The following is a 56,354-nucleotide window of genomic DNA, read 5'->3' on the forward strand; positions in this document are numbered from 1 at the left end:
ATCCGTGAGATTGCTTGCATAGCGCAGTTCATCTCGCCGATACTGTCGGCGAGTGGCCTCGGTCCAAACCATCTTGACCTCCATCGAATCTTCGCAAATCCGACGGAATCACAGGGGCTTGAGGCCACCCAACCTTTTTCAGTCAGCCTCTAAGACCTCATTGTCATTCCCGGGCCGCACAGCGGAGCCCGGAGCCCATAAACACGACGGGAGGGGAAACGGCACCGCGATGGCTGCTGCGCCTTTTCCTGCAATGTCTGCGGCCATGGATTCCGGGCTCGGCTCTGACGAGCCGCCTCGGAATGACAGGTGTGCGTGTCAACTCCTGAAGAACAACACTGTCATCAGCAGGAAGGTCGGGATCAGGATTGCGCCCGACCAGAGCAGATAGCCGAAGAAGCTCGGCATCTTCACGCCGCCCTCGCGGGCAATGGCATAGACCATGAAGTTGGGCGCGTTGCCGATATAGGAGTTCGCGCCCATGAATACCGCGCCGGCCGAGATGGCGCTGAGCGTCAGCGCACCGGTCGTCATGAGCTGCTGCGGATCGCCCCCGGCGAGTTCGAAGAACACGAGATAGGTGGGCGCGTTGTCCAGGAACGACGAGAGGCCGCCCGTGAGCCAGAAATAGGCTGCGTTGTTGGCGCTGCCGTCCGGGTTGGTCACGAGGGCGACGAGCGGCGCGAATGCCCCGTTCGCGCCGGCCTTGAGCATGGCGAGAACCGGAATGATGGCGATGAAGATGCCGGCGAAGAGCTTCGCCACTTCCTTGATCGGCCCCCAGGAGAAGCCGTTCTCGATCCGGTTGGCCTTCGGCGTCGCCTTCAGGGAAATGATGGTCACCACGATCATGATGAGATCGCGCAGGGCATTGGCGAACTCGATCTCCACGCCGAGCAGGGTCATGCGGCCGAGATCGGTGGTGGCGCTCATGAGGATGGCCGAGATGATGATGAAGATCAGAAGGAAATTGATGCCGCCGGTCACGCGCACCGGATTGTCTGGCGTCGGATCAGGGCGGACGCGGCCTTCCTTCCGGTAGACGACGAGATCGATCGCGAAGAACAGGGCGAGCAGGAGCCCGCTCGCGAAAAGCGTTTCAGGAAAAAGATGCGTGGTGGTCCAGAAGAAGTCGACGCCGCGCAGGAAGCCCAGGAAGAGCGGCGGATCGCCGAGCGGCGTGAGCGACCCGCCGATATTCGACACCAGGAAGATGAAGAACACGATCACATGGACGTTGTGCCGCCGGTCGTCATTGGCGCGCATGATCGGCCGGATCATCACCATGGATGCACCCGTCGTGCCGATGAAGCTCGCGAGCACCGTGCCGAGGCCGAGCAGCATCGTATTGGTGCCCGGCGCGCCATGGATGTTGCCGCGCACGAGAATGCCGCCCGCCACCGTGAACAGCGCGAGCAGCAGCAGGATGAACGGGATGTACTCGAGCAGCGCCGTGTGGGCGAGTGAGTGGATTGCCGTCGTCGGACCGAAGGCAAGAGCCATCGGGACCAGCACCAGGAGGCTCCACGCGGCCGCGATCTTGCCCTGGTGATGCTCCCACGCATGAGGGGCCACCAGCGGGAACAGGGCGATGGACAGGAGAATGCCCGCGAAAGGGAGGGCCCAGGCGAAGCCGAGGCCCGCCCCGTCGAACTCGGCCGCGAAGGCCGCCTGCGGCAGGAGGGTCAGCGCGCCAGCCAGCGCTAGGCTCGAGAGACGAAGCATGTTGTCTGGTCCCCATGCCGGTCCGGCCGGCTCGTTCTTGAATGGTTGCGGACGCTTTTACGGGAACAGACGTGGGGTCGCAACGGCCCGCGCATCGTGCGGCCCTACGAGGCCGCCCAGAACGATGCGCTCGTCGAAGAAGCGGAGCATCGGACCCAAAAATGGACTTGCACTTTTGGGTCCGATGCTTCGGCGTTAACCGGGTATTCACCGTAAGTCAAAGATACTACAACATCGTTACAGAGCTTTGCTGGGCCAAGGGGTTGCCGTAAACCGATGTGCCGCTTTCTCGCCTACCGGGGGGAGCCGATCTTCCTCGATGAACTCGTCTGCGCCCCGGCCCATTCGCTGGTCCATCAGTCGCTGCATGCGATCGAGGCCAAGACCGAGACGAACGGCGACGGCTTCGGCATCGGCTGGTACGGGGAGCGCGCCGAGCCTGGGATCTACCGAGAGGTCCGTCCGGCCTGGTCCGACGAGAACCTGAGGAGCCTGTGCGAGCAGGTGCGATCCCGGCTCTTCTTCGCTCATGTGCGCGCCTCCACCGGCACCTCGACCACTCGGGCCAATTGCCACCCCTTCGCCCATGGCCGCTATCTCTTCATGCATAACGGCCAGATCGGCGGCTACGGGCGCATCAAGCGCCGGCTGGAGGCCCTGATCCCGGACGAGCTCTACGACCGCCGCCTCGGCACCACGGATTCGGAGGCGATCTTTCTTCTCGCCCTCGCCAATGGGCTGCCGGAAGAGCCCGTCATCGCCATGGCCAGGACCCTCAAGCAGGTGCGCGGCCTCATGGACCAGGCCGGCATCGAGGAAGCCCTGCGCTTTACCGCCGCCTTCACCGATGGCGAGAACCTGTGGGCCTATCGCTGGGCCTGCGACGCCAAGCCGCCGACCCTCTATTTTCGCGAGGATGGCGGCAACCTGCTGGTGGTCTCCGAGCCCATCGACGACAAGACCCGGGGCTGGCGCGAAGTGCCGAAGGGCTGCAGCCTCGTGGCCAGGGCCGGCAGCGTCACGGTCGAGTGCCTGAACGAGGCCATGGGACGCCTGGCGGCGTGAAGGCCGCGCAGGCTCCTGGTCACGAATTCAGGCTGTCCGCCGGTCGTGCGATCAGGGACATCAGGGCGCCCTTGAGCGCCTCCATCTGAAGTTCGGTCTCGGTCCGGGCCGGCCCGGCATCCGGGCTGGCGAGAGTTCGCAGCTGGGCATTCTCGGCGACGAGCCGGTCGTTCTCGGCCATGAGGATGGCGATCTTCTCTTCGGCGATCCGAAGGCGGGCCTGAACCTCGTTCCGCTCCTGCTCGCGCAATTGCGCCCGGTCGCGCCAGAGCCGGATCGCAACGCCCTCGGTATCCTCGTTCATCATGTGCTCCTGATCCCCCGTGAGGATCCACAGGCAGAATGGAAGAATTGAGGCATGACACCATCAATCCCGCCGATCCTTAAAAAGCCCTTAACGATCCAGCTCCGGATAGCGGCGGAAAATCCCCTCCTCGTTGAAGGGAATGCGCCGGGGGCTGTCGCAATAGGCCCTGATGCGCGGTCGTTTCGCGACGGCGGCGTGCAGGGACGCGACGCGCGGAGCGTCCTTCAGGGCGCGCCCCGTGGCCTTGGGGAAGGCATAGGTCAGTCCCTCGACGACCTGGAACAGGGAGAGATCGACATAGGTGAGCGTGCGGCCGACGAGATGCGCATCGCCGGCGGGATTGCGGGCGAGGATCGTCTCGAACCAGTTCAGGAACTTCGGGATCCTGTTGTCGCGAAAGTCCTCCGAGCGCCGGAGCGCCTCCGCGGTCTGGTCCTCGTAATAAAGACCGATGCCGACCGGATGGTGCGTGTCGTGAGCTTCAGTGACGAAGTCCGCGATGGTGAGCTGGATCTGATGCGTCCAGAGCCCGCCCGCCGGATCCTTGGGCGCAAGGCCGTGCCGGGCGCCCAGATAGAGCAGGATCGCCGCCACCTGGCCGATGATTGTCTCGCCGTCCTTGAGGAATGGCGGCGCGAAGGGCGGGTGCTCCGCGTGGTCCATCATCCGCATCATCACGGCGAGCCCCTCCGATTCCCGGGCCACGTCGATATAGTCGGCTCCGGCTTCCTCGAGCGCCAGGCGCACGAATTCGCCACGCCCCTGGATGGTCGGCCAGTAGTAGAGTTCATACGGCATGCTGATCGTCCCGTGATGCTCCGACACAAAGGATGATAGAGCCGAAAGGGTTCCGCTCAATGGATCACGTCGGGCATCGATAGGATCAGCCGCGCGAGGGTGCGGCCCCGTCCAGAGAAAGAAAAGAGCGCCCCGCGGAACAGGGCGCTCTTCCAGGTCGGATCCGGCCTATGGGACAGGCCGAGAACTGGATCAGATCACGAAGAACTCGTGATGGTCGATCTTGAGCCTGTTCTCGATCGTGGCGAACAGCACGGCCTTCTTGGCGCCGTTGCCGTCGGGATCGTAGTACAATGCGCCCTTATTCTTGTTGTAGATGATCCGGTCGTCGGCATCATGCGCTTTCGTGCCGGCATAGAAGTGCTTTGCGGCCATTTTCTTCGGCTTCGTGATCGAGCCCTTGGGTCCGACCTTGAAGTACTTGTCCTCCAGATAGATCGAGTCTTCCTTGGCGTAGTTCACGATCCTATCGGCGTTGCCCTTCGTCTTCCAGTTCGTATCGAAGACGAAGATGTCCGCTTGGGTCCCGCCATTCAGCTTGTCGGCTCCAAGTCCGCCGTGCAGCCGGTCCTTGCCCGCGCCGCCGTTCAGGAAGTCGTTGCCGGCGCCGCCCATGAGGATGTTGGCGCCGTCATTACCGGTCAGCATGTTGTTGAACGCGTTGCCCGTCAGCGTGATGGACGCCGCGCCGATGCCGGTGAAGTTCTCAATCGTCGTCAATCGCGAGATGTCGTAGGTCGTCGAGATGACGACCGTATCCATGCCCGCGCCGTCGATGACCTGGTCGTTGACGTCGTCGATGGTGTAGACATCGTTGCCGTCACCGCCGTTCATCACGTCGGCGCCGCCGTTGCCGTTCAGGACGTCGTCGCCCGCTCCGCCAACGAGATTGTCGGCCCCGTCGCCGCCGCTGAGATTGTCGTTGCCGGTTCCGCCATTGAGGGCGTCGTTGCCGGCGCCGCCGTCGAGGATGTCATTGCCGCTGCCGCCGTCCAGGACATCGTCGCCACCGCCGCCGTTGAGAGCGTCGTTGCCGTCACCGCCGGACAAGGTGTCGTTGCCGCCGTTGCCGTACAGGGCGTCGTCACCGCCGTGGCCGGTGAGCCGGTTCGCGGCGTCGTTGCCGATGATGAGGTTGCTGCTCCCGTTGCCGGTGAGATCGATGGCGTTCCCGCCGGACGCGAACAGGTTCTCGATCCCGGCCGAGAGGGTGTAGGTGACAGACGAGTTGACTTGGTCGAAACCGCCGCCCGACTCGTCGATCACAGTATCGCTGGCGGACACGTGATAGGTATCGTTGCCAGCGCCGCCGGTCAGGGTATCCGTCCCGGCTCCCGCGACGTCGGTGAGGGTATCGTCGCCTGCGCCGCCTTCGAGGCTGTTGGCCACGGCACTGCCTGTCAAGGTATCGTTGAAGCGCGTGCCGATCACCTTCTCGAAATTCGTGTAGGTATCGCCGGTTGCGTCGCCCGCGTAGCCTTTGCCGTCAAGAAGGCTGACGGAGACCCCGGCCGTGCTTTCCTTGAAGGTCAGCGTGTCGAAACCGGCGTTGCCGCCATTGAAGTTGTCGCCGGCATGCTTGGACGGGGCATAGACGTCGTTGTCGCCGGTGCCGACCACGGTCACGGCCGCCGCGCGGGCATCCACGATCGCCGTCTCGATGGCACCATTGCCAGAAGACGGATCGGCCCATGTCACCGCGAGACGGCCGTCGGCCATCTCTGAGATTGCCGGCGTATTCTGTTGGCCGTTAACGGGGATCTGTATGGCAGGACCTTGAACTCCAGTGGCATCAAAAACCTTCACAAAGATATCAGAGGCTGTTGCGCCTTGGCCTTTGTAGGCGACGGCATAACCACCGTCATGAAGTGCGGTGATGCTCGTCTTGGCTGGAAAGAGGCCACCGCTGTCGGTCGTCCGAGGTCCGACGTCGATCGAGTTGTCTCGCACGATCACGTTATTCACTGCATCCCAGTGAAATGTATCGACCTTTACCTGATAACTGGTTTGATCCGAGTATGTCACGACGAAGCGACCGTTCGGAGTGCCGTTTGAATTTTTAAGAGCAACGATCTCATAATCGGCTGTGTTCGCAATCAACGTATTGAAGGTTGTAACAACGCCGTTCTTGAGGATGCCAATGGCAAGTGCGTTGCCATTAATCGGAATGGCCACGGCATAGCCAAGAGCGCTGCCGAGCCAGTCGAGATCAACTTCTCCGCTGGCGATGTTAAGATTGGTAGTGCCTATCCTGACACTATCAATGATCGTTTCCGCCGAGGTAGAACCATTGGTTTCTATGACTGTGAGTTTTGTTGTGTTGTTGACGTCTTTGATATAGCCCGTCACCCGGCCGCCGTTGCCGTTGCCGGCGGCATGGACGGCAGCGTATTTGAGGGCATTACTTAATTGGACCGCAGCAACCGCGCTGCCACCATGCATGTCAAAGGTCTGGCTTCTCAGGATTTGGCCACCAGACGAAACGCCTGTCCCTTCGGTCCAACTGATTACAAATGATCCGTCTGCGTTCGTCAGAATATCAGGCTGCCACTGCGAGGCATTGACACTCAGTTGGGCATTTACGACGTGAGTACCTCCATTCTTGTCACCGTTGCCATTGTAGAGTTGGAAGGTAATCCGCCCATTGTCTCGCCACGCCACGACGTAGCCGCCGTCTGGCAGCGTTGCGACTGCGTTGTAGTCACCATCTGCAGTGAGGGTGCTGATAGGTCCCCAGAGGGTCGGATTCGGTTCTACGGCCATCTTAATGCTCTCCTGAAAGCGGAAGGGAATGGGCTGGGCGCGACTGAATCGTCGAATTTTGCTCTGGCATTCAGCCGCATGGAACGGTTCGGCGGCCGTGGTCGCCGAGGGTTGCTTGGTGAATGAAAAGTTCTCTCTGTATTGCGCCGCCTGTTGCCGTCATGAATGCGGCGCGCGAAGCATTCGAGGCCGCGACATCATCGATGCAACTTGGTTTCAAGGCTATATGGGCGAGTGCCGGGGCTCACAACTCTCCGTTCAGAGAGGGTCGGCCGTAAGGGAAGCTTTCCTTACGGTATAATTGAGCGTCCGGTTCCGGATAAGTCTTTGCCACGGCATTCGAAAGTCCCGTCATTGCGACAATGTTGCAATATCGGGGAGAACGAAGCTGGGCTGTGTGCCGGAACACATGATCGCGCGGGATCGGCCGTTTTCCAGCCGGGAGGCTGATTCCTGCCGGCCCATGCGCGAACGGCAGCCACGATTCGGCCGAGGCGGGGTGGAGCGTGCCGAGAGACGTCTCATGAACACGACCGTATCTCGGGAGGCCGGTTCATCGTTCGCGACGAGGCGGCGCTACGCTGTCATCCCCGATGGCCAGGAATGAGACCCGCCTCTGTCGTTCCGCGGCCGCGCAGCGGAGCCCGGAGCCACGACATTCACCGAACAAGACACCTCCGAAGCCGCTGGTATTCTCATTACGCACTGTCAGGGTCTATGGATTTGCTCGCCGCCGGTGATGACCGGGCGGGGACGGTGATGACGCGGCGGGTGTGATGAGGCGAGATGTTATGTTCTCACTTTGTTCTTAACACAGTGTATCACCTGGGCTAGACCGGTGCTCATCCCGGCCCGACGGGGGCGCGCTCGCGAGGCGTCGCAGGCGTGGGGCGGGGAGCGGTCCTGCCGCAGGCCTCGCACGCCTGTGATCGCGGGAGGCCGACCCTGGGCTGACAGCGCAGGAGGTCCGCCTGAAAAGTACCGCGTGCGAAGCGCCGTCCGGCTCTTCCATCTCACCCATAGTCATCGAACCGGGCGGCCCGTCGCACCTCCCTCGATCAACCTGACGGCTCGGAGCTTCACGGCTCCGGGCCTACAGGTGCTGACCGCTTTGCCCAGAAAGGCGTCGCCCTGCCCTATTGCCGCCGCTCTCTTATCATTATATTGCAGCGCATCAGATTTCTGCCCGGTTCGAGCCAGGGGCGCGGCTACGCTTGCCGCGAGCCGGGCTGCTTTGCTTTGAAAGACCCCCTATGAAACTACGCAATATCGCCATCATCGCCCACGTCGACCACGGCAAGACTACCCTCGTCGACAAGCTGCTCCAGCAATCCGGCAGCTTCCGCGAGAACCAGCGGGTGGAAGAGCGCGCCATGGACTCCAACGACCTGGAGAAGGAGCGCGGCATTACCATCCTGGCCAAGGCGACATCGGTCGTCTGGAAGGATACCCGCATCAACATCGTCGACACTCCCGGCCATGCCGATTTCGGCGGCGAGGTGGAGCGCATCCTGAGCATGGTCGACGGCGCCATCGTGCTCGTGGACGCAGCCGAAGGCCCGATGCCGCAGACCAAGTTCGTGGTCTCGAAGGCCCTCAAGATCGGCCTCAAGCCCATCGTGGCCATAAACAAGATCGATCGTCCCGATGCCCGCCACACGGAGGTCATCAACGAGGTGTTCGATCTCTTCGCGGCGCTCGACGCCACCGACGAGCAGCTCGATTTCCCGATCCTCTACGGATCGGGCCGCAACGGCTGGATGGCCAAATCCCCGGAAGGCCCGAGCGACGAGGGACTTGCTCCCCTGTTCGACCTCGTGCTCGAGCACGTGCCCCCGGCCAAGACCGAGGAAGGCCCGTTCCGCATGCTCGGAACGCTGCTCGAGGCCAACCCCTTCCTGGGCCGGATCGTCACTGGCCGCATCTCCTCCGGCACCGTGAGGCCGAACCAGTCGATCAAGGTGCTCGACCGCGAGGGCAAGGTGGTCGAGACTGGCCGCGTGTCCAAGATCCTGGCCTTCCGCGGACTCGAGCGTCAGCCGATCGAGATCGGCGAGGCGGGCGACATCGTCTCCATCGCGGGCCTCGTGAAGGGCTCGGTGGCCGACACCTTCTGCGCGCCTGAGAACGAGATTCCGATCCAGGCCCAGCCCATCGATCCGCCGACCGTGACCATGTCGTTCATTGTCAACGACTCACCCCTTGCCGGCACCGAGGGCGACAAGGTGACGAGCCGCATGATCCGCGACCGCCTGTTCAAGGAAGCGGAAGGCAACGTGACCCTCAAGATCGAGGAAGCCGCCGACAAGGATTCGTTCTACGTCTCGGGCCGTGGCGAATTGCAGCTCGCGATCCTGATCGAGACCATGCGCCGCGAGGGCTTCGAGCTCGCCGTGTCGCGTCCCCGTGTGGTGTTCGAGAAGGACGAGGCCGGCCAGCTCCTCGAACCCATCGAGGAAGTGGTCATCGACGTGGACGAGGAATACTCCGGCGTCGTCGTGCAGAAGATGTCCGAGCGCCGCGCCGACATGGTCGAGATGCGCCCCTCGGGCGGCAATCGCCAGCGTCTCGTGTTCTATGCTCCCACCCGCGGCCTCATCGGCTACCAGGGCGAGCTGATGACCGACACCCGCGGCACCGCGATCATGAACCGCCTGTTCCACGCCTATGAGCCCTACAAGGGCGAGATCGCCGGCCGCCGCAACGGCGTGCTGATCTCGAACGATTCCGGCGAGGCCGTGGCCTATGCGCTGTGGAACCTGGAAGACCGCGGCCCGATGATGATCGAGCCCGGCTGGAAGGTCTATCAGGGCATGATCGTCGGCGAGCACAACCGCGAGAACGACCTGGAAGTGAACGTGCTGAAGGGCAAGAAGCTCACCAACATCCGCACGACCTCCAAGGACGAAGCGGTGCGTCTCACCCCGCCGATCCGCATGACGCTCGAGCGCTCGCTGGCCTGGATCCAGGACGACGAGCTCGTCGAGGTGACGCCGAAGTCGATCCGCATCCGCAAGGCGATCCTCGACCCGAACGACCGCAAGCGCGCCGAGCGTTCGAAGGAAGCGCTGAGCGCTTGAACGCAGCACGTCGAGCGAATTTGAAAGGCCGCCCCCTGGGCGGCCTTTTCCGTATCACTAACCTATTCCGTCATGGCCGGGCTTGTCCCGGCCATCCCGATCGGAAAGGCGCGTCGCTCGTTAGATCGGGATCAACGCCGCAAGGCCGGATGACGGCTGCAGACAGGTCTACCCCTCCGCCTTGTCGCTCTGACCTTTCTTCGCGCCTTCGCCCATCGGGTCCGTCGAATCCTCGCCGGAGGCCTCGGGGTTCTCGCGGCCCTGCGGGGTCAGCCGGGGCGCGCTGATATCCTCTTCGTTGGCCTGCTTGGACTTGTCGTCGGGTTTTGCCATCGCGGTCTTTCCTTTGCTGCTTCAAGCGGGGCCGCCGGAGCCGTCGGTCGGGCCGGAGCCGGAATCGGAGCCCGCATCGCCCTCGTTGCCGAGGGAGCGCGAGCCGCTGGGATCGGTGAGCCCGGTCGCCCGGCCGCCGGCATCGGTGCCGCTCGCGGGGCTGTCCTTGGGGCCGCCGGGAACGGTGCCCGAGCCGACCTGCGTCCTGTTGGACGGATCCACTGCGCCGCCGAGATCGAAGCCGGGGCGGTCCTCGGCGCCGGGGCCGGGATCGCGCCCGGCCTCTTCAGGATCAGGACGTTCCGTCGGGACGCGAGGTCCCGAATTCTGGTTCTGGGTCATGGTGCTCATTGTCGTTACGAGCTTGTCGAATCCGTCGCGTCTTGATCACCGACGTCCGGCAAGGCTCCCGTGCCGGGTGTCGAATCCGGATTCGTCAGCGATGGCTTGCTGTGCGGGCCCGCTGCGGGCTGCTTGTCAGAGGAGCCCTGCTTGTCGCCCTGCGGATCGAGGCGCTTGGATTCGACGTCGCTCTTCGTGTCGTCGGTGTGGTTGCCGTAGCCTGCATTGCCCATGGGGTTGCTCCTGTCAGCCTTCGTCTTTGTCCTTGCCGTTGACCGCCGTCATGCGCTCGATGGCTTCTGCCGTTGCATCCTTGTCATCGGGCGACAGGCTGGCATCGTTCAGGTGCTTGGTGGTCTCGGGCGTTTCGGCGGCGGTGAGCTCGTCATGACCGTCCATGCCGGCCTGGCTGGTCTGGCCGGTCTGTCCCTGGCGGTAGCTGTAGGCCTCGCCGCCGGGCTCGCTCCACACGCGCCGCAGGGTGGCGTTGCCCTCGACGCCGCCGTCCCGGTTCGGATCGACCGGGCTGTCGACGCCGCCGCGCTGCTCATTGCGGATCTGATCCGCCGTTTGATCCTTCAATGAATGGGGCGCTTTGCGTTCCGCCATGATGAACTCCTTGAAACATCGCGAAATCCGTATGTTGCAGGAAGAACCCGGCGAACGCGGCGAAGTTCTGGCTACGCTTGGGGGTGAGCGCAAACAAAAGGGGCGGCCGTGAAGCCGCCCTGGTTCATGTGTGTGCGGAGAAGGTCAGAGACCTTCGAACAAAGCGCTTGAGATGTAGCGCTCGGCAAAGGAGGGCGCGACGGTGATGATGCGCTTGCCCTTGAACTCGGGACGCGAGGCAACCTCGAGTGCCGCCGCCACATTTGCGCCGGTCGAGATGCCGCCGGGGATGCCTTCGAGTTTCGCGAGCCGGCGCGCCGTGTCGAACGCCGTCTGGTTGCCCACCGTCACCACGTCGTCGATGAGCGAGCGATCGAGCACATCAGGCACGAAGCCGGCGCCGATCCCCTGAATCTTGTGCGGGCCGGGCTGACCGCCGGAGAGCACCGGGGAATCCTCCGGCTCCACGGCGATCACCTTCATGTTCGGCAGGCGTGGCTTGATCACCTGGGCGACGCCCGTGATCGTGCCCCCGGTGCCGACGCCGGCCACGAAGGCATCGAACTGGCCATTGGTGTCGTTCCAGATCTCCTCCGCCGTCGTCCTGCGGTGGATCTCCGGGTTTGCCGGGTTCTTGAATTGCTGCGGGATGACCGATCCCGGGATTTCCCTGAGCAGTTCCTCGGCACGGGCGATCGCACCCTTCATGCCCTGCGGGCCGGGGGTGAGCTCCAGTTCCGCCCCGAGATAGGCCAGCATCTTGCGGCGCTCGACGGACATGGTCTCGGGCATCACCAGGATCAAGCGGTAGCCGCGCGCTGCCGCCACGAAGGCGAGAGCGATGCCGGTGTTGCCGGAGGTCGGCTCGATCAGGGTCGCGCCGGGTTTGATCCTTCCGGCGGCCTCCATGGCCTCGATCATGCTGACGCCGATGCGGTCCTTCACGCTCGAAATCGGGTTGAAGAATTCGAGTTTGACGAGGATCTCGGCATCGATCCCGCGTTCCTTGGGCAGCCGGTTCAGGCGCACGAGCGGGGTGTTGCCGATGGTTTCGGTAATTGAGCCGTAGATGCGGCCGCGCCCGGGCTTGGCGTCGGAGCCCGGCAAATTGGCAGTGTCAGCCATCAGTTTCTCCTTCCGGTCGGCGAAACTTAACCTTTCCCGTACGGAGTGTCGATATTCACCTCAATTCACATATCATATGGTGAAATCAACGGTGGGCGCTGTCCCGACAGCTGCTTCAGCCTGCGCTTTCTGACACAGGTCCTCCACCGTCACCTTGTCGAGTTCAGCCAGGAACGCCTCGGTTCCGCGCTGAACCAGGGGCGAGACGACGGCCTCGGCGAGGCGCGATTCCGGCATCGGCGAGGAGCCGTCCTCCTCCAGGGCCGACATGGCGATGCGCACGATGTCCCCTGCGGTGATCCGACGCCGCTCGCGGGCCAGTTCGTAGCCGCCGCGGGGACCGCGCACACCCTTCAGGATGCCTTGGCGGACCAGGGCTTGCAGGACCGGCTCCAGATAGCGCGGGGGCAGGTTGTGCCGGGCAGCGAGTGCCTTGGCCGAAACCGGCATGGGCCGGGCATGAAGCGCGATGTCGGTGACGGCAGCGATGGCGAGAAGCGAGCGGCGCGAGAGAAAATTCATGCGAGTGCTCCCCTACCCCAGCCCAGTCGATCCGAAACCGCCCGCAGCGCGGCCGGTCTCGTCGACCTGCTCCACCTCGATCGGTTCTACCACGGTTACAGGCGCAATCACCATTTGGGCGATGCGCATGCCGCGGACGATGGTGAAGGGTTCGGACCCGAGATTGACGAGAAGCACCTGCACCTCGCCGCGGTAATCTGCATCGATGGTGCCCGGCGCATTGAGCACGGTCACGCCATGCTTGAAGGCCAGCCCGGAGCGGGGCCGTACCTGCGCCTCGAAGCCGGATTCGAGTTGAAGCACGAGGCCGGTGGGAACGAGAATCCGCTGCATCGGCTGCAGGACGATCGGTGCATCGGCCGGATTGGCCGCGACGAGGTCCATCCCTGCCGCTCCACCCGTCTCGTAGCGCGGCAAGGGCAGATCGGCGGCATGAGCGAGACGCTGGACGCGCAGGCGACGGCTCATGTCCCTGCGCCTTCCGCCATGGTGCCCAAGCGTTCGATGAGCTTTTTCGCCACGTCGGCTTTCGACAGGGTCGGCCAGGTCTCCACGTCCGAGGCGGTGACGAGATGCACGGTGTTGCTGTCACCGCCCATGACACCGCCTGCGGTGGAGACGTCGTTGGCGACGATGAGATCGCAGCCCTTCTTCGCGAGCTTCTGCTTGGCGTGCGCGATCACATGCTCGGTTTCGGCCGCGAAACCCACCATGAGCGGCGGACGGTTCTCTGTACGATGCGCGATGGTGGCGAGAATGTCGGGGTTTTCAGTGAGCGACAGGTTCGGTAGCGCACCGTCCTTCTTCTTGATCTTCTGCTCACCGGCATTCGCCACGCGCCAATCGGCGACGGCTGCCGCAAAGACCCCGATATCGGCCGGCAAGGCCTTTTCGACGGCCTGCAGCATTTCGCGGGCGCTTTCCACATGCACCGTGGTCACACCTGCAGGATCGGGCAGCGTCACGGGGCCGGAGATCAACGTCACGCGTGCGCCTGCTTCGACAGCGGCTTTCGCAATCGCATGGCCTTGCTTTCCGGAGGAGCGGTTGGCGATGTAGCGCACCGGATCGATGGGTTCGTGCGTCGGACCGGAGGTGACGATCACATGCTTCCCGGCAAGCGGTCCCGACGGCGCGAGCAGACGCTCGATGGCCGCCGCGATTTCCAGGGGCTCAGCCATGCGGCCGGGACCGAACTCGGCTTCCGCCATGGCGCCGTCATTGGGTCCGACCACATGAACGCCATCGGCTTGAAGCATTTTCAGATTGCGCTGCGTTGCCGGATGCAGCCACATGTGCACGTTCATGGCCGGTGCGATCAGGATCGACAGTGTGGTGGCGAGCAGCACCGTGGAGGCGAGATCGTCCGCATGACCGCCCGCCATCTTCGCCATCAGGTTGGCGGTGGCCGGTGCAACGATCACAAGGTCCGCATCGCGGGCGAGGCGGATATGGCCGATATCGGCCTCGTCCTCACGGTCGAAGAGATCCGTATGCGAGCGCTGCCCCGTAAGCGCGGACGCGGCGAGCGGCGTGACGAATGCTTGAGCGCCGGCCGTCAGGACACAGCGGACGGAGGCGCCGCGCTCGCGCAGGCGGCGGATGAGGTCGAGCGACTTGTAGGCCGCGATGCCGCCCCCGATCACGAGAAGGATGCGTTTGCCTGAAAGCGCCGTCATGACTCACTATCCGCGTTGGGAATGTCGCTCAAGGATGAATAGACAGGGCGCCCCGAGGCCCTGAAAGCCTCAACCTCGATATCCGCTCCCCGCGATTCCCCGCCAATCCGCAAGCATGCATCGCATCGGTCCAGAAGCGCCAGTGACAAAGGCAGTCTAATCTCATGGGAGGCATCATCCAATCCCGCCACCTCGATCATCGGCAGAGCCATATTGGCGCCGATGACAGGGATATGTCCCCGCTTGAACAGATCCAAAGCCGCCTCATTCAGAACGCGCAAGTTGGCGGCACGCTGGCTGCGGTTCGAACCGCCTGTCGCATAAGGGCCGCAGATCCAGATCCACATGGGGCACTCCGCTTTATGAGGCGACCAGGATTGCGAGAAGGGCGGCGATAATCCACAAGGCCGCCACGCCCCAGCGGTTGCCGCGGGCCTCGGCGCGCCCGATCGCCGCGACACTGTCCTGATCGAGCGCCACACCCTTGGCCGTCACATCCTCGAGCTGGCTGAGCACCCGTTCGGCCCGAAGCGCCAGCTCGGGAAGATCGCCGATGACGCCTGCGAGCGTCCACAGCCCCTTGCCTGCCTGCTCGACCCGGCCGAGAGGGCCAAGATTGCGCTCGATCCAGTCACGCACCACAGGCTCGGAGGTGGTCCACATGTCGAGTTTCGGATCGAGATTGCGGGCCACACCCTCGACCACGACCATGGTCTTCTGCAGCATGACGAGTTCGATGCGGGTCGCCATGTCGAAGAGCGCCGTAATCTCGAAGAGAAGCGTCAGGAGCTTCGCCATCGAAATCTCATCCGCCCGCCGGTCGTGGATAGGCTCGCCGATGGCGCGAATGGCCTGGGCGAAGTCCTCCACCGAATGATGCGGCGGCACGTAACCGGCCTCGAAATGCACCTGTGCCACACGCAGGTAATCGCGGCGGATGAAGCCCAAGAGGATCTCGGCCAGGAAGCGCCGCTCCTTCATCCCGAGCCGGCCCATGATGCCGAAATCCACCGCAACGAGACGGCCCTGTGCATCCACGAACAGATTGCCGGGATGCATGTCGGCGTGAAAATAGCCGTCACGGATGGCATGGCGCAGGAAGGACTGAATCACCGTGCGTCCCAGAGCCACCCGGTCGAGACCGGCCGCTTCGATCCCCGCCAGATCGTTGAGGCGGATGCCATCGATCCACGTGGTGGTGAGCACGTCCCGGGCGGTGAGATCCCATTCCGGCTTCGGCACCCGGAAATCCGGATCGTCCTTCGTGTTCTCCGCCAGTTCGGAGACGGCGGCGGCTTCCAGTCGCAGATCCATCTCGACGGAGACGGAGCGGGCAAGCGCTTCCACGATCTCCAGCGGCTTGAGGCGGCGAGCATCGGGCACCACGCGCTCGAACAGGCGGGCCGCGGCGCGCATGGCCTGGAGATCGCGGGCGAAGCCCTCGCGCACGCCCGGCCGCACCACCTTCACGGCGACAGTCTCCTCGCCGTCTGCCGTGGGGATGCGGGCCTTGTGGACCTGCGCGATGGAGGCGGCGGCAATCGGCTCGCTGAATTCCAGAAACAGCTCGTTGATAGGACGGCCGAGCGCAATCTCGACCATGCGCACCGCTTCCGCACGAGGGAAGGGCGGCATGCGATCCTGCAGACGTTCCAGGTCGCGGGCGGCCGCCGCGCCGACGATGTCGGGGCGGGTCGCCAGGAACTGGCCGAACTTCACGTAGGAAGGCCCAAGCCGCGTCAGCGCCTTGGAGAGCCGCGTCGCGCCGTCGCCCGCCTGTGGTCGCTCGATGAGGCGTGCCATGCGCAAGCCGAAGCGGGCGGAAGGCGGCAGGGCGCTCGGATCGACGAGTGCGAGCGCACCTTCGCGGGCCAGAACGAAGCCGGCGCGCAGATTGCGGGCGAGATGAACGAGGCTGCCGATCACGTGTCAGATCTTCCAGCCGGAATGAATGGCGACGACGCCCGCCGTCAGCGTCCGGTGCGTCACGCGCTTGAAGCCCGCGTCCTCGATCATGCGCGCGAAGGCGGCCGGCGGCGGGAAGCGACGGATCGATTCCACCAGATACTGATAGGATTCCGCATCGCCCGTCACCAGGCCCCCGATCCTGGGAATGACGTTGAACGAATAGGCATCGTAGATCTTGTCGAGAACCGGTACGTCGACCTTCGAGAACTCGAGGCACAGGAAGCGTCCGCCGGGTTTCAGCACCCGATGCGCCTCGCGAAGCGCCGCATCGATGCGCGGCACGTTCCGGATCCCGAAGGCGATTGTATAGGCGTCGTAGGTTTTGGACTCGAGGGGCAGTTCCTCCGCATTGGCCTCGACGAAGTCGATGCGTCCTTCATAGCGGTGACCGGCCCGTTCGGCGCCGACTTTGAGCATCTCGCCGTTGATGTCGAGCACGGTCATGCGGGTCTGCGGACCGCTCTCGTCCAGAATGCGGAAGGCGATGTCGCCGGTACCGCCTGCCACGTCGAGATGACGGAACGGCCGGTCGCGGGGTGGACGCAGGGTCGAGACAAGGGTGTCCTTCCAGAGGCGGTGGAGCCCGGCCGACATGAGGTCGTTCATCAGGTCGTAGCGGCTCGCCACCGAGCGGAAGACCTCATTGACCTTGCCCTGCTTCTCGCCGAGCGGCACGGACTGGAACCCGAAATGGGTGTTCTCGTCGGTCATGATCTGCACCAAACCTCTCGTCACCTAGAGCATCGGACCCACAAGTGGATTGCACTTTTGGGTTCCATCCGATGCCCCACCCTTCGAAGCGCGCATCGTTGGCGCGGAAAACCGGATCCACTTTTCCGCACGATGCACTAGTGTGGCGATCCATAGCGGAAGCGGGACCGGATGGCTATGTAAGAGGTCTCAAGAAGCCGAGAGATGGTTGATGCCCGAACTGCCCGAAGTCGAAACCGTGCGCCGCGGCCTTGAGCCCGCCATGGTCGGCGCCCGCTTCACCAAAGTGGCCCAGCGCCGGCCCGACCTGCGCTTCCCCTTCCCCGAACGGTTCTCAGAGCGCCTGGAAGGCCAGGAGATCAAGGCTTTGGGCCGAAGAGCCAAGTATCTCCTCGCCGACCTCGCCTCCGGGGAGGTGCTGGTGATGCATCTCGGGATGTCAGGGCGTTTCCTGGTGACCCAAGGCGGCACCACCCGCATGCCGGGAGAGTTCCACCACGAGCATGGGGGCCTGGGCACCCACGACCACGTGGTGTTCCAGCTCTCCAACGGGGCCACGGTCACTTATAATGACACCCGCCGCTTCGGCTTCATGGATCTGGTGCCCAGGTCCGAGATCGAGGCGTCGAGGCACTTTGCCGGCATGGGCATCGAGCCCCTCGGCAACGAACTCTCAGGGGAGACCATCGCCCGGCTCTTCGAAGGCAAGCGCACTCCCCTGAAGGCCGCTCTCCTCGACCAGCGCCTGATCGCAGGCCTCGGCAACATCTATGTCTGCGAGGCCCTGTTCCGCACAGGCCTTCATCCGGAGGCACCGGCCGGCTCGCTCGTGACGAAGAAGGGAAAGCCAACTGAGAAGGCACACCTCTTGGCCGACATCATCCGGGACGTGCTCACCGAGGCCGTCGAGGCAGGCGGCTCGACCCTCCGCGACCACGCGCAGGTGGATGGATCCCTCGGCTATTTCCAGCATTCCTTCCGGGTCTACGACCGCGAGGGAGAGCCCTGCGCGACCCCGGCCTGCCCCGGAACGGTGGCGCGGCTCGTGCAGTCCGGACGCTCCACCTTCTATTGCCCGGAATGCCAGAAGCGCTCCCGCGCCTGAGACCACGATCCATCACTCTGCCCAAAGGCGAAGGGAAGGCTTCCCGATTTTCGCTTGCCGTGCCTGAAAGCCTCGCCTACCGGTGTCCCATCGAGCGATGAGGAGACGCCGGCATGGCTTTTGAGACGATTCTCGTTGAGACCCGCGGCAAGGTCGGGTTGATCACCCTCAACCGACCCCAGGCCCTGAACGCCCTGAATTCGGCGCTGCTGAACGAGGTGAACCAAGCCCTCGATGCCTTCGAAGCGGACCCGAGCATCGGCTGCATCGTCATCACCGGCTCGGAAAAGGCTTTTGCCGCCGGCGCCGACATCAAGGAGATGACGGAGCTTACCTATCCGCATACCTACATGGCCGATTTCTTCTCGGGCTGGGAGAAGGTGTCGGGCCGGCGCAAGCCGATGATCGCGGCGGTCGCGGGCTTTGCGCTCGGCGGCGGCTGCGAGTTCGCCATGATGTGCGACTTCATCATTGCGGCCGACAACGCGAAGTTCGGCCAGCCGGAGATCAAGCTCGGCGTCATGCCGGGCATGGGCGGCACGCAGCGCCTGACCCGGCTCATCGGCAAGGCCAAGGCCATGGAAATGTGCCTGACCGGCCGCATGATGGGCGCCGAGGAGGCCGAGCGCTCCGGCCTCGCCGCCCGGGTCGTGCCGCTCGCGGATCTCATGAGCGAGGTCATGAAGACGGCGGAGACCATCGCGTCCATGTCGCTTCCCATCGCCATGATGACGAAGGAAACCATCAACCGCGCGGACGAGGTTTCCCTCTCCGAGGGCATTCGCTTCGAGAGGCGCCTGTTCCACGCCATGTTCGCCACAGCCGACCAGAAGGAGGGCATGGCGGCCTTCGTTGGGAAGCGCGCGGCCGAGTTCAAGAACCAGTAAGACGTGATCGACATCGGCTTCGACATGATCGCGGCCCTCGCGGCCGTCTCCTTTCTTGCTGGCTTCGTGGATTCCATTGCCGGGGGCGGCGGGCTCCTGACCGTGCCCGCCCTCCTGCTCGCGGGCCTCGATCCGGCCCAGGCGATCGCTACGAACAAGGTGCAGGGCTCGGTTGCCGCCGCCTCCGCCACCTATACCTTCGGACGCAAGGGGCTGATCGAGTGGCGCAAGGCCTGGGGATTCACCCTGGTGGCTTTCTTCAGCAGCGTCGCGGAAGCGCTGTGTGTGCAGTTCCTGCCCCGCTCCGTGCTCGAAGTGCTGGTTCCGTTGCTGCTCATCGCGATGGCCCTCTACTTCGCCCTTTCGCGCAAGATGAACGACGGGGATGCCCAGGCCCGGATGACGGCCCTGGCCTTCGGCCTCACGGCGCCGGTCGCCATCGGCTTCTATGACGGCATCTTCGGGCCCGGCGCGGGCTCCTTCTATATGCTCGCCTTCGTGACCCTCCTCGGCTACGGGGTGGTGAAGGCGACTGCCCATACCAAGCTTGTCAATTTCGCGAGCAATTTCGGCAGTCTCCTTCTCTATGCTTCTACCGGTGCGGTAGTCTGGCCGGTCGGGCTCGTCATGGCCGTGGCCTCCTTTATCGGGGCACAGGCCGGATCGCGGCTTGCCATGCATCTGGGCTCCCGGATCATCCGCCCGCTCCTGGTTCTGGTGTCGAGCCTCATGGCACTCAGGCTCCTTCTCGACCCGGCCAATCCGTGGCGACAGGCCCTTCGGGCGCTTTTTTGACGCGCAAAGGCCTGCGGACGTTGACGTTCGCAGCCTTCGCGTCTATAAGCCGCCTCACATGAGCCCGCGCGTCCCGCGGGCTCTTCGGTTTCCATGCAATCAACCGATCGCTGCCGGAGCTCTCGACGAGCTTGAGCTTGGCGCATCGGGATTTTTAAAGAACGAGGATGGGCCATGGCCAACACCGTGTCCGCCAAGAAGATGACCCGCAAGATCGCGAAGCGCACCGCGATCAACAAGTCGCGTCGCAGCCGGATGCGGACCTTCGTCCGCAAGGTCGAAGAGGCGATCGCCGCTGGCAATCAGACTGAGGCCGCGGCCGCCCTGCGTGCCGCCGAGCCGGAGATGATGCGCGCCGCTCAGAAGGGCATCGTGCACAGGAACACCGCGTCGCGGAAGGTCTCGCGCCTCGCGAGCCGCATCAAGACGCTGAGCGCTTAAAAGCAGCCTCCACGGCTGACTTTTCATCGTCGATCAGACCCGGCCTCGCGGCCGGGTTTTTTCGTATTTGGGCTTCGATTCCGCCCCGGAATTTTATCCACACGACAGCTTGACTTTATCCCCGACCGGCCGGGTGAAAGCTCCACAGCCCAGATTCAAAACGCACATAAAACACTCAGGTTCTTCAAGAGCTTAGCAGGCAAAGCATCGCGAAGCATCAGAATCACCTCCTGAGTCGAGGCGAATCGGTTCTGAATCAAGGTTGCGGAAAGACTCTTTTTTCAGGCCTGCGGACAGGCTGTGATGGAACAGTGAATCAGTTGAAGAGTCAGGACTTTAAAGCTCAGATTCAAAACCTGTGGACGAGGCTGTGAACCCAGCAAGTGGCTTGCCAGCGCTTGCGACTCGACTCGGCCGTATTGCACGCCATCCCGTACCCTGTGTAAGGTCAATTCGCTTCAACGGTTCGCCGCGAAGTCATTCACTCAAAGCCAGAACTAAAGACACCATGTGCGGGGATAAGTCGTTGTTTCATTCTCTCAGGAAGCAAGCGAAGGCTCATCCTTTACCGAGAGGTAGACTTGATAGACCTTGAGTGAAGACAAAGGAGACGACAGTCAGCGATCGTCTCCACTTAAAAGCGTTCAGATAATCTTTAGTACAATTGGGGGCGCCACGTTTTGGATAACCTGTGAGGCATTTGTGCCTTGGTGTCCGAAATGGGTCATGCGTGGGGGTTTCCGACCTTAATGAAGGCGGAACCTCGTGGAGGAACATTGATGTATCGCAGCGAAGATCACCGCACCTTTGCCGCTCCCAGCGAGAACGGCATGGAGGCTCCGGGCGAACAAACGGCATCGGACGTATGGGCACGGGTCAAGCGCCGTCTCCGGGCCGAACTGGGAGAGGATATCTTCGCGAGCTGGTTCGGACGCCTGGAACTGGATTCGGTGATCGAGGGCTGCGCCTATCTCACCGTTCCCACCCGCTTCCTGAAGAGCTGGATCGAATCCCATTATGCCGACCGGGTGCTGACGGTCTATCGCTCCGAGGCCGGCAACGTGGAGCGCGTCTCCATCGGCGTGCGCAACACTCTTGGACGCGATCCCGCGGCCCAGCGCCGGGCGAGTGAAACGCCCCGTCCAGTTCCCACCGCATCGATGGCAATGCCGAGCATGACCGGTGAGATAAAAGCTCCCTCGGGGGCCGCTCATCAGGATGAGCGTGGCGAGAACGGCGACCTCGGCGGTGCGCCACTCGATTCCCGCCTCACGTTCGAGAGCTTCATCGTCGGTCGTTCAAACGCCCTCGCCCATGCGGCGGCAGACCGGGTCGCCCATGCCCAGAACGGCCAGGCGATCTACAATCCGCTCTATCTCCATGCGGGTGTCGGCCTCGGCAAGACCCATCTTCTCCATGCCATCGGCCATGAGGTGCGCGCTCAGGGCCGTCGCGTCATCTACCTGACGGCTGATCGCTTCATGTACGGCTTCGTTGCATCCCTGAAGGCGCAGACGTCGCTGGCCTTCAAGGAGCGCCTTCGAGGCATCGACCTACTCATCATCGACGACGTGCAGTTCATTCAAGGCAAGCAGATCCAGCAGGAATTCGGCCATACACTGAACGCCCTCATCGATGCTGGCCGCCAGATCGTGATCGCCGCCGACCGTCCGCCGGCGGATCTTGAGAACCTCGACGAGCGCGTCCGCTCGCGCCTTGCCGGTGGCCTCGTGGTCGAGGTCAGCGCTCTCGACGAGGCCCTGCGCACCTCGATCCTCACCACCCGGGTCGAGGCCGTGAAGACGATCCATCCCTCCTTCGAGGTGGGCCCGAATGTGATCGCCTATGTGGCCCGCGCCATCACGGCCAACGGACGTGACCTGGAAGGCGCAGTGAACCGCCTGCTCGCCCATGCGACGCTCACCGGTTCCGCTATTACATTGGAAACAGCCGAGACCGCGATCCGCGACCTGGTGCGCAACCGCGAGCCCAAGCGGGTCAAGATCGAGGACATCCAGAAGCTGGTGGCCTCCCGCTACAACGTCTCCCGCTCCGACATCCTCTCGGAGCGCCGTACCGCCGCCGTGGTGCGCCCGCGCCAGATCGCCATGTACCTGTCCAAGGTGCTGACCCTGCGCTCCCTTCCCGAGATCGGACGCCGCTTCGGCGGGCGCGATCACACCACGGTGCTCCATGCGGTGCGCAAGATCGAGAAGGCCTTGGGCGAAGATCACGCCCTCTCCGACGAGGTCGAACTCCTCAAGCGAATGCTGCAGGAGTAAGCCTCGAATCCGGGCCGCAAAGGGCGGATCTTGGCCGGGCAAAGCCCGGCCTTGCTTTCTCGGGCGACAAAAGCCAATCTTGCTGCCCTGCTTATCCCGCCCGAGTCTGGTCCTTCGCGGGCTAAGCCAAGAATTTCACCGAAACCAGGTGCTAGGTTATGAGAGTTACCGTTGAGCGCGCCGCTCTGCTGAAGGCGCTGGGGCATGTGCACCGCGTCGTCGAGCGCCGCAATACCATTCCGATCCTGTCGAATGTTCTGCTGCGCGCGGGCGAAGGATCACTTCGTCTCAAGGCTACCGACCTCGACATCGAGGTGACGGAGACCATCCCCGCCGAGATCACGGAAGCCGGCTCGACCACCGTTCCGGCCTACATGATCTACGACATCGTGCGCAAACTCTCGGACGGCGCCCAGGTCTCGCTCGAGATGACCGCCGATGTGGGCCAGATGCAGATCCGGTCCGGGCGCTCGCGCTTCATGCTGCAGGCCCTGCCGGAGAGCGATTTTCCGGATCTCGCCGCCGGCGACCTGCCGCACCGCTTCACGCTGCCTGCAGCCGATCTCAAGCGCCTGATCGAGAAGACGCAGTTCGCGATCTCCACGGAGGAGACGCGCTACTACCTCAACGGCATCTATCTCCACACGATCGATGCGGGCGGCTCCGTCGTCATGCGTGCAGTGGCCACCGACGGCCACCGCCTCGCCCGGGTCGAAATCCCGGCTCCCACAGGTTCGGAAGGCATGCCCGGCGTGATCGTGCCGCGCAAGGCTGTGGCCGAGATCGTCAAGCTCGTGGAGGACGGCTCTGAGAGCATCACCGTCGAATTGTCCGCCGCCAAGGTGCGCCTGACCTTCGACGGCGTCGTTCTGACGTCCAAGCTCATCGACGGGACTTTCCCCGATTACCAGCGCGTCATTCCCGCCGGAAACGACAAGGTTCTCGTGGTCGAGCGCGCCGACTTCTCCAAAGCCGTGGATCGCGTCTCCACCATCTCGTCCGAGCGCGGCCGCGCGGTGAAGCTTGCGCTCAACGACGGCCGCCTGACGCTCACCGTCAACAATCCGGATTCGGGCAGCGCGACGGAGGAGATCGAGGTCGATTACGATGCGACGCCGATCGATATCGGCTTCAACGCCCGCTATCTCCTCGATATCACGGCCCAGCTCGACGGCGACACCGCCCTGTTCAAGCTCGCCGATCCCGGCTCCCCCACCATCGTCCAGGATCGCGAAGGCGCCTCCGCGCTCTACGTCCTGATGCCGATGCGGGTGTAACCGCTTCAGCGCTCGTCGTCCCGGACTGAGCGCAGCGACGATCCGGGACTGGGTTCGAAATCACGTCATCACCGGCCTTGTGCCGGTGATGACGTTTGTTGAGGCGCAACGCTCTTCGTTATCGGGATGGCCGGGACCGGACCGACCATAACGGCGCGTGAGTTGGATTCGGAGACGCATCACAGCAATCCGTCCCGGATTGGCCATGCCAATGCTTGATCTTTCGCGCCCGCTCCTGAATGAAGGGAGCGCATGTCCTCCTCACCCGTTGCAGCCTCCCGAATCGCTCGTCTGATCCTTCAGGATTTCCGCACTTATGCGAGCCTGGACCTCACCGTCTCGCGCCCGCTCGTGGCGCTCGTCGGCGAGAACGGGGCCGGCAAGACGAATGTGCTGGAGGCGATCTCTCTCTTCATGCCCGGACGGGGCCTGCGGCGGGCGGAACTGGCCGAGATCGCGCGCCAGGGCGGACCAGGCTCCTTCGCCGTGTCCGTCACGCTCGATGCGCCTTACGGCGAGCACCGGCTCGGCACCGGCATCGAGCACCAGAATGAAGGCTCCCGCGCCTCACGGGTCTGCCGCATCGACGGCATGCCGGCGTCCTCGCCCACCGCCTTTGCCGAGTACTTGCGCATCGTCTGGCTGACCCCCGATCTCGACGCCCTTTTCCGCGGACCGGCCGGCGACCGGCGCCGCTTTCTCGACCGTCTCGTGCTCGCGGTCGATGCGGAGCACGGCACGCGGGTGAACGCCCTCGAGCGGGCGCTGCGCTCGCGCAACCGCGTGCTGGAGGAGAACCCGGACGACCGTCTCTGGCTCGATGCGCTGGAGCGGGAGGTGGCGGAGCTCGCCATCGCGGTGGCGGCCGCCCGCCGCGAGACGGTCGAGCGCCTCGCGGCCCTGATCCTGGAGACCCGCGAGGAGGAATCCCCCTTCCCCTTCGCCACGATGGGCCTGGAGGGCGATCTCGACACCCTGGTGGCGACGCTCCCGGCCGTCGATGCTGAGGACCGCTACCGGGCGATCCTGCGCGAGTACCGACCGCGCGACCGGGCTGCCGGACGCACCCTTTTCGGGCCCCAGGCTTCCGACCTGCTCGTGCGCCACGGCCCAAAAGACATTCCAGCCAACACGGCCTCCACCGGCGAGCAGAAGGCGCTGCTCATCGGCCTCGTGCTCGCCCATGCGCAGCTCGTGGCCAGCATGAGCGGCATTGCGCCCTTCGTGCTGCTGGACGAGGTGGCGGCCCACCTCGACCCCAGACGGCGGGCCGGTCTCTTCGCGGCACTGGAATCTCTCGGTGGACAGGTCTGGATGACGGGTGCCGATCCCAGCCTCTTCGCCGAGCTGGAAGGCCGGGCCGATGTGCTGCAGGTCTTGCCGGGCCAGATACTTCCTTCAGAATTCCCATCGTAAAGGGACGAGCCATGAAGATGTCAGACATTCCCTTCGGTATGACGGATTGGTCCGACATCGAGCCGACCCTTCACCCTGGCGAAACCGGTCATGCCATATGGCGCACCCGCAGCTTCGGAGACATCCGCGTCCGCATGGTCGAATACACGCCTGGCTATTTCGCCGATCACTGGTGCAGCAAAGGCCATATCCTGCTCGTGCTGGAAGGCGAGCTTCTCACCGAACTCGACGATGGCCGCGTCTTCACCCTCAAGGCAGGCCAGAGCTATCAGGTAGCCGACGGTGCGGAGCCGCACCGCTCGAAAACTATCCAAGGTGCCAAGCTCTTCATCGTAGATTAAAGTGGCGTCCTGAATACCTTTGAGGAATCCGCCATGGATCTCGCAGGCCTCCTGCTCTTCTCCTCGGCCCTTTTCATCGCCGCGGCCTCGCCGGGACCGGGCATCGCCGCCATCGTGGCGCGGGTTCTGGGCCGCGGTCCGAAGGAAGCGGTGGCGTTCAGCATCGGCGTGGCGCTCGGCGACGTGGTCTGGCTGACCTTCGCGATCCTCGGTCTCGCGGCTCTCGCCCAGGCCTTCCACGAGGTGTTCCTGGTCATCAAATATGCCGGTGCAGCCTATTTGCTCTACATCGCCTACAAGATCTGGACGGCGCCCGCCGTGGCCAAGGACGTGACGGCGGAGGCAGGAACCGAGCATCCGGCCAAGCTTCTGCTCGGCGGGCTCGCCCTGACCTTGGGCAATCCGAAGACCATCGTCTTCTACCTGGCCCTCCTGCCCACCATCCTCGATCTCACCCGGATCACTGTGCTGGGCTTTGCGGAACTGGTGGTGGCCACCTTGAGCGTACTGGGCGTGGTCTTTACCGGCTATATCGTGCTCGCCGCCCACGCCCGGCAGCTTTTCACGACCCCGAAGGCAATCCGGATCCTCAACCGCACCACAGGCGCCCTGCTGGCTGGCGCGGCGGCGGCCGTCGCATCGCGTTGAAGTCCGGCGTCCTGCGGCCAGGGGGCACCCCGTCAGACCGATTCGGCGGTTTTTGGTGGATTTTCTGCCCCTTTTCACGCGCGCGTAGGCGCGTGGGGGTGAAATTTCAACCAATCATTACTAAATATCTGATCTGACGAATCAAAACCCTGGCGCGCCTGTCCTTTCCGCGCGTCTTGAAGGATCCCAAATGGCCGAACCTGCTATCAACGCGAATGCCGACGCCTATGGCGCGGAATCGATCAAGGTGCTCAAGGGCCTTGATGCGGTGCGCAAGCGGCCGGGCATGTATATCGGCGATACCGATGACGGCTCTGGCCTGCACCATATGGTCTACGAGGTGGTCGACAACGCCATCGACGAAGCGCTCGCCGGTCACGCAACGGAAGTTACCGTTACGCTCAATGCGGATGGCTCGGTGACCGTCACCGATAACGGCCGTGGCATCCCCACCGACATCCACCAGGGCGAAGGCATTTCCGCAGCCGAGGTCATCATGACCCAGCTGCACGCAGGCGGTAAGTTCGACCAGAATTCCTACAAGGTTTCCGGCGGCCTGCACGGTGTGGGTGTGTCCGTGGTGAACGCGCTCTCCAGCTGGCTCAAGCTGCGCATCTATCGCAACGGAAAGGCTCACGAGATCGAGTTCCGTCACGGCAATGCGGTTGCGCCTCTGGCCGTCGTCGGCGACGCCGAGGGCAAGCGCGGCACGGAAGTGACCTTCCTGGCCTCCACGGAAACCTTCACCATGGTGGAGTACGATTACGCCACGCTGGAGCACCGCCTGCGCGAGCTCGCCTTCCTGAACTCGGGCGTGCGCATCATCCTTACCGACAAGCGCCACGCGGAGCACAAGCGTGAGGAGCTGATGTACGAGGGCGGTGTCGAGGCCTTTGTGCGCTATCTCGACCGCGCCAAGTCCCCGCTGATCCAGCAGCCGATCCTCATCCGTTCCGAGAAGGACGGCATCGGGGTCGAAGTTGCCCTGTGGTGGAACGACTCGTACCACGAGAACGTGCTCTGCTTCACCAACAACATCCCACAGCGCGACGGCGGCACGCACCTCGCAGGCTTCCGCGCGGCGCTGACGCGCCAGGTCAACGGCTATGCGGAATCCTCCGGCCTGACAAAGAAGGAAAAGGTTTCGCTCACCGGTGACGATTGCCGCGAGGGCCTGACCGCCGTCGTGTCCGTGAAGGTCCCCGATCCGAAGTTCTCGTCGCAGACGAAGGACAAGCTCGTCTCGTCCGAAGTGCGTCCCGCCGTCGAGAACGTGATGAACGAGGCTCTCAACAACTGGCTCGAGGAGCATCCGCAGGAGGCCCGCACGCTCGTCGGCAAGGTGGTGGAAGCCGCTGCCGCGCGCGAGGCTGCACGCAAGGCACGCGAACTCACCCGCCGGAAAGGAGCGCTCGACATTGCGTCGCTTCCCGGCAAGCTGGCTGACTGCCAGGAGCGCGATCCGTCGAAGTGCGAATTGCTGCTCGTCGAGGGCGACTCCGCCGGCGGCTCCGCCAAGCAGGGCCGCAACCGCGCCTTTCAGGCGGTACTCCCCTTGCGCGGAAAAATCCTCAACGTCGAGCGCGCGCGCTTCGACAAGATGCTGTCGAGCCAGGAGATCGGCACGCTGATCACCGCGCTCGGCACGGGCATCGGCCGCGAGGAGTTCAACCTCGACAAGCTGCGCTACCACCGCATCATCATCATGACGGACGCGGACGTGGACGGCTCGCACATTCGCACGCTGCTCCTCACGTTCTTCTTCCGGCAAATGCCGGAGCTGATCGACCGCGGCTATCTCTATATCGCACAGCCGCCGCTCTATAAGGCGACCCGCGGCAAGCAGGCGATCTATCTCAAGGACGAGCGCGCGCTCGAAGACTTCCTCATCGATGCCGGCATTGATGCCGCTGCCCTGCGGCTCGAAACCGGCGTGGAGTTCCAGGGGGATCAGCTGAAAGGCCTGATCGACGAGGCCCGCCTCGTGCGGCAGGTGCTGAACAGCCTGCATACGCGCTATAACCGCAAGGCGGTGGAGCAGGCGGCGATCGCAGGCGCCCTGCGTCCTGATGTGGTCGAGGATCCCGACCGCGGTCCTGCCGCTGCGGCTTATATCGCCCAGCGTCTCGATGCGATCTCGGAAGAACTCGAACGCGGCTGGACCGGTGAGGTTCACGAGGGCGGGTACGTCTTCTCGCGCACCGTGCGCGGCGTGACGCAGACCGCCACCCTCGATCAGGCGCTCATCGCCAGCCAGGAAGCCAAGAAGCTCGACGAGCGCGCCAATACCCTGCAGGACGTCTATGCCAAACCGGCGAAGCTCGTGCGCAAGAACGACGAGATGCAGATCGATGGTCCGCTCTCGCTCTTCAATGCGGTGCTTGCCGCCGGACGCAAGGGATTGCAGCTCCAGCGCTACAAGGGTCTCGGCGAGATGACCGCCCAGCAGCTCTGGGAGACGACTCTCGATGCCGACGTGCGCTCGCTGCTGCAGGTGAAGGTGAAGGATACCACTGACGCCGACGATCTCTTCGTCAAGCTCATGGGCGACGTGGTGGAACCCCGCCGCGAGTTCATCCAGGAAAACGCCCTCTCGGTGGCGAATCTGGACGTCTGATCGCAAGTGGCGCTGACCCGTACAGCGCCACCGAAAACGCAAAAAATCAGAAGGCGAAGCAGTTTGACGAACTGCTTCGCCTTTTTCTCGAACCGGCCTCTCACCTTGACCGAGTTCAAAGCAGCAGATCTCGAGCCCTATCCCAATGGGCAACCGTACGCTCGTGATTCTAGGCTTGGCGCGGATGGCTTTGCCGTAACGTCTCACATCTCCGCCTCCAAGGCGCAGCATGTTGTCGGCCACGATGATCGCCGGGATTGAGCTTAGGGTAGAACGCTTCCAGGCAGGGCACATAGAGATCTTTCCAGAGATCAAGCACCGCCGTGATTTTATTGTCCAGTCGGTGTTTCCTGAGTTCAATCGAAGCCTGGATGTGAGACTGGTGTGGTCTTCTTTCTAACTGAAGATCCGCCGCTTCTGCGAGGGTGCAGAGCCGAACTGCAGCCCTGGATCCTCAGCCTCAAGCGCCCGGATCTTTTCCTCGACGAGGTCCGCCAGAATGCTATTCGGACTCGCGGCGCGCAATTCGCCCACGGCCTCCCTGATGTGCTTCAAATCCAAGGGAGACAGCGTCGCACTTCTTTGCCCTTTGAGCTCCTGGTCCGACGTCATCCGTGATCCTCCGTATGAACCGTCACAGCAATGAAAGGGTCTACGCTCGCAGGACCACGGTAGGCGTGGCCATTCGCCCGCTGCATTGCGGGAGAATTACAATTCCGTAATGCGCTCGATTCGATAGGGAGAGGGTGGGCCTACATTCGCCTCAAACGGAGGGCTTCAGGTCGCCGAGAACGGTCGGGATCAGCTCCGAGACGGTCGGGTGGATCGGCACGGCCCATTGCAAGGTCGGGTAATTCACACCGGCATTCATCATGTCGAGAACGCCATGAATCGCCTCATCCCCGCCTGTTCCGAGAATCGCAGCACCGAGGATCTGCTTCGTGTCGGCATCGGCGACGATCTTCATGAAGCCCCTGGTTTCATCCTTCTCAATCGCGCGTCCGACCCGTGTCATCGGACGCTTGGAGACGAGAAGCTTGCGGCCCGTCTTGCGCGCCTCGGTCTCCGTCATGCCGACACGGCCGAGCGGCGGATCGATGTACAGCGCATAGCCCAACAACCGGTCGCTGACCCGCCGTGACGCGCCGTCGAGCAGATTGGCGGCCACGATCTCGTAATCGTTGTAGGCCGTATGCGTGAAGGCGCCACGACCATTACAATCGCCCAGAGCCCAGATGCCAGGCGCGCTGGTTGCAAGCGTGTCATCGACGACGATATTACCTCGCGCATCGACCTCGACCCCAGCCCTGTCGAGACCGAGATCGTCCGTGTTGGGACGGCGCCCGACTGCGAGCAGCACATGCGAGCCGACCACGACCGGCTCGCCGGCGGTGCAGTCGACATCGACGGCTACCCCGTCCGCGTGCGGCTTGAAGCCGATGCAGGTGGCGTTGGTGCGGACGGTAATCCCTTCAGTGGTCAGGATTTCGCGAATGGCCTCCGATACGTCCTCGTCCTCACGGGCGATCAGACGCGGTCCCTTTTCGACGACGGTCACCTGTGTGCCGAAGCGGCGGTACATCTGTGCGAATTCCAGCCCGATATAGCTGCCGCCCACCACGACGAGATGCCGCGGAAGCGAATCGAGCTGAAGGATCGAGGTATTGGTGAGATAGGAAACCGTATCGACGCCTGGCATGTCGGGAATGCTCGCCCGGCCACCCACGTTGAGGAAGATGCGCGGTGCGGTCAGCACTTCATCTCCCACGTGGATCGTGCCAGGTCCCTCGAAACGGGCATGACCTTCGATGACGGTCAGGTCATCCATGCTGCGCAGCCAGGTCTCCAGATTTGTGCGTGCATTGGTCGAGACCGTGTCGGCGCGCGCCTTGATCCGCTGCATGTCGATGGCGATAGGGCTCGCGATGGAAACGCCGTAATCCGCCCCCCTTCGGGCGAGATGCGCCGCATAAGCGCTCGCGACCAGCGTCTTTGTCGGCATGCAGCCGGTATTGACGCAGGTTCCGCCAAAAAGCTTGCGCTCGATGATGGCGACCTTCATGCCCGCCGCAATCAACCGCCCGGCGAGCGAAGGGCCGGCCTGTCCGGCGCCGACGACGATGGCATCGAAACGAAGTGTCATGGTACCGCTCCCATAATCAGCGCGGCGCCGAGGATCGCGACGGCGTCCTCGATCAGAGCTGCGGGACGATCCTTGCCGAAGGCGGTTGCCAGGCGTGCCCGGCCTTCCGCCCCTCCGAGCGTGCCGATGACTCCACCCGCAGCTCCGGCAACGAGCCCGCCCAGGAAGGAACCGCTCTGCGCGGCAATCGCTCCCCCGCACAGGCCGCCGACGATTATCCGGGTCGCGAAGGGGAGCGGCGTTTTGCGGCTGGGCGTAGTGGGAAGTTGATCGCCGATCAGTTCGCCAATGGCGAGAACCGTCATGATCCAGGGGGTGAAGCGATAGCCCAGGAAGGCGAGCCAGGTTCCCTCAAGATTGATGAGGCCGAAAGAGGCGGCCCAGCTGACGGCTGCGGGAGCCGTCATCGCACGCAAGCCGGCAATCACTCCGATCAGGAGCGCCAACACATAAACGACCATCGCTCTCCCCGCTATTTGCTTAAGCTTGGCATGGCGGGAATGCCTTTTTCAATCCTATGCGGAATAGCATCGAGCGTCACCACCGTCGCCTCGAACGATTCGCGCCTAGAAGATCTTGGCGGCCTGCAAAGCCCGGACAGAACAACCTTAACCATCTGGCTCGATGGATGACACAAAGATACATCGCCTCTATAAAGCTCGGCATCCGAATTTTCTCATCGTTCCAGGGACGGCACTCATTATGGCAATGCGGCATTGGTCGCTTCGGCAGCAGGTCACCCTGCTCGTAGGCGTGCTGTGCCTGGCACTCGTATGCGTGCTTGCCGTGGGAGCTGCCTATATCGCCCAGAGCCGGGTCCGGCAGATCGTGATGAATAACGAGGCCCATGATGCGGCGCTCACGACGAGCATCCTAGATCGCGGCATGTTCGAACGCTACCGGGAAGTCCGGAACCTGGCCGCCATGCCGCCCCTGAAGAATATCTGGACGGGCGATCCAGCCGTGATCCGGCAGGTGCTCGAGCAATTGCGGACGTCCTATCCCGACTACGCCTGGATCGGGTACGCGACGCCGGACGGAACGGTCCGGGCCGCGACGCAAGGCATGCTGGAGGGTCAATCCGTCCAAGCGCGCCCGTGGTTCCAGGATGGCCTGAAGGGGCCCGCTGTCGGCGATGTGCACGAGGCCAAGCTCCTCGCCGCTCTTCTGGGTCCCGCGCCGAACAACGAGCCGTTCCGTTTCGTCGATGTGGCGGCGCCCGTTCGTGACGAGACCGGCCGCGTCATCGGCGTTGTCGGCGCCCATCTGAGCTGGACCTGGGCCGATGAACGGCGTCAGGCGATTCTTCGCGGCCAGTCGCGTCCTGACGGAAAATCGATCTGGATCCTCTCCGGCGATGGGACGATGCTCCTCGGACCGAGTATCGGCAGCAAGCCGTTCCCGGACGAGAAGGTCCGTGCGATGCGTCAGGCCAAGACAGGCGCCTTCGAGGATGTCTCCGGGCCCGAGGCGATGCTGACCGGCTATGCCGTTGCAGCCGGTTACAAGGAATATCCGGGCCTCGACTGGATCGTGGTTTCCCGTCAGCCCGACAGCATCGCCTTCGCCGCCACCAAGGGAATCGTCTGGACGATCATCGGCCTGGGATGCGCAATCGCCTTCGCCGGACTGATATGCGCCCTCCTCATCGCAAAAGGCGTTGCCCGCCCGTTGCAGGCAATCATCCAGGCCGCCGACAAGATCGGTCGTGATCCGACGATTTCCCAGGTTCCTCGGGTGGTGGGATCCTCGGAGATCATCAGGCTCTCGGCGGCGCTCCGCTCCCTTCTCCGGCGAGCCGGTGCGGCGGAGCAGCAGGTGATCGAGGTTGCCTCGCAACGTGAAAAGGACGTAACGGCTCTTCGTCAGCTGGCTGAGACGGATGCCTTATCCGGCCTTCTCAACCGCCGTGGCTTCAGTCTTCTGGCCGACGATGTTTTCAGCCTTCATCGGCACCATGAACGCCCCCTGGCCGTACTGCTCCTCGACATCGATCTCTTCAAGAAGGTCAACGACACCTACGGGCATGCCGCCGGCGATGCCGTGATCCAGGCCGTCGGAACCGCCTTGACGAAGGCCTTGCGATCCTCCGACATCATCGCACGTTTCGGCGGCGAGGAGTTCATCGTCCTCGTGCATGAGGTGGATGCGAACGGGATCATCATCATTGCCCAGGACCTGCGCCGCGCAATCGAAGCTCTTTTGATCGAGCATCAGGAGCAGAGACTGACCGTCACCATCAGCATCGGCGGTGCCATGGCGCAACCCGGTGACCGGGACATTCAGGATGTCATCGAACGGGCGGACGGCGCTCTCTACAAGGCCAAGGCGGCCGGACGAAACCGCGTCGTCATCGACGGGCTGCAGATCCAACTCGCCACCGCCGTTGCCTGAACAATCAATTCGTCAGGCTGCCGGGGAGCCGTGATAGGCGCTCTCGAGTGCATCCGCGTCGAGCTTGACCATCTTGAGCAGCGCCTCCATGACCGGGCGGGCCATTGCTAAGGCAAACCGCCGTCGTTTCTTCGACAAGATGTTCGGTGAGACTTCAGCGGATGAGCGGCAGGAGCGCCCGCACGCGCGGGTCGCGCAGCCAGAGTCCGGCCCACAGAGCGACTCCGAGATAGACACCGAACAGCGTGTGACTGAGCAGCGGACTGCCGATGCGCATATGGGTGGCAACCGCGCCACCGAGATAGGCGGTGATCAGGATGGCTCCCAGGACCGATGTGCGCGGAGCGGCGTAGAGCAGAGCGGACGCGATGAGCACGACGCCAAGGGCGCGCCATAGGGCGGGATCGGCCGGCCAGCCGAGCGGGGTCACCGTGTCGATTACCACCTGAAGCGGCACCAGCTTGATCGCTCCATCGAACAGGAGGAACAGGACGACGAGGCCGCTCAGAGCCCGTCCTGTCCAGACACCTGCGCTGCTCCTGGTTTCGGCTTGTGCCGTTGCTGCGTAAGACATCGTATTCATTCATTTCGTTCCTTCGATGATTCAAGCCGCAGAGGATACCGGTCGGATTTCGGAGAGTTCGGCCAATTGTCCTGCGACGATGCTCCAGCCCTCGTGGAAGCCCATCTGCTCGTGCTGCTTCATGGCCTCTTCACTCCAGTGCTGCACGCGGGCGGTGTAGCGGGTGCCGGAGCCTTCTTGCTCAAGGGTGATGGTCGCAACCATGAAGGCGTCCTGCGGGATCCACCCCTGCCTGAAGGCATCGGTCACGACAATCTTGCGATGGGGTACGATTTCCAGGAATACGCCTTCATGAGGCATGTCGGTGCCGTCGGGCGAGCGCATCATGGTGTAGGCGCGGCCCCCGGGACGAAGCTCGAAATCGACCACTGGTGTGGTGTAGGGGCGCGGAGCCCACCATTCGCCGGTGCGCTCAGTCCAAACCTTGTAGACGATCTCAGGCGAAGCATGGATCAATCGCGTGATCGAAAGTTCATGATTGGCGGCAGTCTGGTTGGTCATTGTCTTCGCTCCCTTTGACCTTTCGCGTTCACGCTGCGGTCGTCTCGCTCATGGCCTCCTTGGCTGCCGAGACATCCATCCACATGACCTCCCAGATGTGGCCGTCGAGATCCTCGAAGCTGCGGCCATACATGAAGCCGTAATCCTGCTTCGGGCTAGGATCGATCTTTCCACCTGCAGCATCCGCTCGGCTGGCGATAGCGTCGACCTCATCGCGGCTCTCGGCGGACATGCAGATCAGGACTTCCGTGGTTTCCTTGGCGTTGGCGATCCGTTTCGGCGTGAACTGAAGGAACTTGTCATGGGTCAGGAGCATCGCATGGATGGTCTCGGAAAAGACCATGCAGGCAGCGGTATGGTCGGTGAACTGCTCGTTCTTCACCGCGCCCAGGGCCTCGTAGAAGGCGATGGACTTGGGCAGGTCGGCGACGGGCAGGTTCACGAAGATCATTTTGGACATTGGGACTCTCCCTCCGGGCTTGTGATTTGACAACGATTCCACGAAAAGTTATTGATAGCAACTATGAAGTTAAAAAAACTAACTGAAGAGTCGGACAGCCGCTCCAAGCGCCATTATGAGGACGCCTGTGCGACGGCTCATGCCCTCGACCTCGTCGGCGAACGTTGGGCGCTCCTGGTCATGCGAGAGCTCATGCTGGGGCCAAAGCGCTTCAGCGACCTGCGCGAGAGCCTGCCCGGCATCAGCGCCAACGTGCTTACCCAGCGCCTCGAGGGGCTGGAGGCGGCCGGCGTTCTCGTGCGGCGCAAGTTGCCCCCGCCTGCGGCGGTGCAGGTCTATGAGCTCACGGAATGGGGATATGAGAGCGAGCCGATCTTTCAAGCGCTCGGCCGCTGGGCGGCGCGCTCGCCTGCGCACGACCCGAGCCTGCCGTTCAGCACGGCGTCCTTGGTGCTGTCCTTGAGGACGATGTTCAACGCGGAGCGGGCAAAGGATATGGACGCGTGGATCGGTTTTCATCTGGGCGAGGAGACGTTCCTCGCCCGACTGGCCGACAGACGGCTCGAGATTGCCCGCGGCCCTCTCGACGGCGCCAACCTGATCTTGACAGGAGCGCCGTCGGTGCTCGCCGGTGCGATTTATGGCGGTCAGCCGCTGGAGGCGCTGGAACAGGCGGGCGTGCTCCAGGTCGAGGGCGATCGCGCGCTGGCGCAGAAATTCGTGCGCCTGTTCCCGCTGCCGCCGAAGGCTTCGAAGCCCGCCTGAGAGATTTCAGTCGCGCGGCAGTGAACTATCGCAGCGTCTCATCGAGTACGGTAAGCAGGCGCTTCCAATGCCGCTCCGCTCCGCCCTCGTCGTAGACGCTGTGGTCGGAGACCGCCCAGCCATGGGCCATACCGACGTAATTTTCGATGATGTGATCGATCTCGGCCCGGCGCAGCGCCTCTGCCAGGAGGCCCGATTGTTCCGGCGGGAAACTGCCGTCGACGCCCGCGCTGCCCACATAGACGCGTCCCTTGATCGTGGACACGTGACGATGCGGACTGTCCGGCGCATCGCTCGCAAGACGTCCGCCATGGAAGCTCGCAGCAGCAGCGATACGATCGGGATAGGCCGCAGCAGCATGGATGGCGCGGCTTCCGCCCATGCAATAGCCAACCGTGCCGATCCGGCCTGTGGCACCTGCCTCCGTCAATGCAGCAAGAAACGCGGCCGAATCGCGCCGGGTCATGTCCTGGCTCGTGCCATCGATCATGCCTCGCAGCACGCGACGCGTGGGCTCTTCGGAAAACGCCGTCTTGGCATCGAAGGGACCATAGTCGCCGAAGCGATAGAAGAGATCGGGAACGAGTACCAGATAGCCCTCACACGCGAGGCGCTCAGCCATCCTATCGAGCGCGGGGCGCGGGCCGAAAGCATCCATGTAGAGGATGACGCCCGCCATAGGCTGATGGCCCGGGTGGAACAGCCCTGCCTTGGCGGTTCCGTCATCTGTCCGAATCGAAATGTCCTGCTTTGCCAAGATTCTCTCCTCGCATGTGCGCTGCCCGTCCTCCGAACCCTCACCGGAGGCGGGCGTTTCCTGCCCTCTCCTATGACCGCATAGGAGCGCTATTTCAAACCGGCGGCGCCCGTTGCCGTGTCGAGGCATTCACGATGACCCCGTCTTCGAAGTTCGGTCGAGAGAAGTTGGCCAAGGAGCAGCCGCTCGTCCTCGTACTCGGCGGAGGCAATGCGCTCGGCTCCTATCTGGCCGGCGCTTACGAGCATCTGCTGCAGCAGGCAATCGATCCCCAATGGATCGTCGGCGGATCCATTGGGGCGGTGACAGGCGCGATCATCGCCGGGAACGCTCCCGAGGATCGCTTGCCCCGGCTCAAAGCTTTTTGGGACGAGGCCATGATCCGCTCGCCGGGTTTGCTGGGGCGCGGCTCGAAAATCAGGCACACCTACAACGAGCTCCACACCATCACTGCCCTCCTGTTCGGGCGGCCCGGATTGTTCGGGCACCGCTATCCCGGCATGCTGTCCATGCTGCCCTGGATGCCGGACGACGTCGCTCTCTATGACCATACCCCCCTACGCCGCACCTTGGAGCGGCTCGTCGATTTCGACAGGCTCAATCGGGGCGGCATCAGACTCACCGTCGGCTGCGTCGACCTGGAATCTGGAGACGATGTTCTCTTCGATACGACCCGCGACACGCTTACGCCCGAGCATTTCCTCGCAAGCTCCGCCATCACGCCGATCTTCCCGCCCATCGAGATCGACGGGCGCTTGCTGTGCGATCCGGGCTACACCAACAACCTGCCCCTCGACGTGCCCTTCGCCGAGCCGATGAACCAGGACTTCACCTGCATCGCCGTCGAGCTGTTCAGCCTGCAGGCGTCGCGTCCGGGCTCGCTCGATTCAACGGCGGAGCGGGCGAACGATCTCATCTTCGCCAGCCCCACGCGGCGGACCTTGAAGGCGCTCGAGCGGGAATTTGCCCTGCGAGATCGATGGGAGCCCGATGGTCCCACGGCCACGCTGCTGCACTTGGCCTATTACGCAGGAAGCGACGAGCGGGCTGGCAAGGCCTTCGACTACTCGCCCTCCTCGATCCACGACCGCTGGGCCGCGGGAAAGCGCGATATGGAAAAGGGTCTGGCGCTCCTGGATGATGCGCCCGGAACCCGGCGCCGCTTCCGCTACTTGGCCCTGGATCCGCAGCAGGAAGCTTTATCGGCAGAACTCGGAGCTGCGGCGGAAACCGCTTGAGGGATCAAGGGCCTCCGGCCAACGATCCCACCACCGCCATGGTCAGTTCGTCAAGATTGACGCGTGCTTCGATAGTGATCATCTCGGCTTCGGTGGACTTGACCCGAAGACCCTGCTGTCCCGCCTCCGACTGGCGCCTCAGCTCGGCGACGATGGCCTCGCGCACTTGATCCTCGATATTCATCGCTATTGTCCTTTCGCCATGACGCTTCTCGCTGTCGAACGTCGGGACGGACGCCCCTGTTCCACGCCTGCGCCGCCTCTGGGGCTCACGCCTCTGCCCGGCCGGCCTTCAGCGCCTTGAAGGCCGGCGCCTCCATGGTGCCGCGTTCATTGTTACAGGCGGAGCAGGCCAGCACGATGTTGGCGCAATTGAGCGGACCGCCGAAGGACTTGGGCACCACGTGGTCGAGGGTCGCGACATCGGGCGCACGTTTCACGCCGCGTCCCGGCCGCCGCGCGGGAATGCCGCAATAAACGCAACGCCCTTCGTCCCGGGCAAAGACATCGTTGAAAAGCCTGATGCGCTGAGCTGCTTTCATGCCGATAAAATTTACGCTCCTTTCAGTGGTCCTTTCGTGTGGAACCGGAGGGGAAGCGGGGTGGTTGCTCCTGCAATCCACAAGGAGAAAACTCATGGTAGACACCCGCCGCAGGAACCGGAACCCTTTCAATGACGATAACGGCTACGGTGATGTGCCCCCGCGCGGTGCCGTCGGCTTTCGCGGCGAAGGCCGGGAATATCCGGGCGGCTATGGCGGCGATGCCAATGAGTTTGCCGGCGGCGTGGTCGACGACGGACGGGGCGGACCTCCGGACGACGAGGGATTCGACCCCGGCTACGGCCACGACCGTTCCGGCCTGGGCGCTTTCGGTTCGCGCGATCCGAACGATGCGGATGTTCGCTCCGGCCGAGAGGACGGGCGCTCGTCTGGCGGCCATCGCGGCCGCGGTCCCAAGGGGTACAAGAGATCCGACGAGCGCATCCATGAGGACGTATGCGAGCGCCTGATGGAAGATCCGTTCATCGATGCCTCCAACATCGAGGTGGTGGTGAAGGACGGCGAGGTCACGCTCAACGGCACCGTTTCGAGCCGGGGTCTCAAGCGCCGTGCCGAGGATCTGGCGGACCTGTCCTCTGGCGTTGCGCATGTGCAGAACAACCTTCGCGCCGAAGGGGCCTGAGACACAGGAAAGCTCCTACGACCGCGGGAGCTTTCCCTTCTTGTTGGTCGGCATTTCCCGGATCTTTGCACTTGATCCGGGTAGTCCACTTATCGCCTCTCACGGAACCTCGGGCGGCAGCATCGGATGAATGACCGGCTTTTCAGAGTCCGGCGGCTGCTCGGGCAGGGATGACGGTGCACTCGGAGGAACCGAAGGCAGAGGAGTCTCGGGAGGAATCGGCATGCTGGGCACCGGCTCGGTCGGTGGCGGCTTGGGATAAAACTCATCCGGCTGCGGACGGCCGCTGGCAGTGGGTACGGACAAGAAGCTCTCCCTTGCAACATTCTTTCTCGTAATCAACTGCCCAGTTGCACGAAAGTTCTGTCGCGGCTGAAGCTCTCCCACCACATTCGCGGCCATCACGAAAGCGAAACCATAGACGAAATCCGAGGCTTGACCTTACGTCAGTTTGAGGCCACGACGACAGGACGGAATTTTGAATCGGAAGAGCCATGCGCGCAGCCTCATCCCTCGCCGTTCTGACAGCCCTGCTAGCGGGTTCGACCATGGCTCAGGCGGCAGATCCGCTCTTCTCGCCCGAGCCCATCCAAGCCTCGTCGGGCTGGATCGTCACCGTGAAGGGCAATCTCCGGGTTGGGCCGTCCTATCCGGGATCGGACGAGTTCAGCTTCATCGGCTATCCATCCTTGAGCTTTCGCCGGGCGGGCACGGTCGAGCGCTTCAGCGCTCCCGATGACGGCCTGAGCTTCTCGTTCCTGGAGGATTCCGCTGTCCGCTTCGGTGTCGTGGGCCGCTTCGTGGGCGGGCGTTATCTGCAGGACAACCGGGAGCTCTTCGGCCTGGAGAAGGTCAACTGGGCGGTAGAGCCTGGCGTCTTCGTGGAATACTGGCCGCTTGAGTTCCTGCGGGCGCGCGCCGAGATCCGGCGCGGCTTCAACGGGCATGAGGGCTTCGTGGCCGATTTTGGCCTCGACGCAGTCCAGAGATTCGGCGCATTCACCGTCTCGATCGGTCCGCGCCTTGCTCTTGGCGACAACGAATTCACCCGCACCTACTTTGGCGTGACACCTGCTGAGGCGGCGCTGAATGGTCAGGTCACGCCCTACCGGCCGTCCGGCGGCATCACCTCGGTGGGGGCGACTGGAGCGATCAGCTATGACTGGTCGCAGCAATGGTCGACCACCGCCTTCGTCACCTACAAGCATCTGGTCGGCGACGCCGCCGATAGCCCGATCGTCGAGCGCTTCGGCTCGGAGCACCAGATTGGTGCCGGGCTGACAGTGTCCTATTCCTTTGGATACACACCCTGACGATTGCAGACTGCAACCACGATGAAAGAGCCGCCTGCGAGGGCGGCTCTTTCATTTTAGAGAGTCGGGACGTTCTCAGGCCGCGAGCCTGTTGCCTGCTGCTTCGCCGCGATAGATGCAGCCTTCTGAGGAGCCAGGCATTCCGCGCTTGAGCTCGACCTCTTCAAGCCCCGGGAAGCGCGCCTTCACGAGCCTCCAGATATACGTCGTGACGTTCTCGAGCGAGGCAATGCCGATCTCAGGGTTGAGATCGAGATTGCCGTGATCCAGGCCCGATCCGTGCTCGCCTTTGATCTCTTTGATGTAGTTCTCGACATCATAGAGATTGACCGGCCAGCCGTAGACCTCGTCGACAGCGCCACCGAAGGTGAGTTTGACGATGAAGGTATGTCCATGCAGCCCGGAATAGGGGGCCACCGAGTGGGCAGCCTCGAACGTAAACTCGCAATATGTCTTCATTCACCTTGCTCCCGTCACCGGTTCTCTGCTTGTTGCCAACCTACAGCAACAATCCCGAAAGTGGATTCCACTTTCAGGATTGTTGCATCATTCTTGCCGAGCGCATCGTGTGGCGTGACCCAAAGGTCCGCGTCAGCGAAGGTCGGGATCCACTTTCCGCATAATGCGCTGGACGCGCAACCTGCTGAACATTCGATCCGCTTCGCATTCCTGCATTCAGGCTATGGAAAATGTACCTAGCATATTTCGCGTCACCGACAAAATCACGCGGTGCTGCAATGCGATCCGCAATGCTTTGTACTGCATCGATCCGTTTCTTAAGCGACTTTGACCTTGTGCTTGAGCGCGGCCAGCGTATGGACCAGTTCCCGCGCCGGCTTGGGGCGCCCGAAATAATAGCCCTGCGCATCGGTGCAACCGGCGGCCTGGATCTGCCGCAACTGATCCTCTGTTTCGATACCCTCGGCCACCGTCGGCATTCCTAAGCTGGCGCCCAAGTTGGCGACTGACTGCACGATCGCGAGGCAATCCGCCCGCTGGGACATTTCCCGTACGAAGGATTGGTCGATCTTGATCTTATCGAACGGGAAGCTGCGCAGATAGCTCAGGGATGAATAGCCGGTTCCGAAATCGTCCATCGCGATCCGTACGCCGAGCCGGCGCAGCTGATGAAGGGTGGAGACGGTCATCTCATTGTCCTGGAGCAACACCGACTCGGTGATCTCCAGCTCCAGCCGGTTCGGAGCGAGCCCCGACGCCGCCAAAGCCCGGCTCACACTCTGCACGAGACCCCGGTTCCGGAACTGAATCGGCGAGAGATTGACGGCGACGTGGACGTCTCTCGGCCAAGTGGCCGCTTCCCTGCAGGCCTGCTCGATGATCCAATCGCCCAAGGGTGCGATGAGACCGGTATCTTCGATCACCGGGATGAATTCGGCAGGCGGAACGAGGCCGCGCTCGGGGTGGTGCCAGCGCAGGAGAGCCTCGAAGCCGCCGATCTCGTTCTTCTGGATGTTGATCTGAGGCTGATAGAACAGCTCGAACTCGCCGTTGGTCATCGCCTTGCGCAGGTCGACTTCCAGAACACGGCGGGCCTGAAGCTGCTCATCCATGTCCGGTTCGAAGAAGCGGAACGTACCCCGCCCGTCGGCCTTGGCGTGGTAAAGGGCCATATCGGCATGCTTCAGGATCTGGCTCGGCGTCATATTCCTCTGGGCCAAAGCGATGCCGATGCTCGTGCCGATGAAGAGTTCCTGTCCGTTCACGCTGAAGGGTGCACGCAGAGCCTCGACGATGCGCGATGCAAGGGCAGCGCTTTCCTCGGGCCTGCGGATCCCTGTCTGGAGGATGGCAAACTCATCGCCGCCGAACCGGGAAATCAGGTTTCGCACCTGGCCTTCACTGGCGGGAATGCAGGCGCGGAGGCGGTCGGCGACGGCCTTGAGCAGGTCGTCTCCCGTTTCGTGGCCGAAGGAATCGTTCACATCCTTGAAGTGATCCAGATCCAGATAGGAAACGGACACCGTGCGTCCGTTCGGCTTCAGGCGTGTGAGTGCGTGCTCGAGTTCGTTGCGGAGCACCACGCGATTGGGCAGACCCGTGAGCGCATCCTGATGCGCGAGGACATGCAATTCCTCATGGGCCCGTCCCAATAAACGATTATGCTTGTCGAGCAGGAAGATCAGGACAACTCCGACAAGGATCAGGCTGGCCGCAATGCCGGAGAAGGCCCAGTGCAGTCGGATCAATTCCTGCTGATCTTTCTGCACCAGTGCAGCGCCATGATTGTGGGCCACGGATGCAAGCTGCGCGAGCCTGCCTTCCAAGGGACGCAGAAGTTCAATCGCCTTTCTGGCCGCCTCCGGATCCCGGCCGATTTCCGCGATGAAGGGCTGGGCTGCGGCGAGCGTCTGCTGGAACTCGCGAAGAGTGGCGTGATGTTCCGGATTGCGCTCGAGAAGGTCTTGAAAGCTTCCTTCGTTCAGCATCTGGGCTCTGCCGAGCAGGATATCGAAGCGCAGATCGACCTCGTCCTTGTCAATATGGCTTCCCGGCATCCCGAACTCGGCCAAGCGATGTTCGAGCCGAATAAACTCGGAAGCGGCTTGTCCCGCTTCCCAGGCCGGATTGTAGACGGAGATCTGCTGCAACGCACCTTGGCGTTGAACGACGAGCACCGAAATGTAGACGCCCGCGATCAGGAAACCGCCGATGACAATCGCAATAACCGTTTTGAAGGTGCGCAGGGACAAGTACTGGGCCTCCAAGGCCTGCCGACGGCTGCTACTTCACTTCGATCTTGGCAACCTGCCACGCCGACCGGGCATAGTAGGTTTGGCTCTTGAGCTCGGGATTGCTGTCATACGGATAGACGATGAACAGCGGACCTTTGTCCCGCACGGGCATGTACTCGCCGTCACGTTTGAGCGCGAGAATCACGTTGTACTTCCCGAAATCCGCTAACGGGATTTCGGTGGCATAATCGTTCAGTGCGATGACCGAAACACGCTCCCCGCTCGCTCCAACCTGCTTCATCAGCTTGTCGAGGGAGACGCCCTCGAACTTGACCTTGCCCTCGTACCATGGCGTCGTCGTCTCGATCGTAACCATGCCGAGGGATTCCAGCATCGCGCGATCGAACTGGGCGGTGTTGTCCTTGTTGGTCACGCCGATCTTGCCCGAGATCGTGAGGATCGGCCGCTCCTTCGGGGCAGCCAGCGACGCAGCATATGCCACGCTGATGATCCCTAGAAACGCGACAAACGTTCCTAGCAGGCCCGTTCTCGTCTTGGCGCCAAGCATGCAGACCCCCTACGGAAAATTAATATAAGAGATAGAAACACATAAAATTGTTCAAAGTGTTACACAACTCTGCTCCGGAAGTAAAAGCGGCGAAACTGCCCTTGGTATTTTGTAATGGTTATTTGAACGTAACGGTATGGAATCCTAAGCTGGATCTACAAAGAAAAGCCGCCTCGCACTGTAGCGCGAAGCGGTTTCAGGTTCCTGGGCCGTTCAAGCGGCGGAAATCAGCAGATATCAGAGAGGCTTGAGACCTGCTTCGATCTGTGCCCGGCGCGGCTCCAGAAAGGGCGGCAGGGCCAGACGTTCCCCAAGCTTGTCCATGGGCTCGTCGGTGGCAAAGCCCGGGCCGTCGGTGGCGATCTCGAACAGGATTCCGTTCGGCTCGCGGAAGTAGAGGCTCCGGAAGTAGTAGCGGTCGACCGGGCCGCTGGAAGGCGCACGCAAGGATTGCAGGCGCTCCCAGCATTCCTGATAGGTCTGCTCGTTGGGCGTGCGAAAGGCCACGTGGTGGACTCCACCCGCGCCCGGCCGGGCCGGGGCCAGGCCGGGCTCGACCGCCACATGGAGCTCCGCCGCCGGTCCGCCCTCACCCATCTCGAACACATGAACCGGCGTATCGCCGACGCGGTATTCGCGGGCAGCGCGCATGTCCATCGCTTCCGTCAGAACGCGAGCCGTGCGCTCGAGCTTCGGGACGCTGATCCGGATCGGGCCGAGACCCCGGATCTGGTACTCGACCGGCACGGGACTGCGCTCCCACGGATGAACCTCTCCCTCCCCGCCATCGTCGACGAGGCTGAGGCGCTGGCCTTCGAAATCCTCGAAATCGAGGATGAGCCGTCCATCACGCTCCACAATTCGTTCACTGCTGACGCTGAGGCTCTCAAAACGGTCCTTCCACCATTGCAGCGCCTTCTCTCCGCTCACGCGCAGGGCTGTCTGCGAGATGCTGTGCGTGCCGCGGCGCTCGCGCTCGACTGGCCAGTCGAAGAAGGTGATATCGGTGCCGGGGGAGGCCTTTCCGTCGGCATAAAACAGGTGATAGGCGCTCACGTCGTCCTGATTCACCGTCTTCTTGACAAGACGCATCCCTAACGACTGCGTGTAGAAGGCGTGATTGGCCGGTGCATCGGCCGTCACGGCCGTCAAATGGTGAATACCCGTCAGCTTCATGGCGCTGTCTCCATCAATGTTGCGATGAAGATAGACCTGCGGTGGTGCCGTTACGAGCCTGCGGGACGCCAAGTCAATCTTGCTGAAACGCAAGAACGCCCCAGCCTTCGGCCGGGCGTTTGCGGAATTGAAAGACGCTGGACGTCAGGCTGCTTTGGCCCGCAGATCGTCCGGCGTGACATCCTCCGGGATCGGGCAGCGATAGTCGCGCCCGCCATTGCGCTCCTTCAGCTCCGCCTTGGCGCGGGCGACCAGATCCGGGTTGCGCAACACGTCGGCGGCAGTCGCCGCCATGGCCTTGGCGGCCAGCACCATACCCTTGTGGGCGGCGGGGAGATTGCCCTGCGTGACGAGCTGCCAGGTGTGGAACGGCGTGCCGATGGCAAAGCAGGCGGTGTGACATTGCACCGTCGGCACGATCCAGCTCACGTCACCCACATCGGTGGTGCCCATCATGACCTCCTCGCGGGTCGGCATGGCGAGCACGCCGTCATGGAGCACTTTGGTTCTCAGCGAAAGATCGTGCGGTTTGACGCTTGCCAGGATCTCGTCATCCGTCAGCGCCGTTCGCTGGAGCTTTTCCGCGAAAGCGTAATCGGACCTGTCGAAACCGGGCGGTCCGAGGCGGCGCATGTTCTCGTACATGGCCTCCTGCAGGGCCTTGTTGGGCAGCACGTTCGACGTGGCGTCCGTAATCTGCACGGTGACGGAAGTTTCCGTCATCAGCGCCGCGCCCTCCGCGATCTTCTTCACGCGCTCGAACAGACGCTCGGCGTCGGGCAGGTGCGGCGAGCGCACGAGGTAGAGCGATTCCGCGAAGGCCTGCACAACGTTCGGCGCATCGCCGCCGGTGTTGGTGGTGGCGTAATGCACGCGCGCATCGGAAGGCATGTGCTCGCGCATGTAGTTCACGCCCACATTCATCAGTTCCACCGCATCGAGCGCGGAGCGGCCCACATGGGGTGCCGCCGCCGCGTGCGCCGCGCGGCCCTTGAAGCGGAAGTATGCCTGGATGCAGGCGAGCGACGAGGTGGTCTGCACCTCGTTCACGACGCTCGGATGCCAGCAGAAGGCGGCATCGAGATCATGGAACAGGCCGGCGCGGGCCATGAAGGTCTTGCCCGAACCGCTCTCCTCCGCCGGACAGCCGTAATAGCGCACCGTGCCGGCGATTCCTTCCGCAGCGAGCGCGTCCTTGAGGGCGACAGCCGCCAGTGCGGATCCTGCCCCCAGCAGGTTGTGGCCGCAGCCGTGGCCCGGCGTGCCCTTTACCGTGGGAGCATGTTCGGTGCGGGCGGATTCCTGGGCCAGATCGGGCAGGGCGTCGAACTCGCCGAGGATGCCCACGACGGGGCCGCCGTTCCCGAATTCCGCAATGAAGGCCGTCGCCATGCCGCCGGCATTCTTCATGATGCGAAAGCCTTCGCGCTCCAGCATGGCGATCTGCTCTTGGACGGCGCGATGCTCCTCGAAAGCCAGTTCCGGCGCGGCCCAGATCCGTTCGCTCAAGGCACAGTAGTCTCCAGCCTTGGCATCGACTTGACGGGCAACGGCTTCAAGGCTCAGGCGATCGTTATGCATAACGTAATGATGTCTCATGAAGTGGGATCGGCGCGAACACTATCAGGTTCGCATCGGGACGGAAGGGCAGAGGCCGTTCACCTATCGCAGTGCAGACAAGCCGAAACCGCATGCACGCTTCGCCGCTGCTCATCCTCTCCTACGTCATGGCCACCTGACTCGATCCGGGGATCAGTCCCGGCCATCCGATACGGAAGTGCGCGGCGCTCCACATCATCGAGATCACTGACGAGGCCGGTGGCGACGCCCGGGAGAAGATGACGCGCCAAGCAAAATGCCTTCAAACCGCCTCGTCCGGCACGCCCTTGCGGGACACCAGGAACCCGCCGGACTGGCGCGACCAGAGGCCAGCATAGAGGCCGCCGTTCTCCAGAAGCTCCTTGTGGGTGCCTTCCTCGACGATCCGGGCGTCGTCCATCACGATCAGGCGATCCATCAACTGCAGGGTCGAGAGGCGGTGCGCGATAGCAATCACCGTCTTGCCTTCCATGAGGGTCGCCAGCGACTCCTGAATGGCGGCCTCCACCTCGGAATCCAGGGCCGAGGTCGCCTCGTCCAGGATCAGGATCGGCGCGTCCTTCAGGATCACGCGGGCAATGGCGATGCGCTGGCGCTGGCCGCCGGAGAGCTTGACTCCGCGCTCGCCCACATGGGCATCGAAGCCGCGCCGGCCGCGTCCATCGACCAGGCGCTCGATGAATTCGACCGCATGGGCCTGGCGCGCCGCCTCGTGCATCGCCTCCTCGCTCGCCTCGGGCCGTCCGTAGAGAATGTTCTCCCGAATGGAGCGGTGCAGCAGCGAGGTATCCTGCGTCACCACCGAGATCTGGGAGCGCAGGCTTTCCTCCCGCGCATCGGCGATGTCCTGGCCATCGATCAGGATGCGGCCCTCTTGCGGCTCGAAGAAGCGCAGGAGCAGGTTGACGAGCGTCGTCTTGCCGACTCCGGAGCGCCCGACGAGGCCGATCTTTTCGCCCGGCCGGATGGTCAGATTCAGCCTGTCGATGACCTTGTCGCCGTCACCGTAGGAGAAGCTGACATGGTCGAAGCGGATCTCGCCCCGGGTCACCGTCAAGGGGCCGGCGCTGGGCTTGTCCTGCATGGTGAGCGGGCGCGAGATCGTCTTCATCCCCTCCTGCACGGTGCCCACGTTCTCGAAGATGCCCATCACCTCGAAAGCCACCCAGCCGGACATGGAGACGATCTGGGTGGACAGCAGCAGGGCGGTGGTCATGATGCCGGCATCGATCCGGTTCGTGCTGAAGAGCCACACGGCCACGGCGCCGGTCGAGACCAGGAAGATCGCATTGAGGAAGGTGAGCCCGGCCACGTAGAACGTGTTGATGCGCTGCTGGCTCATGAACGCGTCGTTGAGCCGGCGATAGCCCTCGCTGATGTACTCGTCCTCGTCCTTCCGGCGCCCGAACAGCTTGACCGTCATGATGTTGGTGAAGCTGTCGACGACCTTGCCCGTGACGGCCGAGCGCGCCTCGCTCGACGCGCGGGACCGCTTCTGGATACGCGGCAGCGACACGGCGAGCAGGACGGCGTAGAGCGTGAACCAGCCAGCCATGGGCAGGGCGAGGCGAATGTCCTGCGTTCCCATCAGCCCAATGGAGGCCGCTCCGAAGACCAGGATCTGCCAGACTGCGCGGGCCACCGACAAAACCGTCTCGCGCAGAGGCCGGCCCGTCTGCAGCACCCGGTTGGCGATGCGGCCGGCGAAATCCTCCTGGAAGAAGCCCAGGGGCTGGCGCACCACGTGCCAGTAGTTCTGCCAATGGACCATGGTGGTAAAGGAGACCGCCAGCGAATGGTTGACCAGGAGCCGGAAGAGGATCGTCCCCACAGGCCGCACCAGGAGGATGATGGCCCCCATGGCGATCAGCAGCGGCCCGGCCTCACTGAAGATGCCCTCGGGCGAAGTATGCGAGAGGGCGTTGACCAGCCGGCCGATGAGATAGGGAATGAGCGCCTCGACGACGGCGAGCACGAAGCCGAGCGCAAACAGCGCAATGAACAGGCCCTTCGCCTGAGCGATGAAATGCCAGTAGAAGCCCCAGAGATTGTCCGGAGGCGATTCCTCCGGAGGCTTTTTGGTGAAATCGATCCGGGTCTCGAAGTAGCGGAACATCGGCGCGTCTCATTATCTTCGACCCGAATCAGAGGGCGAGGGGCGCAATGATGCAACAATCTTTGTCTTTGGGGTGACGATCGCGCTAAGTTGATGACCTACCCGACCGCAAAAAGATCCCGCGTCTCGGGCGCCTGCGGCTCCTCGAACGCGTTCGGGTCGCCAGGGCCGGTTTCCCAGCCGAGATCGGGCAGCGCGATGATGCGCAGGCCCCGCGGATCGTTGCGGGTCACGACGATGTTGCGGCTTTCCATATAGGCGATGAGGCGCCGGGCCCGGCCGGGAGAGCGGCTGCCGCAGGCGCGGGCGATCTCGCCGTCGGGTGGGCAGGCCGAACCTTCCATGGCCGCACGCGCAATGAGCAGGAACACCCCCTGGATGTCCTCGGCCAGATCGGCCGCGAAGGCGATCGCGCGGTCCCATTCAGTCCCCTCGGCGGTCGCCGTATCGACGCCCGCGCGGGCGACCGCCAGGCGTCGGCGGAAGGCGTTGAGGTTCAAAGACTCGCCGGAGACGCGGCGGATGCGGCAGCGGACGAGAAAATCCTGATACAGAACGGCGACCGACCGGAAGGCAGCCTCCGGGTCGTCGAGGATTTCTCGCAGGATCGCATCGAGGGCGGCCTCGCGCTCGGCCTTGGACTGCTCCGTTTCCTGGGCCTGGGGTTCCGGCGCGGCAGCTGGGCGGGTGCGCGCGAGCTGGGCCAGGAGATCGTTGGTGGTCGGAGCCGGAGGCGGCGGGGGTGCGCGGCGCGGCATGACCGGGCGGGCGATCACCTCGTCCTCCCCGGCCTTGAAGATGAGGTCGCGGGCCTCTTCCTTCGGCTGCTCGGGAAGCGGCATGAGCTTGAAGGTGCCGCTGCGGGTCGAGGTCTCGACCTCGCCGATGCGAATCGGCAGCGGGCGGCGTGAAAGGGCCGGGCCGAGAGCCACGAAGTGACCGCGCTCGAGATCGCGGAACATCTCGGCCTGGCGGCGCTCCATGCCCAGAAGGTCGGCGGCGCGAGCCATGTCGATGTCGAGGAAGGTTCGGCCCATGAGGAAGTTGGACGCTTCGGCCGCGACGTTCTTGGCGAGCTTGGCGAGGCGCTGGGTGGCGATGATGCCGGCGAGCCCGCGCTTGCGGCCGCGGCACATGAGGTTGGTCATGGCGCCGAGAGAGACCTTTCGCGCTTCGTCCGACACGTCGCCGGCAGCGGCGGGCGCGAAGAGCTGCGCCTCGTCCACCACCACGAGCATGGGATACCAGTAATCGCGCTCCGCATCGAAGAGGCCGCCGAGGAAGGCGGCGGCGCAGCGCATCTGCGCCTCGGCATCAAGGCCCTCCAGGCTCAACACCACGGAGACCCTGTGCTGGCGCACGCGGGCGGCGATGCGTTGAAGATCGCCCTCGCTGCGGGAGGCATCGACCACCACATGGCCGAACTTGTCGGCCAGCGTGACGAAATCGCCTTCCGGATCGATGATGGCCTGCTGAACGAGATTGGCACTCTGTTCGAGAAGGCGGCGCAGGAGATGCGACTTGCCGGAACCGGAATTGCCCTGGACGAGCAGACGCGTCGCCAGAAGCTCTTCCAGATCGAGCAGTGCCGATTGTCCTCCGGGGGCGGAGGATGCCTGTCCCATGTCGATGCCGACCTTCATCAGCCTCCCTCTTGTGATCGCGAAACCGGCTTGGTCCTAACACGGCAGGGCTTAAGGAAGTGCCGGGTCGCTGTCAGTCCTCCACAGGCGAAATGCGCTTTCCCCAGCCATGACGCCGCAGGTTTTGCGAAACCTGCCCGCCCCCGGACCATTGACATTCAGGACGTCCGTAAGCCTCGATAGAGGAGAAGATCGGTGCCCGTCGAGCCTTCCGTCAGTCGAGCCGTTCCGGCCGTCTTCGGCGAAGAGGGAAGCCGGCCGGGCGTTCTCAAGGCCGCCGCCGATCGTTCCATCCTCCAGGAGGATCCAGGCGGGCCGATGCTTCCGCCGGCCGGCGCATCGCGCGCGGAGACGATTTTCGCGACCGTCGGAATCGTCCTGCTGTTGATCCTGGTCGTCTCGTTCCTCTGGACCTTGTTTCGTCAGCGTCGTCGATAAGGATTTCGACGGATGTGGATCACACGCGCTCGCAGCGACCGGGGGCCGATCCGGCCTGAAGCTTTGCACCCGCCAGACGACATCAGCCCAAATCCGATTCGACTTCCGAACCGGTCTGGCGTACACTGACTGTCCAGTCAGTCATTTTGCTTCGAGGAACGTGTGTCGGTACGGCAACGAGCGAAACGAAGGGCTCCAGCCCGGAGCGAGAGTGAACGCCAGGCCAAGCTCCAGACGATTCTGGACGCTGCCCTCGACATCTTTCTGGAAAAGGGCTTCGCGGATGCCCGCCTCGACGATGTGGCCGCCCGGGCCGGGGTCGCCAAAGGCACCCTCTACCTTTACGTGCCCTCGAAGCAGGCTCTGTTCGAGGCGCTGGTGCGATCCGGCATCGGCGGCCCCGTCCGGGCCATCGAGCAGAAGGTCCCGGATCCCGACATCTCGGCGGAGGATCAGCTCAGGGGGCTTTTCCTGTTTCTGCGGACGGAGATCCTCGGCACGCGCCGTCGCGACATCGTCCGCCTGCTGTTGATGGAAGCGAGCCGCTTTCCCGAACTGGCGGAAGTCTACCACCGCGAGGTGATCGTCAGAGGCCTGCGGATCCTGCGCTGCATCGCCGAACGGGGCGTCGCTCGGGGCGAGTTCCGCTCGGATGAGATCGCACGATTTCCGCAGCTTGCCATCGCGCCGGCGCTCGTCGCCCTGCTCTGGACCAGTCTCTTCCAGCGCTTCGACCCCATCGACATCGAGGCGATGCTGGAGGCGCATCTGATGCTTCTGATGAAGGCGCTGAAGGGACATCCGTCATGAAGGCCGCGCGGCTCATCGTCCTCGCCGTGCTGCTTTCTACGGTTGGAGCGGCCGCCTGGTTCTTCTGGCCACGGCCCGACGATACGATCCGCTTCCAGGGCTATGTCGAAGGCTACCTCGTCTTCATGGCTCCCGAGGAAGGAGGACGCATCGAGGAATTGGCCGTCGACTCGGGAGATCGCGTGGCCGAGGGGACAATGCTCTTCAGGCTCGACGGGTCAGTGCAATCCGCGCAGCGCAACGAGGCCGAAGCCAAGCTGCAGCAGACCCGCGCCCAGCTCGCCAATCTCAAGGCCGCCCTCCAGCGGCCCGAGGAGATCGCGGTTCTCGAGGCGCAGGAGGAGCGGGCGCAGGCGCAGCTCGGCCTCTCGCAGGCCGAACTCGACCGGCAGAGAACCCTGTTCGAGCGCGGCATCTCCGCGAAGGCGCAGTACGATCAGGCCAGGACGGCCTTCGAGCGCGACAAGGCCGCCCTCGCCGAGGTGCAGCGGCAGATCGATGCCGGACAGATCATCGGCCGGTCGGGGGAGATCGATGCGGCGGAAGCGGCCGTGCAGGCCAATGAGGCGGCCCTGATGCAGGCCGAAACCCGCCTTGCCAAACGCCAGGTGAAGGCATCCTCCGACGCTCAGGTGCAGGACGTTTATTTCCGTGCGGGAGAGACGGTGAATGCGGGTCAGCCGGTTCTCGCGCTCCTGCCACCCGCCAACCGGCGCATCCGCTTCTATGTGCCCGAACCCCTGCTCGCCACCGTCGCTCTCGGGCAGACGGTCGGCCTCTCCTGCGACAGCTGCAAGGAGGGGCTCCAAGCCCGCATCAGCTTCATCTCCAGCGAGGCCGAGTTCACTCCGCCGGTGATCTTCAGCGAGCAGGAACGGGCCAAGCTCGTGTTCCGCGTCGAGGCGCGCCCACTGGACGGAACGGATCTGCCCATCGGCCTGCCGGTGACCGTCACACCCCCTGAGCCGGAACCGCGATCATGACCGTGGATGTCGCATCGTCCCGTCCCATCGCGGCGGAGCCCGAGATCGTCATCGACGTCGAGGGGCTCACCAAATCCTTCGGCGGCCGGCCCGTCGTGAAGAACCTCTCCATGCAGGTCCGGCGCGGGCTGATCTACGGCTTTCTCGGCCCCAACGGCAGCGGCAAGACCACGACCATCCGCATGCTGTGCGGGCTCCTGACGCCAGACAGCGGGCACGGCACCTGCCTCGGCTACGACATTCTCACGCAATCGGCCGTGATCAAGCGTCACGTGGGATACATGACGCAGAAATTCTCGCTCTATGCGGATCTGTCGATCCGCGAGAACCTCGAATTCGTCGCCAGGGTCTATAATCTCGCCGATCCGCGAAAGGCCGCGCGCGATGCCATCCGGCGGCTCGGCCTCGAGAACCGCGCCGAGCAGCTTGCGGGCGAATTGTCGGGCGGCTGGAAGCAGCGTCTGGCGCTGGGCGCGTGCATCCTGCCCGAGCCGCAGCTCCTCCTCCTCGACGAGCCGACCGCCGGCGTCGACCCGAAGGCGCGTCGGGATTTCTGGGACGAGATCCATGCGCTGGCCCACGACGGCATGACCGTGCTCGTCTCGACGCATTACATGGACGAGGCCGAGCGCTGCCACGAGATCGCCTACATCGCCTATGGCGAGCTGCTGACGCAGGGCACCGTCGACGAGGTCATCGCGAACGCGCATCTCGCGACCTACACGGTCACGGGGCCCGACCTTGCGGGACTGGCCGAGCGTCTCAAGTCGCTCGACGGCGTCGACATGGTCGCGCCCTTCGGCATGGCCCTGCATGTCAGTGGGCGGGACAGTGAGAGGCTCGACGCCGCGACGAACGAGCTGCGCGAGCAGGGACCGCAGCACTGGGCGCCGGGCGAAGCCACCCTCGAGGATGTGTTCATCGATCTGATGAGCCGATCGAAGGACAATTTCGGATGAGCGCCGGAATCAGCGATGTCGATCGCCGCACGCGGGGCTTCAAGGCTTCGCTGATGCGCCTTCGCGCCGCCTTCATCAAGGAGCTGATCCAGCTGCGGCGCGACCGCATCACGTTTGCCATGATGATCATGATCCCGCTCCTGCAGCTCACGCTGTTCGGCTACGCGATCAACACCAGTCCGCGGCATCTGCCCACCGCCGTTCTCGTGCAGGACGACAGCGCCTTCGCCCGATCCTTCCTCGCGGCGATGCGCGCCACCGACTATTTCGACATCTCCACCTCGGCCGCGAGCGAGGAGGACCTCGACCGTCTGATCCTCTCCGGCAAGGTGCTGTTCGGCGTGCAGATTCCGGCCCATTTCGGGCGCGACCTCATGCGCGGCGAGCGTCCGGCGCTTCTCGTCGTGGCGGATGCCGCCGACCCCACGGCGACCGGCAGCGCCATCGCGGCCCTGCAGGGCCTCTCGGCCCAGGTCTTCTCCCGCGAACTCACCGGCCCGGCAGCAAATCTCGCGCCCCGGCCGTTGCCCTATGAGCTGCGCGTGCACCAGCGCTACAATCCGGCGGGCGAGACCCGTCTCAACATCGTGCCCGGGCTCATGGGCCTGATTCTGACCCTCACCATGCTGATCTTCACGGCCCTGTCCGTGACGCGGGAGATCGAGCGCGGCACGATGGAGAGCCTGCTCGCCATGCCGATCCGCCCGGTCGAGATCATGCTCGGCAAGATCGCCCCCTATCTGCTGGTCGGCGGCGTGCAGATGACCATCATCCTCGTCGCCGCAAGGCTCCTGTTCGGAATTCCGGTGATCGGGAGCCTCTGGCTTCTCGTCGGCCTGACGCTGCTCTTCATCCTGGCCAATCTGTCGATCGGCTACACCTTCTCGACCATCGCCCAGAATCAGCTTCAGGCGATGCAGATGTCGTTCTTCTTCTTCCTGCCCAACATCCTGCTCTCCGGCTTCATGTTCCCGTTCAAGGGCATGCCGGGCTGGGCGCAGGCGATCGGCGAGATCCTGCCCCTCACCCACTACCTGCGCATCGTTCGCGGGATCATGCTCAAGGGCGCGACCTTTTTCGACCTGCAGACCGACGTTCTGGCGCTCGCCGTCTTCACGATGTTTGCCATGGGCGTGGCGGTGGCGCGCTTCCGCCAGACCCTTGACTGAACATCAATCGGCGACCGCCGCCTCCGCGGCCTTGATGGCGCCGCCGCGCAAGGGCCGTTCCTCCAGGGCGAGGAGGAAGGCGAGCGACAGACCGAAGCCGACGATAGCCGCGATGAACACATGGCTGAACACATCGGCCAGATCGATGCCGCTCTGGGCGGCGACGGCGCTCAACGATTCGAAGCTCGCAGCTCCGCTCAAGCCCGACCCGCTGAGCACGATGGCCCCGAAGATCGCCACGATGAAGGCGCCACCGAGCGAGCGGAAGAAATTGGCCGTGCCTGTCGCGGTGCCCATCTGGTGGGGAGCGACCGCATTCTGAGTCGTCACCATGGTGACCGGAAGAACGGTGCCTAAGCCCACGCTGATGATGGCCAGGATGATCTCGACGGTCACGATGGACAGGGACTGGCCATACATCGCCAGGATGCCCGTAGCCGCCATCGCGACGAGGAGGCCCACGGTCGGAAGCCGCTTGTAGTGCTTCACCTTCGCCATGGTGCGGCCGGAGAGCGTTGCGCCGACCACCGTTCCCGCCATGAGCGGAATGAGGGCGAGCCCGGACAGGCTCGCCGAGAGGCCGCGGACGGCCTCGAAATAGACCGGCAGATAGATGGTGAGACCGATATAGGTGCCCATGCCGAAACAGGCGGCGAGGACTCCCATGCGTACCACCGGATTGTGCAGCACGCCCGGCGGGATCAGCGGCTCGGGCGCGAGCCGCATGCGGGCGGCGAACAGGCCCCAGAGCACCAGGGACGTGGCGAAAAGCCCGAGGATCGGCAGGGAGCCCCAGGAATAGCGCAGCCCACCCCAGCTCAAGGCCAGCAGCAGCGCGACGGTGGCCGCGACCAGAAGGATCGCGCCCAAGAGGTCGAGCCTGTGCGGACGCTCGAACCGCGGGAGCTTCTTCAGGCTCTGGAACGCGATGGCAAAAGCGACCAGTCCAAGTGGCAGATTGATCCAGAAGATCACCGACCAGTGCAGATGCTCCGCGAAGAAGCCGCCCAGCACCGGCCCGAGCAGGCTCGATGTCATGAACACGCTGGCGAAGTAGACCTGATAGCGTCCGCGCTCCCGCGGCGAGACGATGTCGGCGATGATGGTTTGCGCCAGCGCGATCAGCCCCCCGCCGCCGATGCCCTGCAGGCCGCGCGCCAGGATGAGGACGATCATGGTGGGCGCGAGCGCGCAGGCGATGGAGCCGATGATGAAGATCACGATCCCGATCAGCATGGTGCCGCGTCGGCCGTAGGAATCGCTGAACTTGCCGTAGAGCGGCGTTACGGCCGTGGAGGTCAGAAGGTAGACCGTAACGATCCAGGGCAGGTGCTCCAGGTCCCCCAGTTCGCGGCCGATGGTCGGGAGCGCCGTCGCGATGATGGTCTGGTCCAGAGCCGCCAGGAACATGGCCAGCAGGACGCCGAGGATGATCGTGCGGATTTCGGCATGGCTCAGGGTGCCGCTCTGGGGGTGGGCTGTGGGTGACTGATCCATTGTGTCCATCGGGTTCCGGCAGGCTCATCTAGGGCAGGCGGTCGGCTTTGTCTTAAACACGGGCCGCAGGGCAGATATGCGTTTCGGCCTGTGAACGGTTGAAAGTGACGCTGAGGCGGCAAGAATCCGGCAGCCTGATAAGAACGATTCGTGCCATCGACCGTTTCGTTCGATTCCTGCACAGAGGATGACCCTGATGTTCCGGGTCCTGAGCACCATCGTTCTGACCCTTGCAGCGCTCAGCCTCGGGCCCTCCTTCGCCCATGTGCTCGAGGCAGCGCCCCGCCTGACGGTCTGGCCGCCGGAGCTGTGGCGGGAGGCGACGGTGTTCCATGGCCAGTTCAGGCTCTTCGCGACCGTAGGCGGACCTCTCGACGTCGGCACCATCCTTGGTACGGCCTTCCTCGCCTATGCCCTGCGTCACGAACGGCCGAGCTTCCGATGGGCGCTGGCTGGATGCCTTCTCTTCGCCCTCGGCCTTGGTGTCTGGTTCGCCTGGGTGGCGCCCGCCAACAGCGTCCTCGCCAC

54 protein-coding genes and 1 pseudogene (1 of these 55 running past the window's edge) are annotated in these 56,354 nt (G+C 63.6%); 23 read left to right on the forward strand and 32 right to left on the reverse strand.

The features are described 5' to 3' along the window. Positions 1-318 precede the first annotated feature (318 nt). Positions 319-1,725, reverse strand: a complete 1,407-nt coding sequence (locus KHP60_RS11385; protein ID WP_213564026.1) for a sodium:proton antiporter — start codon at positions 1,723-1,725, stop codon at positions 319-321. A gap of 276 nt (positions 1,726-2,001) precedes the next feature. Between KHP60_RS11385 and KHP60_RS11390 the strand changes: the two genes are divergently transcribed. Beyond that, positions 2,002-2,790 carry a class II glutamine amidotransferase gene (locus tag KHP60_RS11390; protein WP_213564028.1) on the forward strand — a complete coding sequence of 263 codons (789 nt, stop codon included), beginning with the start codon at positions 2,002-2,004 and terminating at the stop codon, positions 2,788-2,790. Positions 2,791-2,809: 19 nt separating this feature from the next. On the opposite strand, the gene KHP60_RS11395 is transcribed toward KHP60_RS11390, so the two are convergent. The 3 genes from KHP60_RS11395 to KHP60_RS25470 form a co-directional block, all read right to left on the reverse strand. Continuing rightward, positions 2,810-3,094 (reverse strand): hypothetical protein, encoded by a 285-nt coding sequence (locus KHP60_RS11395; RefSeq protein WP_213564030.1) that lies wholly within the window; start codon positions 3,092-3,094, stop codon positions 2,810-2,812. A 90-nt stretch (positions 3,095-3,184) separates the two neighbouring features. After that, a complete protein-coding gene (locus KHP60_RS11400; RefSeq protein ID WP_213564032.1) occupies positions 3,185-3,895 on the reverse strand; it encodes a glutathione S-transferase in 711 nt (236 codons plus the stop codon). A 192-nt stretch (positions 3,896-4,087) separates the two neighbouring features. Further along, on the reverse strand, positions 4,088-6,658 hold the full coding sequence (locus tag KHP60_RS25470; protein ID WP_213564034.1) for a calcium-binding protein: 2,571 nt from the start codon (positions 6,656-6,658) through the stop codon (positions 4,088-4,090). 1,253 nt (positions 6,659-7,911) lie between these two features. Here KHP60_RS25470 and typA point away from each other — a divergent pair. Next, positions 7,912-9,738, forward strand: coding sequence for a translational GTPase TypA (gene typA / locus KHP60_RS11410; protein ID WP_213564036.1), 1,827 nt, complete (start codon positions 7,912-7,914; stop codon positions 9,736-9,738). A gap of 168 nt (positions 9,739-9,906) precedes the next feature. On the opposite strand, the gene KHP60_RS11415 is transcribed toward typA, so the two are convergent. From KHP60_RS11415 to ubiE, 10 genes are all read right to left on the reverse strand, one after another. After that, on the reverse strand, positions 9,907-10,071 hold the full coding sequence (locus KHP60_RS11415; RefSeq protein WP_213564038.1) for a hypothetical protein: 165 nt from the start codon (positions 10,069-10,071) through the stop codon (positions 9,907-9,909). Between the two features lie 21 nt (positions 10,072-10,092). Next, the gene (locus KHP60_RS11420) at positions 10,093-10,413 is read right to left on the reverse strand and encodes a hypothetical protein (RefSeq protein WP_213564046.1); all 321 of its coding nucleotides are present in this window, start codon (positions 10,411-10,413) and stop codon (positions 10,093-10,095) included. A gap of 14 nt (positions 10,414-10,427) precedes the next feature. Further along, positions 10,428-10,646 carry a hypothetical protein gene (locus tag KHP60_RS11425; RefSeq protein ID WP_213564365.1) on the reverse strand — a complete coding sequence of 73 codons (219 nt, stop codon included), beginning with the start codon at positions 10,644-10,646 and terminating at the stop codon, positions 10,428-10,430. Between the two features lie 13 nt (positions 10,647-10,659). Then, on the reverse strand, positions 10,660-11,022 hold the full coding sequence (locus KHP60_RS11430; RefSeq protein ID WP_213564048.1) for a hypothetical protein: 363 nt from the start codon (positions 11,020-11,022) through the stop codon (positions 10,660-10,662). Positions 11,023-11,166: 144 nt separating this feature from the next. Further along, positions 11,167-12,147, reverse strand: coding sequence for a cysteine synthase A (cysK, locus tag KHP60_RS11435; RefSeq protein WP_249688701.1), 981 nt, complete (start codon positions 12,145-12,147; stop codon positions 11,167-11,169). Between the two features lie 72 nt (positions 12,148-12,219). Next, positions 12,220-12,669, reverse strand: coding sequence for an Rrf2 family transcriptional regulator (locus KHP60_RS11440; RefSeq protein ID WP_213564050.1), 450 nt, complete (start codon positions 12,667-12,669; stop codon positions 12,220-12,222). A 12-nt stretch (positions 12,670-12,681) separates the two neighbouring features. Further along, positions 12,682-13,137, reverse strand: a complete 456-nt coding sequence (gene dut, locus KHP60_RS11445) for a dUTP diphosphatase (RefSeq protein WP_213564052.1) — start codon at positions 13,135-13,137, stop codon at positions 12,682-12,684. Further along, entirely contained in the window at positions 13,134-14,348 is a 1,215-nt protein-coding gene (gene coaBC, locus KHP60_RS11450; protein ID WP_213564054.1) for a bifunctional phosphopantothenoylcysteine decarboxylase/phosphopantothenate--cysteine ligase CoaBC, read from the reverse strand. The genes dut and coaBC overlap by 4 nt, the downstream gene beginning before the upstream one ends. A 360-nt stretch (positions 14,349-14,708) precedes the next feature. After that, positions 14,709-16,274 carry a 2-polyprenylphenol 6-hydroxylase gene (ubiB, locus tag KHP60_RS11455; RefSeq protein WP_213564057.1) on the reverse strand — a complete coding sequence of 522 codons (1,566 nt, stop codon included), beginning with the start codon at positions 16,272-16,274 and terminating at the stop codon, positions 14,709-14,711. Positions 16,275-16,277: 3 nt separating this feature from the next. Then, entirely contained in the window at positions 16,278-17,027 is a 750-nt protein-coding gene (gene ubiE / locus KHP60_RS11460) for a bifunctional demethylmenaquinone methyltransferase/2-methoxy-6-polyprenyl-1,4-benzoquinol methylase UbiE (protein WP_213564347.1), read from the reverse strand. A gap of 211 nt (positions 17,028-17,238) precedes the next feature. On the opposite strand from ubiE, the gene mutM reads away from it, so the two are divergent. From mutM to gyrB, 10 genes are all read left to right on the forward strand, one after another. After that, a complete protein-coding gene (mutM, locus tag KHP60_RS11465; RefSeq protein ID WP_213564059.1) occupies positions 17,239-18,132 on the forward strand; it encodes a bifunctional DNA-formamidopyrimidine glycosylase/DNA-(apurinic or apyrimidinic site) lyase in 894 nt (297 codons plus the stop codon). 113 nt (positions 18,133-18,245) lie between these two features. After that, positions 18,246-19,019 carry an enoyl-CoA hydratase gene (locus KHP60_RS11470; protein WP_213564061.1) on the forward strand — a complete coding sequence of 258 codons (774 nt, stop codon included), beginning with the start codon at positions 18,246-18,248 and terminating at the stop codon, positions 19,017-19,019. Positions 19,020-19,025: 6 nt separating this feature from the next. Then, the gene (locus KHP60_RS11475; protein WP_213564350.1) at positions 19,026-19,814 is read left to right on the forward strand and encodes a TSUP family transporter; all 789 of its coding nucleotides are present in this window, start codon (positions 19,026-19,028) and stop codon (positions 19,812-19,814) included. 174 nt (positions 19,815-19,988) lie between these two features. Further along, entirely contained in the window at positions 19,989-20,255 is a 267-nt protein-coding gene (rpsT, locus tag KHP60_RS11480; protein ID WP_213564069.1) for a 30S ribosomal protein S20, read from the forward strand. 830 nt (positions 20,256-21,085) lie between these two features. Further along, positions 21,086-22,537 (forward strand): chromosomal replication initiator protein DnaA, encoded by a 1,452-nt coding sequence (gene dnaA / locus KHP60_RS11485; protein ID WP_249688710.1) that lies wholly within the window; start codon positions 21,086-21,088, stop codon positions 22,535-22,537. A gap of 158 nt (positions 22,538-22,695) precedes the next feature. After that, entirely contained in the window at positions 22,696-23,814 is a 1,119-nt protein-coding gene (gene dnaN / locus KHP60_RS11490; RefSeq protein ID WP_213564073.1) for a DNA polymerase III subunit beta, read from the forward strand. A gap of 252 nt (positions 23,815-24,066) precedes the next feature. After that, positions 24,067-25,230, forward strand: a complete 1,164-nt coding sequence (gene recF, locus KHP60_RS11495; protein WP_213564075.1) for a DNA replication/repair protein RecF — start codon at positions 24,067-24,069, stop codon at positions 25,228-25,230. Positions 25,231-25,241: 11 nt separating this feature from the next. Beyond that, on the forward strand, positions 25,242-25,571 hold the full coding sequence (locus tag KHP60_RS11500; RefSeq protein WP_213564077.1) for a DHCW motif cupin fold protein: 330 nt from the start codon (positions 25,242-25,244) through the stop codon (positions 25,569-25,571). 33 nt (positions 25,572-25,604) lie between these two features. Then, positions 25,605-26,219, forward strand: a complete 615-nt coding sequence (locus KHP60_RS11505; RefSeq protein WP_213564079.1) for a LysE family translocator — start codon at positions 25,605-25,607, stop codon at positions 26,217-26,219. A gap of 190 nt (positions 26,220-26,409) precedes the next feature. Next, entirely contained in the window at positions 26,410-28,836 is a 2,427-nt protein-coding gene (gene gyrB / locus KHP60_RS11510; RefSeq protein ID WP_213564081.1) for a DNA topoisomerase (ATP-hydrolyzing) subunit B, read from the forward strand. A 114-nt stretch (positions 28,837-28,950) separates the two neighbouring features. On the opposite strand, the pseudogene KHP60_RS25180 reads toward gyrB, so the two are convergent. From KHP60_RS25180 to KHP60_RS11525, 4 genes and pseudogenes are all read right to left on the reverse strand, one after another. Continuing rightward, positions 28,951-29,155: pseudogene (locus tag KHP60_RS25180) on the reverse strand (O-methyltransferase); the annotation flags it as partial. Positions 29,156-29,232: 77 nt separating this feature from the next. Further along, entirely contained in the window at positions 29,233-29,448 is a 216-nt protein-coding gene (locus KHP60_RS11515; protein ID WP_213564083.1) for a hypothetical protein, read from the reverse strand. Positions 29,449-29,599: 151 nt separating this feature from the next. Then, a complete protein-coding gene (locus tag KHP60_RS11520; RefSeq protein ID WP_213564090.1) occupies positions 29,600-30,979 on the reverse strand; it encodes an FAD-containing oxidoreductase in 1,380 nt (459 codons plus the stop codon). Beyond that, complete coding sequence (locus tag KHP60_RS11525) at positions 30,976-31,440, reverse strand: DUF4126 domain-containing protein (protein ID WP_213564091.1); 465 nt, start codon at positions 31,438-31,440, stop codon at positions 30,976-30,978. Before KHP60_RS11525 ends, KHP60_RS11520 begins: the two co-directional genes overlap by 4 nt. Before the next feature lie 241 nt (positions 31,441-31,681). Between KHP60_RS11525 and KHP60_RS11530 the strand changes: the two genes are divergently transcribed. Then, entirely contained in the window at positions 31,682-33,373 is a 1,692-nt protein-coding gene (locus tag KHP60_RS11530) for a sensor domain-containing diguanylate cyclase (RefSeq protein WP_213564092.1), read from the forward strand. 154 nt (positions 33,374-33,527) lie between these two features. Here the strand turns inward: KHP60_RS11530 and KHP60_RS11535 are convergent, their stop codons facing one another. Genes KHP60_RS11535 through KHP60_RS11545 form a run of 3 tightly spaced genes read right to left on the reverse strand, consistent with a single transcriptional unit; the run spans position 33,528 to position 34,917 of the window. Further along, positions 33,528-33,947 carry a DoxX family protein gene (locus KHP60_RS11535; RefSeq protein ID WP_213564353.1) on the reverse strand — a complete coding sequence of 140 codons (420 nt, stop codon included), beginning with the start codon at positions 33,945-33,947 and terminating at the stop codon, positions 33,528-33,530. A gap of 30 nt (positions 33,948-33,977) precedes the next feature. Then, a complete protein-coding gene (locus tag KHP60_RS11540) occupies positions 33,978-34,457 on the reverse strand; it encodes an SRPBCC family protein (protein ID WP_213564094.1) in 480 nt (159 codons plus the stop codon). 28 nt (positions 34,458-34,485) lie between these two features. After that, positions 34,486-34,917: a VOC family protein gene (locus tag KHP60_RS11545; RefSeq protein ID WP_213564096.1), complete on the reverse strand. Its 432-nt coding sequence runs from the start codon at positions 34,915-34,917 to the stop codon at positions 34,486-34,488. A 63-nt stretch (positions 34,918-34,980) separates the two neighbouring features. On the opposite strand from KHP60_RS11545, the gene KHP60_RS11550 reads away from it, so the two are divergent. Then, on the forward strand, positions 34,981-35,682 hold the full coding sequence (locus tag KHP60_RS11550; protein WP_213564098.1) for a winged helix-turn-helix transcriptional regulator: 702 nt from the start codon (positions 34,981-34,983) through the stop codon (positions 35,680-35,682). A 25-nt stretch (positions 35,683-35,707) separates the two neighbouring features. Here KHP60_RS11550 and KHP60_RS11555 read toward each other — a convergent pair whose 3' ends face one another. Continuing rightward, positions 35,708-36,439, reverse strand: coding sequence for a dienelactone hydrolase family protein (locus KHP60_RS11555; RefSeq protein ID WP_213564100.1), 732 nt, complete (start codon positions 36,437-36,439; stop codon positions 35,708-35,710). Positions 36,440-36,573: 134 nt separating this feature from the next. Here KHP60_RS11555 and KHP60_RS11560 point away from each other — a divergent pair, with 134 nt between their 5' ends. Continuing rightward, positions 36,574-37,677 (forward strand): patatin-like phospholipase family protein, encoded by a 1,104-nt coding sequence (locus KHP60_RS11560; RefSeq protein ID WP_213564102.1) that lies wholly within the window; start codon positions 36,574-36,576, stop codon positions 37,675-37,677. A gap of 4 nt (positions 37,678-37,681) precedes the next feature. Here the strand turns inward: KHP60_RS11560 and KHP60_RS11565 are convergent, their stop codons facing one another. Both KHP60_RS11565 and KHP60_RS11570 read right to left on the reverse strand, forming a co-directional pair. Beyond that, a complete protein-coding gene (locus KHP60_RS11565; protein WP_213564108.1) occupies positions 37,682-37,861 on the reverse strand; it encodes a hypothetical protein in 180 nt (59 codons plus the stop codon). An 85-nt stretch (positions 37,862-37,946) separates the two neighbouring features. Then, positions 37,947-38,219 carry an HNH endonuclease gene (locus KHP60_RS11570; RefSeq protein ID WP_213564110.1) on the reverse strand — a complete coding sequence of 91 codons (273 nt, stop codon included), beginning with the start codon at positions 38,217-38,219 and terminating at the stop codon, positions 37,947-37,949. Positions 38,220-38,313: 94 nt separating this feature from the next. Here KHP60_RS11570 and KHP60_RS11575 point away from each other — a divergent pair, with 94 nt between their 5' ends. After that, positions 38,314-38,862: a BON domain-containing protein gene (locus tag KHP60_RS11575; RefSeq protein ID WP_213564112.1), complete on the forward strand. Its 549-nt coding sequence runs from the start codon at positions 38,314-38,316 to the stop codon at positions 38,860-38,862. A gap of 494 nt (positions 38,863-39,356) precedes the next feature. After that, positions 39,357-40,175 carry a MipA/OmpV family protein gene (locus KHP60_RS11580; RefSeq protein ID WP_213564114.1) on the forward strand — a complete coding sequence of 273 codons (819 nt, stop codon included), beginning with the start codon at positions 39,357-39,359 and terminating at the stop codon, positions 40,173-40,175. 75 nt (positions 40,176-40,250) lie between these two features. Here KHP60_RS11580 and KHP60_RS11585 read toward each other — a convergent pair whose 3' ends face one another. The 7 genes from KHP60_RS11585 to KHP60_RS11615 form a co-directional block, all read right to left on the reverse strand. After that, entirely contained in the window at positions 40,251-40,634 is a 384-nt protein-coding gene (locus tag KHP60_RS11585) for a 6-carboxytetrahydropterin synthase (protein WP_213564116.1), read from the reverse strand. A 317-nt stretch (positions 40,635-40,951) separates the two neighbouring features. Then, complete coding sequence (locus tag KHP60_RS11590; protein ID WP_213564119.1) at positions 40,952-42,886, reverse strand: bifunctional diguanylate cyclase/phosphodiesterase; 1,935 nt, start codon at positions 42,884-42,886, stop codon at positions 40,952-40,954. 31 nt (positions 42,887-42,917) lie between these two features. Further along, entirely contained in the window at positions 42,918-43,436 is a 519-nt protein-coding gene (locus tag KHP60_RS11595) for a molybdopterin-dependent oxidoreductase (RefSeq protein ID WP_213564121.1), read from the reverse strand. Between the two features lie 237 nt (positions 43,437-43,673). Further along, positions 43,674-44,612 (reverse strand): ring-cleaving dioxygenase, encoded by a 939-nt coding sequence (locus KHP60_RS11600; protein WP_213564122.1) that lies wholly within the window; start codon positions 44,610-44,612, stop codon positions 43,674-43,676. 144 nt (positions 44,613-44,756) lie between these two features. Beyond that, positions 44,757-46,193, reverse strand: coding sequence for a M20 family metallopeptidase (locus tag KHP60_RS11605; RefSeq protein ID WP_213564124.1), 1,437 nt, complete (start codon positions 46,191-46,193; stop codon positions 44,757-44,759). A gap of 280 nt (positions 46,194-46,473) precedes the next feature. Then, positions 46,474-48,327, reverse strand: a complete 1,854-nt coding sequence (locus tag KHP60_RS11610) for an ABC transporter ATP-binding protein (RefSeq protein WP_213564130.1) — start codon at positions 48,325-48,327, stop codon at positions 46,474-46,476. Positions 48,328-48,425: 98 nt separating this feature from the next. Next, a complete protein-coding gene (locus KHP60_RS11615; RefSeq protein WP_213564137.1) occupies positions 48,426-49,970 on the reverse strand; it encodes an ATP-binding protein in 1,545 nt (514 codons plus the stop codon). A gap of 195 nt (positions 49,971-50,165) precedes the next feature. On the opposite strand from KHP60_RS11615, the gene KHP60_RS11620 reads away from it, so the two are divergent. The 5 genes from KHP60_RS11620 to KHP60_RS11640 all read left to right on the forward strand — a co-directional run bounded on the left by KHP60_RS11620 (position 50,166) and on the right by KHP60_RS11640 (position 54,329). Next, positions 50,166-50,408: a hypothetical protein gene (locus tag KHP60_RS11620; protein ID WP_213564139.1), complete on the forward strand. Its 243-nt coding sequence runs from the start codon at positions 50,166-50,168 to the stop codon at positions 50,406-50,408. A gap of 162 nt (positions 50,409-50,570) precedes the next feature. Beyond that, a complete protein-coding gene (locus KHP60_RS11625; RefSeq protein ID WP_213564140.1) occupies positions 50,571-51,218 on the forward strand; it encodes a TetR/AcrR family transcriptional regulator in 648 nt (215 codons plus the stop codon). Then, complete coding sequence (locus KHP60_RS11630) at positions 51,215-52,201, forward strand: HlyD family secretion protein (protein ID WP_213564142.1); 987 nt, start codon at positions 51,215-51,217, stop codon at positions 52,199-52,201. The genes KHP60_RS11625 and KHP60_RS11630 overlap by 4 nt, the downstream gene beginning before the upstream one ends. Beyond that, positions 52,198-53,160: an ABC transporter ATP-binding protein gene (locus KHP60_RS11635; RefSeq protein ID WP_213564143.1), complete on the forward strand. Its 963-nt coding sequence runs from the start codon at positions 52,198-52,200 to the stop codon at positions 53,158-53,160. The genes KHP60_RS11630 and KHP60_RS11635 overlap by 4 nt, the downstream gene beginning before the upstream one ends. Beyond that, the gene (locus KHP60_RS11640; RefSeq protein ID WP_213564148.1) at positions 53,157-54,329 is read left to right on the forward strand and encodes an ABC transporter permease; all 1,173 of its coding nucleotides are present in this window, start codon (positions 53,157-53,159) and stop codon (positions 54,327-54,329) included. Before KHP60_RS11635 ends, KHP60_RS11640 begins: the two co-directional genes overlap by 4 nt. Positions 54,330-54,332: 3 nt before the next feature. On the opposite strand, the gene KHP60_RS11645 is transcribed toward KHP60_RS11640, so the two are convergent. Continuing rightward, positions 54,333-55,835, reverse strand: coding sequence for an MDR family MFS transporter (locus KHP60_RS11645; RefSeq protein WP_213564150.1), 1,503 nt, complete (start codon positions 55,833-55,835; stop codon positions 54,333-54,335). A gap of 178 nt (positions 55,836-56,013) precedes the next feature. Between KHP60_RS11645 and KHP60_RS11650 the strand changes: the two genes are divergently transcribed. Beyond that, a protein-coding gene (locus tag KHP60_RS11650) for a DUF1772 domain-containing protein (RefSeq protein WP_409366278.1) crosses the window boundary here: on the forward strand, positions 56,014-56,354 show its 5' portion. It continues 148 nt past the right edge of the window; 341 of the gene's 489 nt are visible here — the first part of the coding sequence; its start codon is at positions 56,014-56,016; the stop codon falls past the right edge of the window.

Origin of the sequence: Microvirga sp. 3-52, from assembly GCF_018383585.1 — a bacterium.
Taxonomy (GTDB): domain Bacteria; phylum Pseudomonadota; class Alphaproteobacteria; order Rhizobiales; family Beijerinckiaceae; genus Microvirga.

Excerpts from the sequence above, each read along its gene's own strand:
- KHP60_RS11525 (WP_213564091.1), bottom strand. The coding sequence starts at position 31,440 with ATGGTCGTTTATGTGTTGGCGCTCCTGATCGGAGTGATTGCCGGCTTG.
- KHP60_RS11430 (WP_213564048.1), bottom strand. The coding sequence starts at position 11,022 with ATGGCGGAACGCAAAGCGCCCCATTCATTGAAGGATCAAACGGCGGAT.
- KHP60_RS11440 (WP_213564050.1), bottom strand. The coding sequence starts at position 12,669 with ATGAATTTTCTCTCGCGCCGCTCGCTTCTCGCCATCGCTGCCGTCACC.
- KHP60_RS11605 (WP_213564124.1), bottom strand. The coding sequence starts at position 46,193 with ATGCATAACGATCGCCTGAGCCTTGAAGCCGTTGCCCGTCAAGTCGAT.
- ubiE (WP_213564347.1), bottom strand. The coding sequence starts at position 17,027 with ATGACCGACGAGAACACCCATTTCGGGTTCCAGTCCGTGCCGCTCGGC.
- KHP60_RS11540 (WP_213564094.1), bottom strand. The coding sequence starts at position 34,457 with ATGACCAACCAGACTGCCGCCAATCATGAACTTTCGATCACGCGATTG.
- KHP60_RS11420 (WP_213564046.1), bottom strand. The coding sequence starts at position 10,413 with ATGACCCAGAACCAGAATTCGGGACCTCGCGTCCCGACGGAACGTCCT.
- KHP60_RS11535 (WP_213564353.1), bottom strand. The coding sequence starts at position 33,947 with ATGTCTTACGCAGCAACGGCACAAGCCGAAACCAGGAGCAGCGCAGGT.
- KHP60_RS11515 (WP_213564083.1), bottom strand. The coding sequence starts at position 29,448 with ATGACGTCGGACCAGGAGCTCAAAGGGCAAAGAAGTGCGACGCTGTCT.
- KHP60_RS11600 (WP_213564122.1), bottom strand. The coding sequence starts at position 44,612 with ATGAAGCTGACGGGTATTCACCATTTGACGGCCGTGACGGCCGATGCA.
- KHP60_RS11400 (WP_213564032.1), bottom strand. The coding sequence starts at position 3,895 with ATGCCGTATGAACTCTACTACTGGCCGACCATCCAGGGGCGTGGCGAA.
- KHP60_RS11560 (WP_213564102.1), top strand. The coding sequence starts at position 36,574 with ATGACCCCGTCTTCGAAGTTCGGTCGAGAGAAGTTGGCCAAGGAGCAG.
- dut (WP_213564052.1), bottom strand. The coding sequence starts at position 13,137 with ATGAGCCGTCGCCTGCGCGTCCAGCGTCTCGCTCATGCCGCCGATCTG.
- KHP60_RS11500 (WP_213564077.1), top strand. The coding sequence starts at position 25,242 with ATGAAGATGTCAGACATTCCCTTCGGTATGACGGATTGGTCCGACATC.
- KHP60_RS11610 (WP_213564130.1), bottom strand. The coding sequence starts at position 48,327 with ATGTTCCGCTACTTCGAGACCCGGATCGATTTCACCAAAAAGCCTCCG.
- KHP60_RS11520 (WP_213564090.1), bottom strand. The coding sequence starts at position 30,979 with ATGACACTTCGTTTCGATGCCATCGTCGTCGGCGCCGGACAGGCCGGC.
- KHP60_RS11385 (WP_213564026.1), bottom strand. The coding sequence starts at position 1,725 with ATGCTTCGTCTCTCGAGCCTAGCGCTGGCTGGCGCGCTGACCCTCCTG.
- KHP60_RS11645 (WP_213564150.1), bottom strand. The coding sequence starts at position 55,835 with ATGGACACAATGGATCAGTCACCCACAGCCCACCCCCAGAGCGGCACC.
- KHP60_RS11545 (WP_213564096.1), bottom strand. The coding sequence starts at position 34,917 with ATGTCCAAAATGATCTTCGTGAACCTGCCCGTCGCCGACCTGCCCAAG.
- KHP60_RS11505 (WP_213564079.1), top strand. The coding sequence starts at position 25,605 with ATGGATCTCGCAGGCCTCCTGCTCTTCTCCTCGGCCCTTTTCATCGCC.
- KHP60_RS11425 (WP_213564365.1), bottom strand. The coding sequence starts at position 10,646 with ATGGGCAATGCAGGCTACGGCAACCACACCGACGACACGAAGAGCGAC.
- recF (WP_213564075.1), top strand. The coding sequence starts at position 24,067 with ATGTCCTCCTCACCCGTTGCAGCCTCCCGAATCGCTCGTCTGATCCTT.
- KHP60_RS11395 (WP_213564030.1), bottom strand. The coding sequence starts at position 3,094 with ATGAACGAGGATACCGAGGGCGTTGCGATCCGGCTCTGGCGCGACCGG.
- KHP60_RS11630 (WP_213564142.1), top strand. The coding sequence starts at position 51,215 with ATGAAGGCCGCGCGGCTCATCGTCCTCGCCGTGCTGCTTTCTACGGTT.
- KHP60_RS11565 (WP_213564108.1), bottom strand. The coding sequence starts at position 37,861 with ATGAATATCGAGGATCAAGTGCGCGAGGCCATCGTCGCCGAGCTGAGG.
- KHP60_RS25470 (WP_213564034.1), bottom strand. The coding sequence starts at position 6,658 with ATGGCCGTAGAACCGAATCCGACCCTCTGGGGACCTATCAGCACCCTC.
- rpsT (WP_213564069.1), top strand. The coding sequence starts at position 19,989 with ATGGCCAACACCGTGTCCGCCAAGAAGATGACCCGCAAGATCGCGAAG.
- KHP60_RS11470 (WP_213564061.1), top strand. The coding sequence starts at position 18,246 with ATGGCTTTTGAGACGATTCTCGTTGAGACCCGCGGCAAGGTCGGGTTG.
- KHP60_RS11550 (WP_213564098.1), top strand. The coding sequence starts at position 34,981 with ATGAAGTTAAAAAAACTAACTGAAGAGTCGGACAGCCGCTCCAAGCGC.
- KHP60_RS11640 (WP_213564148.1), top strand. The coding sequence starts at position 53,157 with ATGAGCGCCGGAATCAGCGATGTCGATCGCCGCACGCGGGGCTTCAAG.
- KHP60_RS11585 (WP_213564116.1), bottom strand. The coding sequence starts at position 40,634 with ATGAAGACATATTGCGAGTTTACGTTCGAGGCTGCCCACTCGGTGGCC.
- KHP60_RS11580 (WP_213564114.1), top strand. The coding sequence starts at position 39,357 with ATGCGCGCAGCCTCATCCCTCGCCGTTCTGACAGCCCTGCTAGCGGGT.
- KHP60_RS11615 (WP_213564137.1), bottom strand. The coding sequence starts at position 49,970 with ATGAAGGTCGGCATCGACATGGGACAGGCATCCTCCGCCCCCGGAGGA.
- KHP60_RS11390 (WP_213564028.1), top strand. The coding sequence starts at position 2,002 with ATGTGCCGCTTTCTCGCCTACCGGGGGGAGCCGATCTTCCTCGATGAA.
- gyrB (WP_213564081.1), top strand. The coding sequence starts at position 26,410 with ATGGCCGAACCTGCTATCAACGCGAATGCCGACGCCTATGGCGCGGAA.
- dnaA (WP_249688710.1), top strand. The coding sequence starts at position 21,086 with ATGGAGGCTCCGGGCGAACAAACGGCATCGGACGTATGGGCACGGGTC.
- typA (WP_213564036.1), top strand. The coding sequence starts at position 7,912 with ATGAAACTACGCAATATCGCCATCATCGCCCACGTCGACCACGGCAAG.
- KHP60_RS11530 (WP_213564092.1), top strand. The coding sequence starts at position 31,682 with ATGGCAATGCGGCATTGGTCGCTTCGGCAGCAGGTCACCCTGCTCGTA.
- KHP60_RS11415 (WP_213564038.1), bottom strand. The coding sequence starts at position 10,071 with ATGGCAAAACCCGACGACAAGTCCAAGCAGGCCAACGAAGAGGATATC.
- KHP60_RS11575 (WP_213564112.1), top strand. The coding sequence starts at position 38,314 with ATGGTAGACACCCGCCGCAGGAACCGGAACCCTTTCAATGACGATAAC.
- coaBC (WP_213564054.1), bottom strand. The coding sequence starts at position 14,348 with ATGACGGCGCTTTCAGGCAAACGCATCCTTCTCGTGATCGGGGGCGGC.
- KHP60_RS11595 (WP_213564121.1), bottom strand. The coding sequence starts at position 43,436 with ATGCTTGGCGCCAAGACGAGAACGGGCCTGCTAGGAACGTTTGTCGCG.
- dnaN (WP_213564073.1), top strand. The coding sequence starts at position 22,696 with ATGAGAGTTACCGTTGAGCGCGCCGCTCTGCTGAAGGCGCTGGGGCAT.
- cysK (WP_249688701.1), bottom strand. The coding sequence starts at position 12,147 with ATGGCTGACACTGCCAATTTGCCGGGCTCCGACGCCAAGCCCGGGCGC.
- mutM (WP_213564059.1), top strand. The coding sequence starts at position 17,239 with ATGCCCGAACTGCCCGAAGTCGAAACCGTGCGCCGCGGCCTTGAGCCC.
- KHP60_RS11635 (WP_213564143.1), top strand. The coding sequence starts at position 52,198 with ATGACCGTGGATGTCGCATCGTCCCGTCCCATCGCGGCGGAGCCCGAG.
- KHP60_RS11570 (WP_213564110.1), bottom strand. The coding sequence starts at position 38,219 with ATGAAAGCAGCTCAGCGCATCAGGCTTTTCAACGATGTCTTTGCCCGG.